Below are 55,888 nucleotides of genomic sequence, written 5' to 3'. Positions count from 1 at the left end.
GGGGCGGCCAGAAGCGACTTTGAATCCCGGATGCGTGCCTGCAGCCTTTGCCCCAGCCATTCAGGGGTCCGCTCCCCCGCCCCGACAAGCATGGCTCCGCCCACCAGGGACCGGACCATGTTGTGGCAGAAGGCATCAGCCTGCAGATGGGCCTCGATCACGCCGTCGGGGCGGCGCAGGAAGGAGAACTCCTGCAGTTCCCGCACCGTGGTGGCCCCGGTGCGCGGCTTGCAGTAGGACAGGAAGTCCCGCACCCCCAGGACGGCTTCGGCCGCTGCATTCATCCGGTGCTCATCCAGTGGGAAGTCGTGCCAGAGGGTCACCGTACGGGTCAGGGGATCTCGGCTGGCTTCGCGGTCGGCGATCCGGTAGCTGTAGCGCCGCCAGAGGGCGGAGAACCGGGCATCGAAGCCCTCGGGAGCCAGGGAGGCCGAGTGGACCGTGATGGCCCCTTCCATGGCGTGGATGACCCGTTTGGGGGCCTTGGCCCTGCGCAGAGGCATGGTGAGATCCTTGTTCAGGATTCCCCGCATCCTGCGGATCAGCGCCTCCTCGGGAGTGAGGGCAGCACCGCGGGCAAGCCCCTCCCACTCGGGACCCGTGAGGTCGAAGTGAACCACCTGCCCGCGGGCGTGGACGCCTGAATCCGTCCGGCCGGCAACCGTCAGCCGGACCGGCCGGCGGACGAGCACTTCCAGGGCCGCCTCAAGGCTGCCCTGCACCGTGGGGAGATCGTCCTGGACAGCCCAGCCGTAAAAAGCGGCACCGTCGTAGGACAGGTCCATCCGGACACGAAAAAGCCCGCCGTCCGGTGAGGGTGCGGCGGGCCTTTCGATACTCATGCCCTCAATATTAAGGGACATTGTGCCGAAGCGAAAAATTACTTCTTCTCTTCGGTCTCCACTGCTTCGTCGGCGGAATCAGCGGACTCAGCCGAGTCGGCAGACTCAGCGGAATCGGCGGACTCGGCCGAGTCGGCAGACTCAGCGGATTCCTCGACCGGTGCCGGAGCAGCCACGGCTGCTGCGGTCTCGGCCTCGGCTACAACGGCCTGCTTGGCCGAAACCGGCTCGAGAACCAGTTCGATGACAGCCATGGGGGCGTTGTCGCCCTTGCGGTTGCCGATCTTGGTGATGCGGGTGTAGCCGCCGTCGCGCTTCTCGACTGCCGGAGCAATGTCGGTGAAGAGCTCGTGGACAATACCCTTGTCCGAGATCAGGCCCAGGACGCGGCGGCGGGAAGACAGGTCTCCGCGCTTTGCGAACGTGATCAGACGCTCGGCGTAGGGACGCAGGCGCTTGGCCTTCGTCACCGTGGTGGTGATCTGCTTGTGCTCGAACAGCTGGGCAGCCAGGTTCGCCAGCATCAGGCGCTGGTGGGCCGGGCTGCCTCCGAGGCGCTTACCCTTGGTGGGTGTAGGCATTACATTTTCTCCTCAAACGGTGCCGTGCGGAACCAACAGGCCCGGACGGCAAAATTTTGCGTGTGTTAGAGCTCGTCGTCCGAGTATTCGGACTCGTCCTCTTCAATAGCTGCGGCACGGGCGGCCAGGTCAAATCCGGGAGGGGAATCCTTCAGGGACAGACCGAGTTCGACCAGCTTTGCCTTTACCTCATCAATGGACTTTGCACCGAAGTTGCGAATGTCCATCAGGTCAGCCTCGGAGCGGGCAACGAGTTCACCCACAGTGTGGATGCCTTCACGCTTGAGGCAGTTGTAGGAACGCACAGTCAGCTCAAGGTCTTCGATCGGCAGGGCCATGTCGGCTGCCAGTGCGGCATCCGTGGGGCTCGGACCGATTTCGATACCTTCAGCAGCGCTGTTCAGTTCGCGGGCCAGGCCGAACAGTTCAACCAGGGTGGTGCCGGCAGACGCGACGGCGTCGCGCGGTGCAATGGCATCCTTGGTCTCAACGTCAACGATCAGGCGATCGAAGTCGGTGCGCTGTTCAACACGGGTAGCTTCCACGCGGAAGGTTACCTTCAGGACCGGCGAGTAGATGGAGTCGACCGGAATACGGCCAATCTCCTGGTCGCCGGACTTGTTCTGGCTTGCGGAAACGTAGCCGCGTCCGCGTTCGATGGTCAGTTCGAGCTCGAACTTGCCCTTCGAATTCAGAGTGGCAATGTGCAGATCCGGGTTGTGGAACTCCACGCCGGCCGGCGGAGCAATGTCCGCAGCCGTCACGACGCCGGGACCCTGCTTGCGCAGGTAGGCGACAACGGGTTCGTCGTGCTCGGAGGAGACCGACAGGTTCTTGACGTTCAGGATGATCTCGGTGACATCTTCCTTCACGCCCGGAACCGTGGTGAACTCGTGCAGCACGCCGTCGATCCGAATGCTGGTTACTGCAGCACCGGGGATCGAGGACAGGAGCGTACGGCGAAGGGAGTTGCCAAGGGTGTAGCCGAAACCGGGTTCCAGCGGTTCGATGATGAACCGCGAGCGGTTGTCGGCTACGACTTCTTCAGTGAGGGTAGGGCGCTGTGCAATGAGCACTTGCATTTCCTTTCAGCGAGCGTCCGCTATATGACGCAACACAAATGGTGGAAACGACGACGACGGGTCTTCCGCGGGCGTCTTGGACGGCTAGCAGCCACGTGCCCGGAGCCGGAGGCGTCCGATGGGCGGCCCGCCCCGAAGGATGGACCGCCCGCCGGATGAAACCGGTACCGCAAGTGCTGCTTATACGCGGCGGCGCTTCGGGGGACGGCAGCCGTTGTGCGCGCTCGGGGTGACATCCGAAATGGAGCCAACCTCCAGGCCGGTGGCCTGGAGCGAACGGATGGCGGTTTCGCGGCCGGAGCCCGGACCCTTTACGAAGACGTCGACCTTGCGGACGCCGTGCTCCTGGGCGCGCTTTGCAGCGGCTTCAGCAGCCATCTGCGCAGCGAACGGGGTGGACTTACGCGAGCCCTTGAAGCCAACCTCACCGGCGGAAGCCCATGAGATAACAGCACCGGACGGGTCCGTGATGGACACGATGGTGTTGTTAAAGGTGCTCTTGATATGCGCCTGGCCAAGCGCAATATTCTTCTTATCCTTGCGACGCGGTTTGCGGACCGCTCCACGAGTCTTGGGGGGCATTACTTCTCCTACAAAGAGTTTGGTTTAGGTGGCCCGGTTAAGGGCCGTGGCCTCACACCGCTAGGTTTAGCGGGCGGCCTTCTTCTTACCGGCAACCGTACGCTTCGGGCCCTTGCGGGTACGAGCGTTGGTCTTCGTGCGCTGGCCGTGTACGGGCATGCCACGACGGTGGCGGATACCCTGGTAGCTGCCGATTTCAACCTTGCGGCGAATGTCGGCGGCTACCTCGCGGCGGAGGTCACCCTCAACCTTGAAGTTGCCCTCGATGTAGTCACGCAGCTGAACGAGTTCAGCATCCGTGAGGTCCTTGACGCGAGTGTCCGGGCTGATGCCGGTCTCTGCCAGGGTCTGGTCTGCACGGGTCTTACCCACGCCGTAGATATAAGTAAGCGCAATCACAACCCGCTTTTCGCGGGGAATGTCAACGCCAGCGAGACGTGCCATATCGGCGGTTCTCCTTTTGTGTCACCGGAGGTCTGAAGCAGTGCATCCCTGTTGCCAGGTCCCCGGCCTCCGGGCCGGGGGTGTGCGTTACGCGTATCAACGCTGCACTGCCATATTCAATTACTACTACGCGTGGGCTGTCCCTGAGAGCAGGAAATTAGCCCTGGCGCTGCTTGTGGCGCGGGTTCTCGCAGATCACCATGACTCGACCGTTACGGCGAATCACCTTGCACTTATCGCAGATCTGCTTGACGCTCGGCTGGACCTTCATGGTTATCCTTTGCGTGGTTGCAGGGTTGGGCCGCACGCAGCCGGCGTCCCATTTGTCCGGGACACTGCCTGCCGATGCAGCGGTTCTTACTTGTAGCGGTAGACGATACGGCCCCGAGTGAGGTCGTACGGGCTAAGTTCCACCACAACGCGGTCTCCGGGGAGGATGCGAATGTAGTGTTGACGCATCTTTCCCGAGATGTGTGCGAGCACAATGTGGCCGTTGGCCAGCTCAACGCGGAACATCGCGTTGGGCAGGGCTTCGTTGACCGAGCCCTCAATCTCAATGACGCCGTCTTTCTTGGCCATATCCTCCGCTAACGTCTGTGTCCTCCGTATGCACGAAGGACGGTTTATGTCTTTGGTTCTCCCTGGTGCTTCCTGCGCATCTACCGCGCAGGAGCCGTTTTGACACGGCGCACATGCTTGGAAAAGGGCACGAATGTAGAGACAACCAACAGATAACTGTACTCGAAGGGTCCCGATAAGTTAAATCGGCCGGCCCGGAAGACCGGGCAGCCCCTCGGAAGTCAGTCCCCGGGAATCGGGACCGGAGTGACGCCCAGGGGCGCAAGCCGGGAGGCTCCGCCGTCGGGCGAGGTGAGGACCCAGATTCCCTTGTCGTGGATGGCCACCGAATGCTCCCATTGCGAGGCACGGGAACCGTCGGTGGTAATGACCGTCCAGTCGTCCTCAAGCGTGAGAGTTTCAATCCCGCCCCGCACCAGCATCGGCTCAATGGCCAGGCACAGCCCCGGCCGCAGCTTCGGGCCGTTGTGCGATGTCCGGTAATTGAGTACGTCCGGCGCCTGGTGCATCTGGGTTCCGATGCCGTGGCCGACATAGTCCTCCAAAATTCCGAGCGGCTTGCCCGGTACACCGGAGACGTAGTCATCGATGGCCGCGCCGATATCACCGACGAAGCGTCCCTTGGCGGCGGCAGCGATGCCGTGCCACATGGCCTGCTCGGTGACGTCGGAGAGCCGCTGGTCCTCGGGGTCCGCGGTGCCGACAATGACGGTGCGCGCGGAGTCGGAGTGCCATCCGTTCACCACGGCACCGCCGTCGATGGAGAGGATGTCCCCGTCTTTGAGGATCCTCTCCCCCGGGATGCCGTGGACCACTTCTTCATTCACCGATACGCAGACCGTTGCAGGGTATCCGTGGTAGCCGAGGAAGTTGGAGGTTGCCCCCGCTTCTTTGAGCACCGCGGCGAAAGCTGCATCGATGTCCGCGGTGGTTGCCCCCTCCACCGCGGACTCCACTGCCGCATCCAGTGCCCGGATCAGCACGAGGCCGGCCTCGCGCATGGTGCGCATCTGCGCATTGGTTTTGTATTCAATCCTGGGCTGGCCGAACATATCTCTTCTAACTCTTTAGCTAATATCCTTGAGGACTTCCATGACGCGCTGGGTGACATCGTCGATGCCGCCCAGCCCGTCCACCCGCGCCACGATGCCGCGGTCGTCGTAGCTGGCCACGACGTCGGCGGTCTGGGCCTTGTACAGGTCCAGGCGGTGCCGGATGACGTCCTCGTTGTCATCGGCGCGGCCTTCGATCTCGGCCCGCTTCAGCAGGCGTGCCACCAGCTCTTCATCATCGGCGGTCAGCTGAAGGACGACGTCGAGCTTCTGGCCCTTGCTGGCCAGGATGTCGTCGAGTTCCTCAACCTGCGCGGCGGTGCGCGGGTAACCGTCCAGGAGGAAGCCGTCAGCGACGTCCTCCTCCGTCAGGCGGGCGCGCACCATGTCGTTGGTGACACTGTCCGGGACGAAGTTCCCGGCGTCGATGTACTTCTTGGCCTCGAGGCCAAGCGGCGTCTCGTTCTTGACGTTGGCACGGAAGATGTCGCCTGTGGAGATTGCAGTGACCCCAAGCCGGTCCGAGATTCGGGCGGCCTGTGTACCTTTACCGGCGCCGGGAGGCCCGATAATGAGCATTCTTGTCATCGCAATAACCCTTCGTAGTGACGTTGCTGCAGTTGTGCATCAATCTGCTTGACTGTTTCGAGTCCCACACCAACCATGATGAGGATCGAGGTTCCGCCGAACGGGAAGTTCGCGTTCGCTCCGACCAGCACCAGAGCGATCAACGGAATCAGGGCTACAAACCCCAAGTAGAGGGCGCCGGGCAGGGTAATGCGGGAGAGCACGTACTGCAGGTATTCGGCGGTGGGACGGCCGGCCCGGATGCCGGGGATAAAGCCGCCGTACTTCTTCATGTTCTCGGAGACCTCCTCCGGGTTGAACGTGATCGACACGTAGAAGTACGTGAAGAACACGATCAGCAGGAAGTAGACCGCCATGTAGAAGGGGTGGTCTCCGCTGGTGAGGTAGTTGTTGATCCAGACCACCCATTCCGGCGGAGTGCCGGTGGAGGGCGTGTTGAACTGGGCGATCAGCGACGGCAGGTACAGCATCGACGAAGCGAAGATGACGGGGATAACCCCGGCCATGTTCACCTTGATCGGGATGTAGGTATTGGTCCCGCCGACTGTCCGCCGCCCGACCATGCGCTTGGCGTACTGCACCGGGATCCGGCGCTGTGACTGCTCCACGAAGATGACGAGGGCGACCACGAGGACGCCGATGCCGATCACGGCGAGGAAGACCGTCCAGCCCTGGGCGCTGAGGATTGCTCCGAGCGAGCTGGGGAATCCTGCTGCGATCGAGGTGAAGATCAGCAGGGACATGCCGTTGCCGACGCCCTTTTCGGTGACCAGTTCACCCATCCACATGATGAGGCCGGTACCGGCGGTCAGCGTGATGATGAGCAGCAGGATGGTGATGATGTTGTCGTCGGGGATGATCGGCACGGAGCAGGTGTTGTTGAACAGCGCTCCGGTGCGGGCCAGGGACACGACGGTGGTGGCGTTGAGCAGGCCGAGGGCGATCGTCAGGTAACGCGTGTACTGCGTCAGCTTCGACTGGCCCTGTGCGCCTTCCTCGTAGAGTGCCTGGAAGTGGGGAATCACGACGCGCAGCAGCTGAACGATGATGCTGGCGGTGATGTACGGCATGATGCCCAGGGCAAAGATGGAGACCTGCAGCAGGGCGCCGCCGCTAAATAGGTTAACGAATTCGTAGAGGCCACCCGAAGTGGCACCCAGAGCCAAGCACTGCTGCACATTGCCGTAGTCAACACCCGGGGCCGGGATAAAAGCACCCATGCGGAAGATAGTGATGATTCCCAGCGTAAACAACAGCTTGCGTCGCAGGTCTGGCGTCCGGAAAGCCCGGCCAATAGCGCTAAGCAAGCGTCCTCCTGAATGAGATCTGAAGTAGGTGGGTCCGATTGGACCGGTAACAAAAACAGAGTCTATCCGCTCAAGCCCCGTAGAACGTTAACGAAGCCCGCGGCGTGGTAGTGCCTTAAACAAAACTAAACTCCGGGCGGACCGCAATGCGGCCCGCCAAGAGTTTAGTGGCTGTCCTGCCAATCGCGCAGCGACCCGCCGGCGGCCGGTATTCCGGCCGCCGGGGCTCGCTGCACAGAACGGACACGGTGCTTAGAGCGCCGTGGTGGTTCCGCCTGCTGCGGCAATCTTCTCTGCCGCACTGGCGGAGAAAGCATCGGCCGTGACGTTCACCTTGACGGTGATGTCGCCGGTGCCCAGGACCTTGACGGGCTGGTTCTTGCGAACTGCACCCTTGGCAACCAGGTCAGCAACAGTGATGTCGCCGCCTTCGGGGAACAGCTCCGAGATCTTGTCCAGGTTTACAACCTGGAACTCGACCCGGAACGGGTTCTTGAAGCCGCGCAGCTTCGGAAGGCGCATGTGCAGCGGCAGCTGCCCGCCAGCGAAACCGGCCTTGACCTGGTAACGGGCCTTGGTGCCCTTCATACCGCGGCCTGCAGTCTTACCCTTGGAACCTTCACCGCGGCCAACACGGGTTTTGGCCGTCTTGGCACCGGGTGCCGGACGCAGGTGGTGAACCTTCAGCGCGTGTTCGTTGTTGTTATCTTCGGCCATGTTAATTCGCCTCCTCAACCTTCACGAGGTGCGGAACCGTGTTGATCATGCCAACGGTCACGGCGTCTGCGGTACGAACGGTGGTAGCACCGATGTGCCGCAGGCCCAATGAGCGCAGCGTGTCCTTCTGATTCTGCTTACCACCGATGGTGGACTTAATCTGAGTGATCTTCAGTGTTGCCGTGCTGACGGCAACGTTCTTCGGAGTAGTCATCAGGCACCTGCCTTCTGCATGTTGCGGAGCATCGCGGCAGGTACAACCTCGTCCAGCGGCAGGCCGCGGCGTGCAGCCACTGCCTGAGGCTCTTCGAGGCGCTTCAGCGCATCAACCGTGGCGTGCACGATGTTGATGGCGTTGGAGGACCCGAGCGACTTGGACAGTACGTCGTGGATACCGGCGCATTCGAGAATGGCGCGGACCGGACCACCGGCGATAACACCGGTACCCGGGGAAGCCGGACGCAGCAGGACGACGCCTGCAGCAGCTTCACCCTGGACCAGGTGGGGGATGGTTCCACCGATGCGCGGGACGCGGAAGAAAGTCTTCTTGGCTTCTTCAACGGCCTTCGCGATAGCGGAGGGAACTTCCTTGGCCTTGCCGTAACCGACACCGACCATGCCGTTGCCGTCGCCGACAACCACCAGGGCGGTGAAGCTGAAGCGACGACCACCCTTGACCACCTTGGCAACGCGGTTGATGGTCACGACGCGTTCAATGAACTTGTCCTTCTCATCGTTGCGTCCGCCGTCGCGGCCACCGCGGCCACCGCGTTCGCCGCGGCCTCCACGGTCGGAGCGCTGCTCGCCCTTGCGGCCGCCGCGGCGGTCGTCAGTGGCGGGAGCTGCGGCGTCCTTGGTCTCAGTTGCCTGCGCAGCTGTAGCTTCAGTCACCTGGTTTTCCTTTTCCTTGTTAACCTCGGTCACAGTGACAGCCCACCTTCACGTGCGCCGTCGGCAACGGCCGCGATGCGGCCGTGGTAACGGTTGCCACCGCGGTCAAAGACAACGGCTTCAACGCCGGCAGCCTTGGCACGTTCTGCAACGAGCTCGCCAACGCGCTTGGACTTGGCGGTTTTGTCGCCTTCCAGTGCGCGCAGGTCTGCTTCCATGGTGGAAGCCGAGGCAACGGTTACGCCGCGGGTGTCATCGACAACCTGGACGAATACGTGGCGGGCCGAGCGGTTGACCACCAGGCGCGGACGAGCCGCGGTACCGGAGATCCGCTTGCGGATGCGAAGCTGGCGGCGGCTGCGGGCAGCCGACTTGCTCTTGGAATTACGCTTCTTATTAATGCTGATGGCCATGGTTACTTACCAGCCTTTCCGACCTTGCGGCGGACAATCTCGCCGGCATAACGAATACCCTTGCCCTTGTAGGGATCGGGCTTGCGCAGCTTGCGGATGTTGGCCGAAACCTCGCCCACCTGCTGCTTGTCGATGCCGGACACTGTGACCTTCGTGGGACCCACGACGGTAAGCGTGATGCCCTCGGGTGCCGTGACCGGAACCGGGTGGCTGTAGCCCAGGGCGAACTCGAGGTCCGCTCCCTTGGCCTGCACGCGGTAACCGGTGCCGACGATTTCCAGGTCCTTCTTGTAGCCTTCGGTCACACCGGTGATCATGTTGCTGATCAGGGTGCGGGTCAGGCCGTGAAGGGCACGGGACTCGCGCTCGTCGTTCGGGCGGGCAACGGTGATGATGCTGTCGTCGAGCGTGACAGTGATCGGGCTGGGCACAGTGTGGCTCAGCTCGCCCTTGGCACCCTTGACGGATACGAGGTCACCGTTAACGGTGATTTCTACTCCGGCAGGAACCGGGATGGGCAGACGTCCAATACGTGACATTTTTCTTTCCCTTCCCTGCTACCAGACGTAGGCGAGGACTTCCCCACCTACACCCTTCTTGGCGGCCTGGCGGTCGGTCAGGAGACCTGACGACGTCGACAGGATTGCGATACCCAGACCACCGAGAACGCGCGGCAGGTTGGTGGACTTTGCGTAAACGCGCAGACCGGGCTTGGAGATACGACGCACGCCGGCGATGGAACGCTCGCGGTTCGGACCGAATTTGAGATCAAGGGTCAGCTTCTTGCCGACGACGGCCTCTTCTTCCTTCCAGCCGGCGATGTAGCCCTCGGCCTTCAGGATGTCAGCGACGCGCGCCTTGAGCTTGCTGTAAGGCATGGACACGGTGTCGTGATATGCCGAGTTTGCATTGCGCAGACGCGTAAGCATGTCTGCGACAGGATCTGTCATTGTCATTGGGCTCTTGCCCTCCCTCGTAACGGTTTCCTGCGGAGCTCTCGCTCAGGCGCACCTGTGCGGAGGTCCGTCGGACCTGTTACGTAGTAATTAATCTTCGGATGTAAACGGGAAGCCGAGCGCCTTCAGCAGCGCGCGTCCCTCGTCATCGGTCTTTGCGGTGGTAACCACGGTGATGTCCATGCCGCGAACGCGGTCGATCTTGTCCTGATCGATTTCGTGGAACATCGACTGTTCGGTCAGACCGAACGTGTAGTTGCCGTTGCCGTCGAACTGCTTGCCGTTCAGGCCGCGGAAGTCGCGGATACGCGGCAGCGCAAGGGTAACCAGGCGGTCAACGAATTCCCACATGCGGTCTCCGCGCAGAGTTGCGTGGCAGCCGATGGGCATGCCTTCACGCAGCTTGAACTGTGCGATGGACTTGCGGGCCTTCGTTACCTGCGGCTTCTGGCCCGTAATCTGGGTCAGATCCTTGACGGCACCGTCAATGAGCTTGGAGTCCTTAGCGGCATCTCCAACACCCATGTTCACAACCACCTTGACGAGGCGGGGAACCTGGTTGACGTTCGCGTAGTTGAATTCGTCCTGCAGGGTCTTCTTGATCTCCGCTGCGTAGCGGGTCTTCAGACGGGGGACGGTCTTGGTGACAGTCTCAGTCATTAGAGGTCCTTCCCAGAGCCCTTGGCGACGCGGATACGCACAGTGCGCTCACGGCCGTCTTTTTCGACGATTTCCTGGCGGTAGCCAACACGGGTCGGCTTCTTCGTTTCCGGGTCAACGATTGCGACGTTGGAAACGTGGAGGGGGGCTTCGACGATTTCGATGCCACCGGTCTTGGAGCCCTTGGAGGACTGGCCGACCTTGGTGTGCTTCTTGACCGTGTTGACGCCTTCAACCAGGACGCGGTTCGTGTCGGTGTAAACCTTCAGGACCTTGCCCTGCTTGCCGCGGTCTCCGCCGCGCGCAGCAGTTGCTCCGCTGATGACCTGAACCAGGTCACCCTTTTTGATTTTTGCCATGGACTACAGCACCTCCGGAGCCAGCGAAATGATCTTCATGAACTTCTTGTCGCGAAGCTCGCGGCCGACCGGGCCGAAGATGCGGGTACCGCGGGGGTCTCCGTCATTCTTCAAGATCACTGCAGCGTTCTCATCGAACTTGATGTAGGAACCGTCCTGGCGACGGCGTTCCTTCTTGGTGCGAACGATGACGGCCTTGACCACATCGCCCTTCTTGACGTTGCCGCCGGGGATTGCATCCTTGACGGTGGCAACGATGGTGTCGCCAATGCCTGCGTAGCGACGTCCGGATCCACCGAGAACACGGATGGTCAAGATTTCCTTGGCACCAGTGTTGTCGGCGACCTTAAGCCGCGACTCCTGCTGAATCACTTATAACTCCTGTCGTCGCGCCGGTTCTCAATATTGAGCCTTGCGGAACGGATATGGGTGGACCCCGTAATACTGGTACTCAGCACTCCCCCGCAGGGGCTGAGCCGCGGCGGACCGCGGCAAAGTGCCGAACAAGATTATCGGGCTTTTGTCTCATACGGCGGTGAGGACGCGGTGTCCAAAACTGGACACACTTCCGCACCGCACAGACAAGATTTCAAGTTTATCGCGAAAGGGCCCCGGATGCGAAATCGGATGATAACGCGGCCGGGGCCCAGTCGCCGGTGGGCGGTGCCGGCGGGCCTTTCCCCTGCGGGGAGAGGCTCACCGGCGGCCGGCCGGATGTACTGCTTTAGTTACTTGGCCTTCTCGAGGATCTCGACCAGGCGCCACCGCTTGGTAGCGGAGAGCGGCCGGGTTTCGGCGATCAGCACGAGGTCTCCAACGCCGGCAGCATTCTGCTCGTCGTGGGCCTTGAGCTTCGAGGTGCGGCGAAGCACCTTTCCGTACAGGGCGTGCTTGACGCGGTCTTCAACCTGAACAACGACGGTCTTATCCATCTTGTCAGAGACCACGTAGCCGCGTGCGGTCTTCCGGTACCCGCGGGCATCGGCTCCGTTTGCGTCAGTTGTCACTGCTGCCTCATTCTTGTTTTCACTCATTTGGCATCATCCTCAGCGACCTCGGCCGGAGCTTCAGACTCGGTAGCCTTCTTCTTGGACTTCTTTGCTGCCTTTTCGGGAGCTGCTTCCTCGACGGGAGCAACGACCTCGGGACGAATCCCCAGTTCGCGCTCACGCAGCACGGTGTAGATGCGTGCGATGTCGCGCTTCACTACGCGCAGACGGCCGTGGCTTTCCAGCTGACCGGTTGCGGACTGGAAGCGGAGGTTGAACAGCTCTTCCTTGGCCTTGCGAAGTTCCTCGACGAGACGGTCCTTATCGAAGCCGTCCAGCTGCTTCGGTGCCAGTTCCTTTGAACCAATTGCCATTTCTATTCACCACCCTCGCGACGCACAATGCGTGCCTTCAACGGCAGCTTATGGATCGCCAGGCGCAGGGCCTCACGAGCTACCTCTTCATTAACACCGGAGATCTCAAAGAGAACACGGCCCGGCTTGACGTTTGCAACCCACCACTCCGGAGAACCCTTACCGGAACCCATGCGGGTTTCGGCCGGCTTCTTCGTCAGCGGACGGTCCGGGTAAATGTTGATCCAGACCTTTCCGCCGCGCTTGATGTGGCGCGTCATGGCAATACGAGCAGCTTCGATCTGGCGGTTGGTGACATACGCAGGCGTCAAAGCCTGGATGCCCCACTCGCCGAAGCTGACTGCAGTGCCGCCGGTTGCAGCGCCGGAACGACCCGGGTGGTGCTGCTTACGGAACTTGACTCGACGTGGGATAAGCATTTAAGCCTGTCCTCCTTCTGCTGCGGGGGCAGCTGCCTCAGCGGCCGGGGCCTCTGCAGCAGCAGGCGCGGCGGCTTTGTCGCCGCGCTCGGGACGACGACGGCGGTCGCCGCCACGGTCTCCGCGGTCGGCCGGGCCGCGGCCCGGACGGTCGCTGGAGCGTCCGCGGGACGGTGCAGCAGCCTGCTGTGCAGCCAGTTCCTTAGCGGTGACGTCGCCCTTGTAGATCCAAACCTTCACGCCGATGCGGCCGAAGGTGGTCTTGGCTTCGAAGAAGCCGTAGTCGATCTGCGCGCGGAGGGTGTGCAGGGGCACACGGCCTTCGCGGTAGAACTCCGAACGGCTCATTTCAGCGCCGCCCAGACGGCCGGAGCACTGGATACGGATACCCTTGGCGCCGGCACGCTGTGCGGACTGGATGGCCTTCTTCATTGCACGGCGGAAAGCCACGCGGGAAGAGAGCTGCTCAGCAACGCCCTGGGCAACAAGCTGGGCTTCCATCTCGGGGTTCTTGACCTCGAGGATGTTCAGCTGAACCTGCTTGCCCGTGAGCTTCTCCAGCTCGCCGCGGATGCGGTCTGCCTCGGCGCCGCGGCGGCCGATAACGATACCCGGACGTGCCGTGTGGATATCCACGCGGACACGGTCGCGGGTGCGCTCGATCTCAACCTTGGCGATGCCGGCGCGGTCCATACCGGTGGACATCAGCTGACGGATCTTGATGTCCTCGCGGACGAAGTCCTTGTAGCGCTGGCCCGGCTTGTTGCTGTCAGCAAACCAGTGCGACACATGGTCAGTGGTGATGCCGAGTCGGAACCCGTGCGGGTTAACCTTCTGTCCCACTTAGCGTTCCTCCTCGATTTTGGGGGTTGCGACAACCACAGTGACGTGGCTGGTCCGCTTGTTGATGCGGTACGCGCGGCCCTGTGCACGGGGCTGGAACCGCTTCATGGTGGGCCCTTCGTCAACGAATGCTTCGCTGATGAAGAGGTCACCCTCGTCGAAGGCCAGGCCGTCACGGTCCGCGAGGACACGTGCGTTGGCCAGGGCCGACTGAACTACCTTAAGTACCGGCTCCGATGCTGCCTGGGGGGCAAACTTCAGAATTGCCATTGCCTCATTCGCTTGCTTGCCACGAACAAGGTTGACGACGCGCCGGGCCTTCATAGGCGTTACGCGGATATGACGCGCAATTGCCTTGGCTTCCATTGCTTTCCTTCTCTCGTCTTCTGCCGAAAGAGCAGCGCCTAGCGGCGCTTGCCCTTGCGGTCGTCCTTCACATGGCCGCGGAATGTCCGCGTCAGGGCGAATTCGCCGAGCTTGTGCCCGACCATCGACTCCGTGACAAACACCGGAATGTGCTTACGTCCATCGTGTACGGCGATCGTGTGCCCGAGCATGTCGGGGATGATCATCGAACGACGGGACCACGTCTTGATGACGTTCTTGGTGCCCTTTTCGTTTTCGGCCGCTACCTTAAGGAACAGGTGCTGGTCGACGAAGGGGCCTTTCTTCAGGCTGCGTGGCATGTTTCCAGGCTCCTATCGCTTGTTCTTGCCGGAACGACGGCGACGCACAATGAGGTTGTCGCTCTCTTTATTGGGGCGGCGTGTGCGGCCTTCGCGCTTACCGTTCGGGTTGACCGGGTGGCGTCCACCGGAGGTCTTACCTTCACCACCACCGTGCGGGTGGTCGACCGGGTTCATGGCGACACCGCGGACGGTCGGGCGTACGCCCTTCCAGCGCATACGGCCGGCCTTACCCCAGTTGATGTTCGACTGCTCGGCGTTGCCGACCTCGCCGATGGTGGCGCGGCAGCGTGCGTCGACGTTGCGGATTTCGCCGGAAGGCAGACGCAGCTGGGCGAAGCGGCCTTCCTTGGCAACAAGCTGAACAGATGCACCGGCGGAGCGGGCCATCTTGGCACCGCCGCCCGGACGCAGCTCAACTGCGTGGATGGTGGTACCCACGGGGATGTTGCGCAGGGGCAGGTTGTTGCCGGGCTTGATGTCAGCGCCGGCTCCGGCCTCTACGTGGTCGCCCTGCTTGAGCTTGTTCGGGGCGATGATGTAACGCTTGGTGCCATCAACGTAGTGCAGCAGCGCAATGCGGGCGGTACGGTTCGGATCGTATTCGATCTCGGCAACGCGAGCGTCGACGCCGTCCTTGTCGTGGCGGCGGAAGTCGATCAGACGGTACTGACGCTTGTGCCCACCACCCTTGTGCCTGGTCGTGATCTTACCGGTGTTGTTACGTCCACCCTTTTTGGGCAGCGGGCGTACCAACGACTTTTCCGGCGTCGACCGCGTGATTTCGGTGAAGTCGGCTACGCTCGAGCCGCGACGGCCCGGTGTAGTCGGCTTGTATTTACGGATTCCCATTATTTATTTCCTCGTTAAAGTGGTCTCCGCCCTAGCTGAGCGGACCGCCGAAGATGTCGATTGTGCCGTCCTTCAGGGTGACAATGGCGCGCTTGGTGTTCTTGCGCTGTCCCCATCCGAACTTGGTCCGCTTGCGCTTACCGGCACGGTTGATGGTGTTGATCGAGTCGACCTTGACGGAGAAGATTTTCTCCACGGCCAGCTTGATCTCGGTCTTGTTGGAGCGGGGGTCGACCAGGAAGGTGTACTTACCTTCGTCGATCAGGCCGTAGCTCTTTTCCGAGACGACGGGTGCCAGCACCACGTCGCGAGGGTCCTTTGCGGTGGTCGCGCTCACTTGGCGTCCTCCTTGACAGTGTTCTTGCCGACGAACTCGTCGTAGGCAGCCTTGGTGAAGACCACGTCATCGGCAACAAGCACGTCGTAGGTGTTCAGCTGATCTACATAGATCACGTGAACATCAGTGAGGTTGCGCACGGAAAGTGCGGCAACATCATTGGCGCGCTCGATGACAACGAGCATGTTCTTGCGGTCGGAAAGTGAACGCAGCGTGTCGCGTGCGGCCTTGGTCGACGGCGTTTCGCCGGCTACCAGGGTTTCCAGCACGTGGATGCGGCCGTTGCGTGCCCGGTCGGAGAGTGCTCCGCGCAGTGCGGCGGCAATCATCTTCTTGGGAGTGCGCTGGCTGTAGTCGCGGGGTGTCGGTCCGTGGACGACGCCACCACCGGTCATGTGAGGAGCACGGATGGAACCCTGACGGGCGCGGCCGGTACCCTTCTGCTTGAACGGCTTGCGGCCTGCACCGGAGACCTCTGCGCGGGTCTTCGTCTTGTGCGTACCCTGGCGGGCAGCTGCAAGCTGAGCAACTACTACCTGGTGCAGAAGCGGAACGTTCGTCTGAACGTCGAAGAGCGCTGCGGGGAATTCAACAGTGGTTTCGTTAGCCATGAGACTAAGCTCCCTTCACGGCGGTGCGTACGAGGACGACCTGGCCGCGGGCGCCGGGGACGGCACCCTTGATCAGCAGCAGCGACTTCTCGGCGTCCACACCGTGAACCGTGAGGTTCATCGTGGTGTGGCGGACGGCGCCCATGCGGCCAGCCATCCGAACGCCCTTGAAGACGCGGCCCGGGGTGGATGCGCCACCGATGGAACCGGGCTTACGGTGGTTCTTGTGTGCACCGTGGGAGGCACCGACGCCGTGGAAGCCGTGACGCTTCATGACACCGGCAAAGCCCTTGCCCTTGGAGGTTCCGGTGATGTCGACCTTCTGGCCGGCTTCGAAAATCTCAACGGAGAGTTCCTGGCCCAGCTCGTAAGTGTCGGCATCTGCGGTGCGCAGTTCAACAACGTGGCGGCGAGGCGTGACGCCTGCCTTTTCAAAGTGGCCGGCCAGCGGCTTGGTCACCTTGCGCGGGTCGATCTGGCCGTAGCCGATCTGAACGGCGGTGTAGCCGTCCTTCTCCGCGTTGCGCAGCTGCGTAACAACGTTTGAGTCAGCCTGAACGACGGTGACGGGGATGAGCTTGTTGTTCTCGTCCCAGACCTGGGTCATGCCCAGCTTGGTGCCCAGAAGGCCCTTGACCTGGCGTGTAAGTGAAGTAGACATAAGTATCCGCTCCCCCCCTACAGCTTGATTTCGATGTTCACGTCTGCAGGCAGGTCGAGACGCATCAGCGAGTCAACGGCCTTAGGCGTGGGGTCAATGATGTCGATCAGACGCTTGTGCGTGCGCATTTCAAAGTGCTCGCGGCTGTCCTTGTACTTGTGCGGCGAACGGATAACGCAGTACACGTTCTTTTCCGTGGGCAGCGGCACGGGGCCTACTACCGTTGCGCCTGCACGCGTGACCGTCTCAACGATCTTCCGTGCTGATACGTCGATGACCTCGTGGTCATACGACTTCAGCCGGATGCGGATTTTTTGTCCCGCCATGGCGTCGTGCCTCTTTCTTCGAGTATTGCTCTCTGTACAGTTTTTGTACCTAGCTGCCTTTACGGCCTGGCACTCCTCCAACAGACTGAATCCGGATAAATCCGGGTTCCTCACCCTGTCGAGGCTCCGACCCCCGCGCTCGGGCGTGTCGCGGATTCTTTGTCTGCGATACCCGGGCAAGATTGGGGGCGGGTTATATATGGGCTTTTACCCTGAAGGATCCGACCCTGCGTCAGGCATTATCCTGACCGGGACGACATCTCACCATGCACTGGCTGCCGGCCGAAACCGACCGAACGAGCACATGCGGGCACTAAAGCGCTTGAACAACTTCTCTAGTCTGCCAGAATTGCGGCTATTGCGCCAATCCGGCTGTTTCTTCTCCGACTGCTTCTTCTTCGGCCGCTTCTCGCAAAGCACCGTTCACCGGCAAGTCAACGTCTCCCAGTCTAGCGCAGTGGCCAACCCCGGGAAAACCGGCATCGGCGGCATGCAGCCGGCTGCTAGGACCGGCCGTCCCGGTTAGCCCGCCGGATCCGTTTGGCACGGTCGATCTCGCGCCGGAAACTGCGCCTGCCCCACGCGACGCCGCCGGCCACGGCCGCCGCGACGCCGAGAATAATCACTAACTCCATTTGTCGATGATAGGCCAGCCCGCCGCCGCCCCCTAGCTTCCGTTCTGGTCGGCGGCCTCAGCCCGTACGCGGGTGAGGCGCCAGACCGCCAGCGCGATCAACGCCGCCGCGAGCAGCGCCAGGAGCAGGAACGTATAGCCGCGCAGGTACCAGAGCACGGCCAGCGCCACGCCTGCTGCGCCCCACACGGTGAACAGACGCCTGTTGGTCAGGACGCCGAATCCCAAAAGCCCGGCATGGGCCAGAAGCGCCCACACCTGCTCGGTGGTATCTGCACTGAGAATACTGCTGATCCCCGTGCAGGAGAGCAGCCCTGCCGAGACCGCCAGGACAGCGGTGCCCCGCTGCGCGCGGCCCCGGCGGTACTCGTAGGCGGCAAGGGCGGCCAGGACCACCACCCAGTACTGCACGAACCAGAACCAGCCGGCGCCGTCGACGGCGTACCAGATGACCCGCTGCACCGAGAGCGCAGCCACCAGCGCTGCGGCTTCGCCGGCAGCTTCCCGCCGCGCCCGGGGAAACTCCCGGACCGCGGCTGCCAGGGCAGCGACGAGGATCACGGATCCGTACACGGCCGAAATATGGTCGTACGGCATCGCTGAGATGCCGGCTCCGGCAGCAATGACGGCGGCTCCCGAACTGAGGATGCCCCGGCGGAGCATCGTGTCTGCGGTCTGCGGCAGGACCGACAGGACATAGCCGGCTGCATAGAGAAGCAGGGCAGCCGCGAATCCGGTCCCCAGCCGGGCGGCTGCGTCGTGCGGCGCAGCGCTCAGGACATCCCGCACGAGCCAGGACTGGATGATGAAGGCTGCAACCGGCACCAGAGCCACCGCCGCTGCGGTCAGCCACGGAAGCCGCCGGGTGAAGGAAACGGTAAGGACGCCCGCGGCAGCCAGCAGCACGCTTATCCCCGTGAGCAGCCTGTTCCCGTCCAGCTCGGCCAGGATCAGGGCCAGGAGGCAGTACAGCGCCCCGCCGGCGAGCAGCGGATTGCGGACAGCGGTTCGGATGGCGCTGCGGCTTTCCGCAGCCAGGGCCGCCGCCCCAAAAACCAGTAAGAGAACACCGGCAGCGGCAAGGTTCATGGGCGCCGGCTCTTCAGACCTGTTGCCAAGAGTCCCGGAGGCGCCAAACCCGAACACGCGTGTCAGGGCCAGCGGCAGCATGCCGAGGGCATATACGGCGGGGTACAGGATCCCGGCGTTCCAATCCGCCACGCTAACCGTCACGGACATGCCCAGCAGCAGGGACAGGGAAATCACGACCACGGAGCGCCGCGCATCGCCCTCCGCGGCAGCGGCGTACGCCAGGGGCAGCAGCGTCAGCACCCCGGCGCTCCCCCAGAGTGCGGTCTTTCCCAGCTGCCGCAGCCCCGTTCCGGTATGCAGGCCCTGCAGCAGCGTCCGCACCACCTGCTGCCCTGCCACGGAAACCGCCACGGCGATACAGGTCCCGTGGATGGTCAGGTCCAGATCTGCCGCCACCAGGGCCGCCAACGCTGTCAGCAGGACCTGCCCCGCCAGCAGGTAGCTGCCCCGCATGCCGGCCCGCGCACCGCGAACCACCATGAACGCGCAGTATCCGAGTGCTGCCGCTGCGAGCACTTCATAGCCGCGGACGCCGAGCACACCGGCGCCGATAACGCCCGCAGCCGCAAAACCCGCCGGAGCGGCCCACTGCAGCCAGGACCCCTCTGAGGTGCGCCGCAGCGCCAGCGTCGTCAGCACGTTCGTTCCCAGCGCAGCGAACAACACTCCTACGGTAAAAACGGTCGCCGGAGCCTCAGACAGCCGCAGCCATACCGTCAGCACCGCTGCCAGCGCTGCGGCCGCAGCCAGTGATCCGTCAGGGGACGGAACAGGTTTGCCTGCCGCCCTTCGTGCGGTCACCGACAGCTGGATGAACAGTGTACTGCCGGCTGCTATGACCAGGAGCAGCGGCTGCATCCAGGGAAGCTGACCGGCCGCCAGCACCTCATAGGCCAGCGGCAGGAGCACCAGCACTCCGGCACTTCCCCACTGGGCCGCAGGTACCAGCTGGCCCATGCCCGCACCGGCGAACCTGTCCTGCAGGAGTATGCGCAGCAGTTGCTGCACGGCAACGCACAGCGCCACGGCAATGAACATTTCATGCACCGTGAAGTCCAGGTCCGCCGCCGCCAGCGCCGTCAGAACCGTCAGCAGCACCTGCCCGGCCAGCAAATAGCCGCCCCGCCGGTCCGCCCGTGCCAGGCGCACCGCCATCAGCCCGCAGTAAACAAGCGCGGCAGCAGTGAGGACTTCGTATCCGCGCAGGTCCAGCAGCCCGGCGCCCGCGGCCGCAGCCGCGGCAAAGCCGGCCGGGCCCACCCATTCCAGCCACGGCCGTTCTTCGAAGACCCGGCGCAGCACCAGGGAGGTCACCACGTTTACCGACAGCGCGGAGAACAAAACAACCAAGGTCACGGTCATTCCCGGCTGTTCCGTAAACCGCAGTCCCGGCGTCAGCATCGCCGCCAAGACGGCCGCGACAGCAACCACAGCGCCTTCCCTGCGGGCCGATGCATCCGTCCCGGCTGCGCTCCGGCGGGCTAGGACGTACACGGAAATGAGCTGGTTCAGCAGCACGGCGGCAGCGGCCGTGAACAACGACCAGGTCCAGGTTTCACGGGCGCCTGCTCCTGCGGTCTCCAGGACTGCCAGCGACACCACGGGGGCCAGCACGACCGCTGTGCCCCTCACCCACAGCAGGAAATTCTCCTTCGCCGGTCCGGAGCTGCGCGCCGCACCAATGCCGTAATACCCGGCCAGGATCGCACCCAGGATTACCGCCGGCCACAGCGTGCCCGTCTCTCCATTGAGCCGGGCCAGGAGGCCGAGCATGGCCGCACCGGCCGGCACAGCGTTGGGGATGGCTTCGATTTTCGAGGCTCCGGCCATGCAGGTCAGCAGCACGGCCGCGGCAGTGGCGGTGAACAGGAGCTGGCTTGTGCTCCCTCCAAGCAGGATTCCCGCCGCTGATTGGGCCGCAGCCAGCCCGGCCAGTATCTGAAGGACGATCACGATCACATAGTCGGAGATAAAAAACGGTGTGCCGCCCAGCGCCGAGTACCTGCTGCGCAGGACCAGTAGCCCGGCGGCCTGCACGAGCAGCAGTACCGAGGAGGCCAGGACCGCTGCTGCGGAATCGTCCGTCACCATGTAGGCAAGAACGGTTAGGCCGACAGTGGCCGCAGCCCGAAAACCGTAGCTGCTGTACAGCCGCTCCCTGCCGCGGGCCTGCAGGAAGAGGACGGCGTAGTAGCCGGAGAAGGCCAGGAACAGAAGGGAGAACTGCCAGCCGCCCAGTTCCACTGCTGTCAGCAGGCCCACCCCTGCCGCGGCAGGGACCAGGAAGCGGTGGGACTGGATAAAGGCGTCTAGATAGATGTTTCGCAGCCACGCCGGGCGGCGCATGGCCGCAAGTGAAACGGCCGTGGCCAGGAGCACTGTAAATAGGAAATACCACATGATGCCGGACCGCATGGAGGCGCCGGAGGCAAGCGCCGTGGAGAGCAGGAACGTCATGGACAGGTACGCGACCACCCGGCTGTCCAGCCGGGCCGCAGCGTAGGCATAGACTGCCGTGCCCACAACGGAGGTCACCAGCCACGCCGTGGGCGCATCGCGCAGCACGAGGTTATGCAGGGCCAGCCCGACCACCGGGATGAGGGCCAGCCCGGTCCCGGTGAAGGCGACCGCAGCGGGACGCAGCCGCCGGCTCCGGGCGTGGACCACCAGTCCACCGGCGTAGAACAGACCGGCCACCAGGGTGACGCCGGCAAACCTGGCGCCCTCCGGTATCGCCAGGCCAATGAAAAGCGATGCGGCGGCGACGAGCAGCAGGCACGCGGCATACAGCGTGATGTTAATGTTCCGCAGGTCCCGGCGCCGTTTGCGGGTCTCCTCTTCAGCCGCACGTCTGGCCAGCTCCTCGGCGGACGGCGGCTGGACCGGTGCAGGTCCGGCAGGCTGGAGATCCGGGGCGCCCTGCCCGGCGCTCTCCTTGAATGCTCTATCCGGCACCGCAGGTCCTGACAGTGCGGGGGTCGACGGCGGCGGAACGGCCGGTGCCTGCGGTGGAAGTCCAAATGCGGAGGAAGGACCAAACGCGGACGGCGGGCTGAAGGCGGCGGGCGGGCTGAAGGCGGCGGGCGGGCTGAAGGCGGCGGGAACGTTTACCCGCTCCCCGGAACGGGCTGAAGCGGCAGCACTGCTGTAGCCGGCCCGGAACCCGTCGTCGTACGCCCGGGAGACGGCGTCGGCAGCTGCCTCAGGCTGGGCTGCAGCGGATCGCCGCGACGCAGCAATGCTGCTGCAGAACCAGCCGACGCCGAAACCACTGCCCGCCAAGATGAGCACCACCACCAGTATCAACGTGCCCATAGCGTGAGAACCCCCCGGTTATACGACTGCAGCCTGCACCACATCCTAGGGGCGGTGGGAGTGATTTCCGGGCTCCGGCTCACCCTGTGGACAACCACGGGGAAACCACCGGCCCGGCGTTCCGCAGGAGCGGGCCGAAAAAGCAAGAAGTCCCCGCTGCCAGTGGCAGCGGGGACTTCTTTTCAGTTCGTGACCGGCCGCAGGGACCGGCAACTCACCGAAGATTCAGCAAGTAAGGAAATTACTTGATGATCTTGGTGACACGGCCTGAACCAACGGTGCGGCCGCCTTCGCGGATAGCGAAGCCGAGGCCTTCTTCCATGGCGATCGGCTGGATGAGCTCAACGGTCATCTCAGTGTTGTCGCCGGGCATAACCATTTCCGTGCCCTCGGGCAGGGTGATAACGCCGGTTACGTCCGTGGTACGGAAGTAGAACTGCGGGCGGTAGTTCGAGTAGAACGGGTTGTGGCGTCCGCCTTCATCCTTGGACAGGATGTAGACGTTGGCTTCGAAATCGGTGTGCGGGGTAATGGAACCCGGCTTCACGATAACCTGGCCGCGCTCTACGTCTTCGCGCTTGATGCCGCGGAGCAGGAGACCACAGTTCTCGCCTGCCCATGCTTCGTCAAGCTGCTTGTGGAACATCTCGATACCGGTAACCGTGGTCTTCTGGACCGGACGGATGCCGACGATCTCGACCTCGGAGTTGATGGCGAGGGTACCGCGCTCGGCGCGGCCCGTAACAACGGTTCCACGACCGGTGATCGTGAAGACGTCCTCGATCGGCATCAGGAACGGCTTGTCCTTGTCGCGGATCGGGTCCGGCACGTTGTTGTCAACGGCTTCCATGAGCTCTTCGACGGAAGCAACCCACTTGGGGTCGCCTTCCAGAGCCTTGAGGCCGGAGACGCGCACGACGGGAGCGTTGTCGCCGTCGAATTCCTGGGAGCTCAGCAGTTCGCGAACTTCCATTTCAACGAGGTCCAGAAGTTCCTCATCGTCAACCATGTCGGACTTGTTCAGTGCGACCAGCAGGTAGGGAACGCCAACCTGGCGGGCCAGCAGAACGTGCTCGCGGGTCTGTGCCATCGGGCCGTCGGTAGCGGCAACCACGAGGATTGCGCCGTCCATCTGAGCTGCACCGGTGATCATGTTCTTGATGTAGTCAGCGTGACCGGGGGCGTCTACGTGTGCGTAGTGGCGCTTCTCGGTCTGGTACTCGATGTGCGAGATGTTGATGGTGATACCGCGCTGGCGCTCTTCAGGTGCAGAGTCGATAGCAGCGAAATCGCGCTTTTCATTCAGATCAGGGTACTTGTCAGCAAGTACCTTCGAAATGGCAGCGGTCAACGTCGTCTTTCCATGGTCAACGTGACCAATGGTGCCGATGTTGACGTGCGGCTTAGTCCGCTCGAACTTTGCCTTCGCCACGGGTTCCTCCTAGAAAGGTTGAAGACTCAATCTTCAACAGCGCTTCTCGCTGCTGAAACTGATGTAAGTCTACTGGGGGCTGTTTATTTGATGAAATTGCCGTATTTCCGCAGCAGCCTGGCGAGGCCGCTCAGTTTGGCTATGCAGCGGGCTTCCGGCCGGGGCCTTGGCCCGCTGCACACGGTGCGGTGTTCCGAAGTTTCCCCCGGAACACCGACCAGGGTTTTATTCGCCGCGCGTCTTCTGGATGATCTCGTCGGCAACTGCCTTCGGGACCTCCGCGTAGCTGTTGAACGACATGGAGTACACAGCACGGCCCTGCGTCTTGGAACGCAGGTCGCCGATGTAACCGAACATGCCGGACAGCGGTACGTGAGCACGGATGACCTTTACGCCTGCGGCGTCTTCCATGGACTGCATCTGGCCGCGGCGGGAGTTGATGTCACCAATTACTTCACCCATGTATTCCTCAGGGGTGCGGACTTCAACATCCATCAGCGGTTCGAGCAGGACAGGGTTCGCCAGGCGTGCGGCTTCCTTGAAAGCCTGCCGTCCGGCGATCTTGAACGCCATTTCCGAGGAGTCGACGTCGTGGTATGCACCGTCAAGCAGGATTGCCTTGATGCCCACCACGGGGTAACCGGCGAGCACACCGTCAGTAAGCGCGCTCTGGATGCCCTGGTCAACGCTGGGGATGTATTCACGGGGAATACGGCCACCGGTGACCTTATTGTCGAACTCGTAGAAGGTTCCTTCGGAAGTGTCCAGCGGCTCGAGAGCAATCTGGACCTTTGCGAACTGGCCGGAACCACCGGTCTGCTTCTTGTGCGTGTAGTCATGCTTGGCCACAGCGCGCTTGATGGTTTCGCGGTAGGCAACCTGGGGCTTGCCCACGTTAGCCTCGACGCGGAATTCGCGGCGCATGCGGTCAACCAGGATGTCCAGGTGCAGCTCGCCCATACCGGCGATGATGGTCTGGCCTGTGTCCTCGTCGAGGGAGACCTGGAAGGTCGGATCCTCTTCGGAGAGCTTCTGGATGGCCGTGGAGAGCTTCTCCTGGTCACCCTTGGTCTTCGGCTCGATGGCCACGGAAATCACGGGCTCCGGGAAGCTCATGGATTCCAGCACGATCGGGTTCTGAAGGTCGCACAGGGTGTCCCCGGTGGTGGTGTCCTTCAGGCCGATGGCCGCGTAGATGTGGCCCGTCGTGATCTCGTCAACCGGGTTTTCCTTGTTGGCGTGCATCTGGAAGAGCTTTCCGATGCGCTCCTTCTTCTGCTTGGTCGCATTCATGACCTGGGCGCCGGAAGCAGCGTGACCGGAGTACACGCGGATGTAGGTCAAACGGCCGAAGAACGGGTGCGTAACAACCTTGAACGCCAGTGCGGAGAACGGAGCGTTGGCATCAGCGGCGCGCTCGAGAATGATCTCTTCGTCGCGGATGTCGTGGCCCTTGATGTTCGGCACGTCAAGCGGGTTCGGCAGGTAGGCGACGACGGCGTCAAGCATCGGCTGTACGCCGCGGTTCTTGAACGCAGAGCCGCACAGCACCGGGTAGACCAGCGAGTTGATGGTCAGGTGGCGGATGCCGGCCTTGATTTCCTCGGTGGTGAATTCTTCGCCTTCGAGGTACTTGTTCATCAGCTCGTCGCTGGCCTCGGCAACAGCCTCGATCAGCGCGGCGCGGTACTCTTCAGCCTTTTCCTGAAGATCGGCCGGGATGGGCTCGATCTCGTACTTGGCGCCCATGGTGACATCACCCTTGGAGTCGCCGCGCCAGGTCAGGGCACGCATTTCGACGAGGTCGACAACGCCCTCAAAGTCGCTCTCGGCACCGATGGGCAGCTGGATAACCAGCGGCTTGGCACCAAGGCGGTTGATGATGGTGTCTACGGTGAAGTAGAAGTCAGCGCCGAGCTTGTCCATCTTGTTGACGAAGCAGATGCGCGGAACGTTGTACTTGTCGGCCTGGCGCCAAACAGTCTCAGACTGCGGCTCCACGCCTTCCTTGCCGTCGAAGACAGCGACGGCGCCGTCGAGCACGCGCAGGGACCGCTCAACCTCGACAGTGAAGTCAACGTGACCCGGAGTGTCGATGATGTTGATCTGGTTGTTGTCCCAGTAGCACGTGGTTGCTGCGGAGGTAATGGTGATACCCCGCTCCTGCTCCTGTGCCATCCAGTCCATGGTGGACGCACCGTCGTGGGTCTCACCAATCTTGTGGTTCACACCGGTGTAGAACAGGATGCGTTCGGTGGTGGTGGTCTTGCCGGCATCAATGTGGGCCATGATGCCGATGTTGCGGACCTTGTTCAGGTCGGTAAGCACGTCAAGTGCCACGGTTTCTCCCTTATTTGGTGTTTGCCGGTTCGACTGCGTTTATCTGCTTCCGGCCCTGCACCCCGCCGCAGCGGGATACAGGGCCTGAAGAGCGGCCGCCGTCGGCCAGGCTTTTTACCAGCGGTAGTGGGCGAAGGCCTTGTTGGATTCGGCCATCTTGTGGGTGTCTTCGCGGCGCTTCACTGCAGCACCGAGACCGTTGGAGGCATCCAGGATCTCGTTGCGCAGACGCTCGGTCATGGTCTTCTCGCGGCGGGCCTTGGAGTAGCCAACCAGCCAGCGCAGAGCCAGTGCAGTTGCACGGCCCGGCTTGACCTCGACGGGAACCTGGTAGGTGGCGCCGCCAACGCGGCGGGACTTGACCTCAAGGCTCGGCTTGATGTTGTCCATAGCCTTCTTCAGGGCTGCAACGGGGTCTCCCCCGGTCTTCTCCTGAGCGCCGGCAAGTGCACCGTAAACGATGCGCTCTGCGGTGGACTTCTTGCCGTCAACGAGAACCTTGTTGATCAGCTGAGTGACCAGAGGGGAGCCGTAAACGGGATCCAGAACTAGCGGCCGCTTGGGGGCCGGACCCTTGCGGGGCATATTACTTCTTCTCCATCTTCGCGCCGTAACGGCTGCGAGCCTGCTTGCGGTTCTTGACACCCTGGGTGTCCAGTGCGCCGCGAACGATCTTGTAACGAACACCGGGCAGGTCCTTCACTCGACCGCCGCGAACGAGGACGATGGAGTGTTCCTGCAGGTTGTGGCCAACGCCGGGAATGTAAGCGGTTACTTCAATGCCGCCGTTGAGGCGCACGCGGGCAACCTTACGGAGCGCAGAGTTCGGCTTCTTCGGGGTGGTGGTGTAAACGCGGGTGCAGACACCACGGCGCATGGGGCTTCCCTGAAGGGCGGGAGCCTTGGTCTTGGAGACCTTGGGTGACCGGCCCTTGCGGACCAGCTGCTGAATCGTAGGCACTTTCGTGTTCTCCGTTTTTTCTCGAGATAACTTCTCTTGGTTGCATCGCCCCGCTGTCAGCTGTTGGAACAGCCGAGGGCGACGCGCTTTAAGTCGTCGTTGCCGCAATGCCCCGAGAAGTTCCGATACTCGCGCCGAAATCGACCGTAGGCGTGCAAAAGTGTGGCATTCGTTGCACAGGAACCCTGCAACCCGGAAACAGGCCCGCTCTACGAAGCTCCCGAGGGATTTCGTGAACGTCCTTCATCCACTGCCACACAAACAATTGATACTCAGTCTAGCAGACTTAAGCCTGAGCTCCCGCCGGTGCGGCCGAAGTCACATCCGGACCTCCGCCCAGTACCGGGCGATACCGGCCGGAAGCGGGCTTCAAGCCTATCCGCGGGCTGCAAGTGCGGCAGTGATCTTCTCCGACGCCTCTTTAAGGGCCGGCAGCACTCCTGCAACGGCTTCTTCCAGACTACTCTCCCCGGCGCCCAGAGTTGCCTGCATGGAGGTATTTATCGCTGCGATCACTTCTCCCCCGGGGCCGCGGACCGGAACCGCAACGGACCGCAGCCCGGATTCCAGTTCCTGGTCAACCACTGCCCAGCCGGCCTCCCGGATCCGGAGCACCTCGGCGCGCAGAACCGCGGGGTCGGTAACCGTCCGTTCCGTGAACGGCTCGAGCCGCACCGTGCCCAGGTACTCCTCCAGCGCCGCGTCTGGCAAACCTGCCAGCAGGACGCGGCCCATGGACGTGGCATAAGCCGGGAAGCGGGTGCCCACGGCAATGCCAACCCGCATCAGGCGGCGGGTGTGGATTCGAGCCACGTAGACAATGTCGGGGCCGTCCAGGATGGACGCCGATGTGGATTCGGAGATCCGGCGGGACAGGTCCTCCAGCAGCGGCTGCGCCAGCTGGGGCAGGGTTTGGCCCGACAGGTAGGAGTAGCCCAAAGCCAGCACCAGTGCGGTGAGCTCGAAGTGCCGGCCGTCCGTGCGCACGTAGCCCAGTTCTTCCAGCGTGAGCAGAAAACGGCGGGCCGTGGCACGCGACAGGCCGGTGCGGCGGGACACCTCGCTTAGGGTCATCTGCACGTGGTCCGCGTCGAAGGCCCGGATGACGCTCAGGCCGCGGGCCAGCGACTGTACGAACTGGTCGCTGGCCGGTGCCGTCTCGCTCACGTGTCCCCCATGTTTTCGGTTAGTGCTGGCTGTCATCCGCTGCGCGGATCAGCGGGATGTCCATCTTTGCCGCCAGTTCCTCGAACGTGGTTCCGAAGGTGTCACGGACGCGGACGCCGTCCTCCTTCAGGAGGAAGACCGCTTCATTAGTGTAGACGCGGGTCACGCACCCGACGCCGGTGAGCGGATAGCTGCATTCCTTCACCAGCTTGCTCAGGCCGTCCTTGGTAAACAGCGACATCATGACGTAGACGTCCTTGGCGCCGGTGGCCAGGTCCATGGCACCGCCCACTGCCGGGATGGCATCCGGGGCGCCGGTGTGCCAATTGGCCAGGTCCCCGGAGGCAGAGACCTGGAAGGCGCCCAGGACACACACGTCCAGGTGCCCGCCGCGCATGATCGCAAAGGAGTCGGCGTGGTGGAAGTACGCGGCCCCCGGCAGCTCGGTCACCGGGATCTTTCCGGCGTTGATCAGGTCCGGGTCAACCTCCTCCCCGGAGGCTTCGGGGCCCATGCCCAGCATCCCGTTTTCGGTATGCAGGGTGACGTGCTGTTCCGGCCTCAGGTAGTTGGAGACCAGGGTCGGCTGGCCGATGCCCAGGTTCACGAAGGAGCCCGGGGCGATATCGGCCGCGACCAGCGCAGCGAGGTCGTTCTTGCCCAGCTTTTCGGTTCTGTTGCTCATGCTACTGCCGGCGCTTTCTCCCGGTCCACACGGACCAGGGTGTTGACGTAGATTCCCGGGGTGACCACCACTTCGGGGTCCATTTCCCCGCTAGCGACAATTTCGCGGACCTGCACAATGGCGGTCTTCGCGGCGGCGGCCATGATCGGACCGAAGTTCCGGGCGGTCTTCCGGTAGACCAGGTTTCCCGCCTCGTCGGCGCGCAGTGCCTTGACCAGCGCGAAGTCAGCGTGCAGCGGGGTTTCGAAGACGTAGCCGCGGCCGTCGATGAGCCGGGTTTCCTTGCCTTCGGCCAGCGGGGTGCCGTAGGCGGTGGGCGTGAAGAACCCGCCGATGCCGGCACCGGCGGCCCGGATGCGCTCAGCCAGATTGCCCTGGGGCACCAGTTCCAGATCAATCTCCCCGGCCCGGTACCTGGAGTCGAAGATCTGTGAGTCCGACTGGCGCGGGAAGGAGCAGATGATCTTCTTTACCCGGCCGGCGCCGATCAGGGCGGCGAGGCCCTGTTCTCCGTTACCGGCGTTGTTGTTGACGACGGTCAGGTCCCCGGCGCCCTGGCGCAGCAGCGCCTCGATGAGTTCCACCGGCTGGCCGGCCCGGCCGAAGCCGCCGATCATAACGGTGGCGCCGTCGTGGATGGGCGCAACGGCCTCATCGACGTCCTGCACAATGTTGAGCACGGTTAGTCCTTACGTCTTCGTGAACTGGATTCTCAGTTGGTGTTTTCGAGTACGACGGCGAGGCCCTGGCCCACGCCGATGCAGATTGCGGCCACGCCCCAGCGCTCACCGGAGTCCTGCAGCCGGCGGGCCAGGGTGCCGAGGATGCGGGTGCCGGAAGCGCCGAGCGGGTGGCCGATGGCGACGGCTCCGCCCCAGGCGTTGACGATGCCGGGATCCACGTCCCAGGCGTCCAGGCAGGCCAGGGACTGGGCTGCGAAGGCTTCGTTGAGTTCAACTGCCCCGATGTCGCCCCAGCTGATGCCGGCGCGCTTCAGCGCCGTGTTGGCCGCCTCCACCGGGGCATAACCGAAGAACTGCGGCTCGTTGGCTGCGGCTCCGCGGCCGGCGATCCGGGCCAGCGGGTCCAGGCCGAGCATTGCGGCGGCGTTTTCGCTGCCCAGCCAGGCGGCGGAGGCGCCGTCGTTCAGCGGGGAGGCGTTGCCGGCGGTGACGGTGCCGCCGGAGACGTCGTCGGAGGCCGGACGGAAAACGGTGCGCAGCGTGGCGAGTTTCTCCACCGTCGAGCCGGCGCGGATGCTCTCGTCACGGTCCAGGTCCACGCCGTCGACGGCGACCGTGAGGTCCGCGTATTTGCCGCCGTCCCAGGCCTTCGCTGCCAAGGCATGGGAGGCTGCGGCGAACTCATCCTGGCGTTCCCGGGTGATGCCGTACTTCTCGCGCAGCTGCTCGGTGGCCTCTCCCAGCGAGACCGTCCATTCCTTCGGCATGGCGGGGTTGACCAGCCGCCAGCCCAGCGTGGTGGAGGCCAGGGTGGAGTCTCCGGCCGGATACGGCTTTTCGTTCTTGGGCAGCACCCAGGGGGCGCGGCTCATGGATTCGACGCCGCCGATCAGCATCAGGTCCGCTTCGCCGGTGTTGATCTGCCGCGAGGCGATCAGTGCCGCGTCGAGGGACGAGCCGCAGAGCCGGTTGACCGTGGTGCCGGGGATCGAGGTGGGCAGGCCGGCCAGCAGGGTGGCCATGCGGGCGACGTTGCGGTTTTCCTCACCGGCTCCGTTGGCGTTTCCGAAGACCACTTCATCGATCCGCTCGGGATCGAGCCCGGGGGCCCGCGACACGGAGGCCTTCAGGACCTGGGCGGCGAGGTCATCCGGACGGACTCCGGCCAGGGCTCCGCCGAATTTGCCGAAGGGGGTGCGGACTGCGTCGTAAATATAGGCCTGGTTCACCGGTGCTCCTTGAACTAAAAAGCTAAAACTGGGACGGGGGAAGGGCTGAAACGGGGGAAGAGATGCGGAGAAAGAGCTGCTGCCGGCTCAGTCCGCGGCGTCGATCTCGCGGAAGACGCCCTGGGCCACCTTGAAGGCGGAGTTGGCGGACGGGACGCCGCAGTAGATCGCGGACTGCAGCACGATCTCCTTGATTTCGTCACGGTCCAGGCCGTTGCGCAGCGCTGCCCGGACGTGCATGGCAAACTCCTCCAGGTGTCCGTGGGCGATCAGCGCCGTCAGCGTGATGGCGCTGCGCATGGTGCGCGGAAGGCCCGGCCGGGTCCAGACGGTGCCCCAGGCGTACTGCGTGATCAGGTCCTGGAAGTCTGTGGTGAACTCGTCCTTGCCGGCGTTGGCGCGGTCCACGTGCTCAGCGCCGAGGACCTCGCGGCGCACCGCCATGCCCTCGTTGTATACGTCCTGCCGGCTCTTGTTGGCGTCTGCGATCACTGCGTTACTTCCCTTCGAGGTACTGGGCGCCGAAGAAGTCCTTCAGCAGTCCTGCGGTTGCGGCCGGCTGCTCCACCGGTACCAGGTGCGCCGCGTCGTCGATGACGGCGGCGGTTCCGTTGGCCACGCGGTCGGCAATGAGCTGCGCGAACGACGGCGGGGTGACGACGTCCTCGGCGCCGGCAACAGCGAGCATGGGAACGGTGATGTCCGGCAGCCGTCCGCGGACATCGAAGGTGGCCAGTGCCCGGCAGCAGAGGGCATAGGAGAAGCGGTCCGCGTCCTGCAGCGAGTGGAGCAGGGCGGCAGCGGCAGCGGGCTCCAGGTCCATAAAACCCGGGGCAAACCAGCGCTGCCCGGAGCCGACCACCTGCGTGGGTGTCCCCTGCACGCGTACCGTTTCCGCGCGTTCCTCCCACGCCCCGGTTTCACCGATCTTGGCACCGGAACAGAGGACCGCGATGCCGTCGAACAGCACACCGTGGTCGAGGCTGAGCTGGAGCCCGACGGCACCGCCCAGCGATACCCCGGCGTAGAAGACCGGGACATCTGCGGCAACGTCCCCGGCCTCCCGGGCGCCGGTAACCATGGCGGCGACGGCGGCGGCAAGGTCCGCGACGCTGAAGGATTCCGTGGCAGCGGGGCTGGCGCCATGGCCGGGCAGGTCCCAGGCGATGACGGTGAAGGTGTCCAGCGCTGCGGCGGCCCGGCTCCACAGCGGCAGGGCCGCGGTGCCCAGCGACGGGCCGGCAATCAGGACGGGGGCCGCGGGGCCGGCGTTGGAAAGGCGGGAGGCCTTGATGGCGGGGATGCTCATGCTGAGGGCTTTCCGGGGTAGGCCGCGGTGATCCGCTCGATGAGGGCGGCGGTCTCCCCCAGGTATTCGGCGGGGTCGAGGATGTTCTTGAGTTCCGCATCGGAAAGGACCTGTTGGGGCACCGCTGCGCGCAGCAGCTCTTCGAAGGGCTCACCGGAGGACAGCGAGCGGGCAACCGTGCCGGCGATGATTTCCCTGCCGCGTCCGGGCACGCCGTCGTCAAGCAGGGGGGCGGCCACAGCCATGATTTTCTCGCTGACCACCAGGGGACCGGCGGACTCCAGGTTCCGGGCCAGCGCGTCCGTGTGGACCTGCAGGCCTTCGGCCAGTTCGGCCAGCTTGGCCGCAGCACCGCCGGCGAGGCGGAGCAGGGAGCGCAGGGCCTGCCATTCCACGTGCCAGGAGCCGCTGGGCCGTTCATCGTCAGCTGCGGCGGCGGCAGCGTTCAGTTGCAGGCCGTAGCCGGGGGCGGCCAGGGCCGCGCTGCGGATCAGGACGGACAGCACGGGGTTCTGCTTCTGCGGCATGGCGGAGGAACCGCCGCGGCCGGCGGCGCGGGGTTCGGAAACCTCGGCGATTTCCGGCCGGCTGAGCAGCAGGACATCGTTGGCGACTTTCCCCGCCGCGGCGGTGAAGTCCTGCAGGGCGGCCCCAAGGGCGGTCACCGGCAGCCGGTTGGTCTGCCAGGGTGCCACGGGTTCGGCCAGCCCGAGGGCGCGTGCCAAGCGAGCGGTGAGGTCGAAGGCGGTGGCACGCTCGGCCCCGGGGGCGGCCGAGCCGGCTGCCAGGGACACTGCGGCGAGGGTGCCGGAGGCACCGCCCCACTGCAGCTGGAGATTTTGGGCAGCCATGCGCAGCCCCTGCGCGGCACTGCCGACTCCGTGCAGCCACTGGGCGGCGCGCAGGCCGAAGGTGGAGGGCAGCGAGTGCTGGGTCAGGGTCCGGGCGACACACAGGGTGGCGGCGTGCCGGCGGGCCGTCTCACCCAGGGCGGCGGCGGCCCGGTCGGCATCAGCCAGGATGCTCTCCAGGGCGCGCCGGGCCAACAGCATCAGGGCGCTGTCCATGATGTCCTGGCTGGTGGCGCCCCGGTGGATGGCGGCGGCGGCTTGCGGGGACAGTGCCTTGGTCTGGGCCCGGAGGTCGGCCAGCAGCGGAATGACGGGGTTGCCTCCGCCCTGTGCCCGCTCGGCGAGGGACGCGGCGTCGTACCGGGAGGCATCGCTGACGGCGGCTACCGCGGCAGGAGCCTCCGGATCGGCCAGCCCGGCGGAGGCCAGCACGCGCACCCACTCGAGTTCCACGTCCAGGAGGGCCTGGAGCAGCTGGCGGTCCCCGGTCAGTTCCGCGGTGCGCGTACCCGCCCAGGCCGGGGACAGCAGTCCGTAATCCGCGCTGTCGGCTGTGCCCACGGTTATGCCCCCGGGTAGGTGAGGAAGACGGTTTCGTCCTCGCCCTGCAGGCAGATGTTCCAGCGGAGTCCGCCGTCGGCCTCGCGGGTGGCAATGAGGGTGCGCCGCCGGTCCTCGGGCAGCGAGGACAGCAGGGCATCACGGGCCAGCGCCTCTTCGTCATCCGGCAGGTACATCCGGGTGTGCAGCTTGTTGAGCAGGCCGCGGGCAAAGACCACGAAGGAAATGAAGGGTGCGGAGCCTTCCTCCGTCGGACCAGGATTCACCGTGGTGAAGGTGTAATTGCCGGCGTTGTCGACGGCGGTGCGGCCCCAGCCGGTGAAGGTGTAGCCGTCGCGGACCAGGGAGCCGGCGCGCTGGGGGATGTTGCCCTCGGCGTCAGCCTGCCAGATCTCCAGCAGTGCGTCCGGGATGGTGTCTCCGGCGCCGTCGGTCACGGTGCCCTGCAGGCGGACACTGCCGGGCATGCCCGGGGGCAGCAGCTGGTTGTCCTTTTCGAAGGGGAGGGCATAGCCGTAGAACGGGCCGATGGTCTGGCCGGGCGTGGCGGATAGCTTCTGCTCGCTCATGACTCTGCGTCCTCGTCTTCCATCCAGGTGCGGTTGCTGCCGGTGAGCACGATGTCCCAGTTGTAGCCGGTGGCCCACTCATGCGAAGTGATGTTGTGGTCGTAGGTGGCTACGAGGCGGTCGCGTGCCTTGGAGTCGGTGATCGACTGGTAGATCGGGTCCAGGGCGAAAAGCGGATCCCCGGGGAAGTACATCTGGGTGATCATGCGCTGGGCGAAGTCGGTGCCGAAGAGCGAGAAGTGGATATGCGCCGGCCGCCAGGCGTTGTAGTGGTTCTTCCACGGGTAGGGGCCGGGCTTGATGGTGGTGAACTCGTAGGAGCCGTCGTCGGTGGTGATGCAGCGGCCGACGCCGGTGAAGTTCGGGTCCAGCGGCGCGGGGTGCTGGTCGCGCTTGTGGATGTAGCGGCCGGCGGAGCTGGCCTGCCAGATTTCCACCAGCTGGTTGCGCACGGGGTGTCCGTCACCGTCCAGGATGCGTCCGCGGACGATGATCCGCTCCCCCAGCGGTTCGCCGTTGTGCTGGATAGTCAGATCGCTCTCGAGCGCGTGGACGTCCTGGTGACCGAAGGCCGGGGACCACAGCTCAATGGTTTCGGGGTCCACGTGGTGCGGATCCTTGGTGGGATGGCGCAGGAGCGAGCTCCGGTAGGGCGGGAAGTCGATGCGGGGCTGGGTTTCCTCGGCAGCGCCGTCGTCCACCCGCTTGGAGTACTCCGCGTGGACCGAGGCGATTTCGGCGGAGATCTGGTCCTGCGAAGCCTCTGCCGTGTCCAGCTTCTCGATGACATGGCTGTTCGAGAAAAGATCCTCTTCCATTTCCATGGTTCTTCCTTTCAATGAAGCGCTCCGTCGCGCTTCTGCTCTCCAAACATCCACGTGGTTGGGACCACATTACACGGATTGTTCGGCTCATGGACAAGTGTTCGCGATGCGAACGCTAGCTGTGCGGCCATCCGGTGTAGGCCTCAGCCAGATACGCGCTGCCGTGCCGGGAGCCGACGACGCCGCTGAGCTCTCCCAGCACGCGCTTGCGCTCGAAGGGGCTGGCATCCGCCCGGGTATGGAGCATCGATGTCATCCAGTAGGAGAAGTTCTGGGCCCGCCAGACCCGCTGCAGGGCCTTGTCGCTGTAACCGTCCAGCAGGTCCGCGGACTTGGTGGCATAGAAGGAGTCAATGGCTTCGAACAGCACCCTGACGTCCGCCAGGGCCAGGTTGAGCCCCTTGGCACCGGTGGGCGGAACCGTGTGCCCGGCGTCACCCGCCAGGAACAGGTTGCCGTACCGCAGGGGTTCACACACATAGCTGCGGAACTTCAGGACGGTCTTTTCGAAGATCGGGCCCCGCGTCAGCTCGAAGCCGTCCGGGCCGTCCACCCGGGCCTGGAGTTCTTCCCAGATGCGGTCCTCGCTCCAGGCGCCAGCGTCCTCGTTTGGATCCGATTGGAAGTACATCCGCTGGACGGAGTCGTTGCGCTGGCTGATCAGGGCAAAGCCGCGGTCGGAATGGGCGTAGATGAGTTCCGGGGCGCTGGGGGCTGCCCGGGTGAGGATGCCGAACCAGGCAAAGGGGTATTCAATAAAGTTGTCCGTGCGTGCTTCCTTGGGGATGGAGCGCCTGCAGATGCCGCCGGAGCCGTCCGAGCCCGCCAGGATGTCGCAGTGGATCTCAAAGTCCCGGCCGTCGCTGTCGGTGAACAGGATCTTCGGGGTGCCGGTCGCAAGGTCGGTGACGGATGTGTCGCTGACTCCGTAGCGGACATCGCCGTGGTCCCGCTCCCGGGCCGCAGCCAGGTCAGTGAAGACCTCGTTCTGCGGATACAGCCATACGGACTCCCCCACCAGGTCTTCAAAGTCGATCCGGTGGCTCTCCCCGCCGAAGCGCAGGTCAATTCCCTCGTGGCGGTACCCTTCGCTTAGCACCCGGTGGCTGACCCCGGTGTCGGTCAGCATGCGCACGCTTCCATGCTCGAGGATGCCGGCCCGGTGGGTGGTGCGGATGGTTTCATGGTCGCGCTTTTCCACCACGATATTGTCGATCCCGGACTTCGACAGCAGGTGTGAAAGCATCAGTCCGGCGGGGCCTCCGCCCACAATGCCGACCTGCGTCTTGAGGACAGTGCGCTCTGCACCCATCTGTTGCTCCCTTGAACTTTGTTGCGGACACTACCCCCCCAGTGTGACCGCCGGCACACAGGTGACAGCAAAGCCATTCTCATTGATTGGGAAGGAAACGAAGCTGCCAGCCGTTTCGGACGCAGGAGCTGCCGGCAGTCAGCGCTGGTAGTGCGGCCCGGCGGCCTCCGCGCGGACGCCCAGGCCGCGGGAGATCCCGCGGGCGGCAGTCATGAGGGCAGGGATGGTTGTGGAGATGTGTTCGCTGCCCGTGGGCACCACGACGCCGATGGCCGCCACGGCCGTGCCCCCTGTGCCAAAGACCGGGACCGCGATTCCGGTGGTGTCCTCAACGACGGCTCCGGGCAGGCTTGCACTGCCGTGAAGGCGCATCTTTGCCCACGCCGAACGCAAGTGCTTCTCTTCGGAGGCGTCCAGGTTCTGCTGCTGAAGGTACTCCTCCTGTACATGCCGGGGCGAGTGGGCCATCATCACCATTCCCGAGGATGAGATGTGGACAGGGAGCCGGCCAGCGACTTTCGCCTGGTTCAGCACCGATCCGTGACTGGAAAGGCGTTCGATGAACAGGACCTCATCCTCTCGCAGCACGGACAACTGGGTGTGCTGCCGGACCACTGCCTGGATGTCTTCCATAAACGGCATGGCAATCTGCTTGAGGCCGAGGGCTGCGGAGCTGCGGCTGGCAAGTTCCCAGAGGCGAAGGCCAAGCCGGACGCCGTCGGCCTCCCTCTGCAGGAAGCCGTGCGCCGTCAGCTCGTTCACGATCCGGTGCGCGGTGGACAGCGGCAGCCCGGCGCGGCGGGCCAGCATGGCGACGGGCATCACCTGGCGGGTTTCGTCGAAGGCGCTGATGACCCGCACGATCCGGCTGGTCATGGACTCGCCGCTCGGGGAATTGGCCATGACTCAAGTCTGGCACAGCCGTTAACGCGGCAGGTCCCGCACCCAGTGGGTGCGGGACCTGCCGTATGGTTGCGTTTTCCTTAGCGGAAGTCGCTGCCCATGTCGTAGTCATCCAGCGGGATGGCATGGAACTCGGGGCTCAGGCCGCCGTCCACTCCGGCGTAGTCGAAGTCGCTGAAGGCGCTCGGGCCGGTAAACAGGTTGGCCTTTGCTTCTTCGGTCGGCTCGACGGTGACCTCGGTGTAACGGGGCAGGCCCGTTCCGGCCGGGATCAGCTTACCGATGATGACGTTTTCCTTGAGGCCGAGCAGCGGATCGCTCTTGCCTTCCATGGCCGCCTGCGTCAGGACGCGGGTGGTTTCCTGGAAGGAAGCAGCGGACAGCCAGGACTCGGTTGCCAGCGACGCCTTGGTGATACCCATGAGCTCGGGACGGCCGGAAGCCGGCTTCTTGCCCTCGGATACAACGCGGCGGTTCTCGCTTTCGAAGCGGCGGCGCTCAGCGAGCTCGCCCGGAAGCAAGTCGGAGTCGCCGGACTCGATCACGGTCACGCGGCGCAGCATCTGGCGGACGATGACTTCCACGTGCTTGTCGTGGATGCCTACACCCTGGCTGCGGTACACGCGCTGGACTTCGTCCACCAGGAATTCCTGTGCCTTGCGCGGGCCGAGGATACGGAGGATCTGCTTGGGATCCACCGCACCGAAGACCAGCTGCTGGCCAACCTCAACGTGGTCGCCGTCGGCAACCAGCAGGCGGGCACGGCGCAGGACCGGGTACGCGATTTCCTCGGAGCCGTCATCGGGAGTGACAACCAGACGCATCTGGCGGTCGGACTCTTCAATGGTGACCCGGCCCGCGGTCTCGGAGATCGGAGCAACACCCTTGGGGGTACGTGCTTCGAAGAGCTCCTGGATACGGGGCAGACCCTGGGTGATATCTTCCGCGGAAGCAACACCACCGGTGTGGAAGGTACGCATGGTCAGCTGGGTACCCGGCTCACCAATGGACTGTGCAGCGATGATACCGACGGCCTCGCCGATGTCCACGGTCTTACCCGTGGCCAGGGAGCGGCCGTAGCAGAGTGCACAGGTACCGACGGCGGACTCACAGGTGAGTACAGAGCGGACCTTGATGTCGGTGACGCCGGCTTCGAACAGCTTCGCGATGAGAACGTCGCCCACATCGTCGCCGCCCTTGGCCAGGACATTGCCCTGGGCATCGGTGACGTCGGTGGCCAGCGTACGGGCGTACGCCGAGTTCTCGACCTCTTCGTGCAGCTGCAGTTCGCCGTTGGAGTCCGGAACCGCGATGGTGACGTTCAGGCCGCGCTCGGTGCCGCAGTCTTCCTCGCGGACAATGACGTCCTGGGAAACGTCCACCAGACGACGGGTCAGGTAACCCGAGTTGGCGGTACGCAGAGCGGTATCGGCAAGACCCTTACGGGCACCGTGGGTGGCGATGAAGTACTCCAGAACCGACAAGCCCTCACGGTACGAGGACTTGATCGGGCGCGGGATGATCTCACCCTTGGGGTTGGCCACCAGGCCGCGGATACCGGCAATCTGCCGGACCTGCAGCCAGTTACCACGGGCACCGGAAGACACCATGCGGTTGATGTTGTTTTCCTTGGGCATGTTCGCACGCATGGCCGCAGCAACTTCGTTGGTTGCCTTGTTCCAAATGTCGATGAGCTCCTGGCGGCGCTCATCTTCTGCGATCAGGCCCTTGCCGTACTGGCTTTCCACCTTGGCGGCCTGTGCTTCGTAGACCTCCATGATGGCCGGCTTGTCGATCGGCGCGGAGATGTCCGAGATGGCAACGGTAACGCCCGAGCGGGTGGCCCAGTAGAAACCGGCGTCCTTCAGGTTATCCAGCGTTGCCGCCGTCATAACCTTCGGGTAGCGCTCTGCCAGGTCGTTCACGATGGCGGACAGCTGGCCCTTGTCGGCAACCTTCTCAACCCACGGGTAGTCCGCCGGCAGGGTCTGGTTGAAGATGACCTGGCCCAGGGAGGTCTGGATGAGGGCGGGTGTGCCTTCTTCCCAGCCCTCCGGAGCCGGACGGTCGGCGGAGGGCACGAAGCCTTCCAGGCGCATGCTGACCTGAGCGTTCAGGTCCAGCTCACCGAGGTCGTACGCCATCAGTGCTTCGGACGGGGTCGTGAAGAACCGTCCTTCGCCTGCTGCGCCTTCCTTCTTGGTGGTGAGGTGGTGCAGGCCGATGATCATATCCTGCGAGGGCAGGGTCACCGGACGGCCGTCCGAGGGCTTCAGGATGTTGTTCGAGGACAGCATCAGGATGCGTGCCTCGGCCTGGGCCTCCGGGCTCAGCGGCAGGTGAACTGCCATCTGGTCACCGTCGAAGTCGGCGTTGAACGCACCGCAGACGAGCGGGTGCAGCTGAAGGGCCTTGCCCTCCACCAGCTGCGGCTCGAATGCCTGGATACCCAGGCGGTGCAGGGTGGGTGCACGGTTGAGCAGCACCGGGTGTTCGGTGATGATCTCTTCCAGCACGTCCCAGACCTGCGGGCGGAAACGCTCGACCATGCGCTTGGCGCTCTTGATGTTCTGCGCGTGGTTGAGGTCAACCAGGCGCTTCATCACGAACGGCTTGAAGAGCTCCAGCGCCATCTGCTTGGGCAGACCGCACTGGTGCAGCTTCAGCTGCGGACCGACGACGATCACGGAACGGCCGGAGTAGTCAACGCGCTTACCCAGAAGGTTCTGGCGGAAGCGGCCCTGCTTGCCCTTGAGCATGTCGGACAGTGACTTCAGCGGACGGTTGCCCGGTCCGGTGACCGGACGGCCGCGGCGGCCGTTGTCGAACAGCGAGTCAACAGCTTCCTGGAGCATGCGCTTTTCGTTGTTCACGATGATCTCGGGGGCACCGAGATCCAGCAGGCGCTTCAGGCGGTTGTTGCGGTTGATGACGCGGCGGTACAGGTCGTTAAGGTCGGACGTCGCGAAACGTCCGCCGTCGAGCTGCACCATCGGGCGCAGTTCCGGCGGGATAACCGGAACGGCGTCCAGGACCATGCCCAGCGGGCTGTTGGTCGTGGTCAGGAACGCGTTGACAACCTTCAGGCGCTTCAGGGCACGCGTCTTGCGCTGGCCCTTGCCGTTCTGGATGATGTCGCGCAGCAGCTCGGACTCGGCCTGCATGTCGAAGTCCTCAAGGCGCTGCTTGATGGCTTCGGCACCCATGGAGCCTTCGAAGTACAGACCGTAGCGGTCGCGCAGTTCGCGGTAGAGACCTTCATCGCCCTCGAGGTCGCCGACCTTGAGGTTCTTGAAGCGCTCCCAGACCTGCTCGAGGCGCTCGATGTTGTTGTCGGCGTCGCGGCGGACCTTGGCCATCTGGCGGTCGGCGGAGTCGCGGGCCTTCTTCTTGTCCGCAGCCTTGGCGCCTTCGCCCTCGAGGCGTGCAATTTCGCCTTCGAGGTCCTTGGCAATGGCTGCGATGTCGGAGTCGCGCTGGTCAACGAGGTGCTTGCGCTCCAGGTCGTGCTCAGCCTGCAGGTTCGGAAGTTCCGCGTGGCGGTTTTCTTCGTCGACCGAGGTGATCATGTAGGCGGCGAAGTAGATGACCTTTTCGAGGTCCTTCGGCGCCAGGTCCAGCAGGTAGCCCAGACGGGACGGGACACCCTTGAAGTACCAGATGTGGGTCACGGGAGCGGCAAGCTCAATGTGGCCCATGCGCTCGCGGCGCACCTTGGCACGGGTAACCTCGACGCCGCAGCGCTCACAGATGATGCCCTTGAAGCGCACGCGCTTGTACTTACCGCAGTAGCATTCCCAGTCGCGGGAGGGGCCGAAGATCTTCTCGCAGAAAAGACCGTCCTTCTCCGGCTTCAGGGTTCGGTAGTTGATGGTTTCCGGCTTCTTGACTTCGCCGTAAGACCAGCCGCGGATTTCATCCGCAGTGGCAAGGCCGATACGCATGAGGCCGAACGTGGAATCGTTGGACATGGGTCCCTGTTCTCTCTTGTTCTCTAAATCTGAATGTCTCGGGTACGGGAAGAGGGAGGAGACCGGTCCGCCGAAGCGGACCGGCGCCTGCTAAACCTCTTCTACTGAGCTCGGCTCTGCGCGGGACAGATCAATACCCAGCTCTTCCGCGGCCCGGAAGACTTCTTCATCCGAGTCACGCATTTCAATCGTGTTGCCCTCGGTGGAGAGTACTTCCACATTCAGGCAGAGCGACTGCATTTCCTTGATGAGCACCTTGAAGGACTCCGGAACGCCGGGCTCCGGGATGTTCTCGCCCTTGACGATGGCTTCGTAGACCTTCACGCGGCCGTGGATGTCATCCGACTTGATCGTCAGCAGTTCCTGCAGCGTGTAGGCGGCGCCGTACGCTTCCAGGGCCCAAACTTCCATTTCACCGAAGCGCTGGCCACCGAACTGTGCCTTACCACCCAGCGGCTGCTGCGTGATCATGGAGTACGGGCCGGTGGAGCGTGCGTGGATCTTGTCATCGACAAGGTGGTGCAGCTTCAGGATGTACATGTAACCCACCGAGATGGGCTCCGGGAACGGCTGGCCGGAGCGGCCGTCGAACATCCGGGCCTTGCCCGATGCGCCGATCAGGCGGTTGCCGTCACGGGTCACGTTGGTGGAATCGAGCAGGCCGGTGATTTCATCTTCACTGGCACCGTCGAACACCGGGGTGGCAACCGTGGTGGGACCGGATTCGCGCGGCAGTTCGGGCAGGTTCTTGACCCACTCCGGATTGCCGTCGATCTTCCAGCCCTGCTTGGCAGCCCAGCCGAGGTGGATTTCCAGGACCTGGCCGACGTTCATTCGACCCGGAACACCCAGCGGGTTCAGGACGATGTCGACGGGGGTTCCGTCTTCCATGAACGGCATGTCCTCGATCGGCAGGATCTTGGAGATGACGCCCTTGTTGCCGTGGCGGCCGGCCAGCTTGTCGCCGTCCGTGATCTTGCGCTTGTGCGCCACGTAGACGCGCACCAGCTGGTTCACGCCCGGGGGCAGCTCGTCGTCGTTGTCGCGGTCGAAGATGCGGACACCGATGACGGTTCCCGACTCGCCGTGGGGAACCTTCAGGGAAGTGTCGCGGACCTCGCGGCTCTTCTCGCCGAAGATAGCCCGCAGCAGGCGCTCTTCCGGGGTCAGTTCCGTTTCACCCTTGGGGGTGACGCGGCCAACCAGGATGTCGCCGGCTTCAACCTCGGCACCAATGTGGATGATGCCGCGCTCGTCCAGCTGGGAGAGCACTTCCTCGGACACGTTGGGGATGTCACGGGTGATTTCCTCGGCACCAAGCTTGGTGTCGCGGGCATCAACTTCGTGCTCCTCGATGTGGATTGAGGTCAGGACGTCGTCGGAGACCATGCGCTGGGAGAGGATGATCGCATCCTCGTAGTTGTGACCTTCCCATGACATGAATGCCACGAGCAGGTTCTTACCCAGTGCCAGTTCGCCCTGGTCCGTGGAGGGACCGTCGGCGATGATGCTGTTGACCTCGACGCGTGCGCCTTCGGAAACCAGGACCCGCTGGTTGTACGCGTTGCCCTGGTTGGAGCGCGCGAACTTCATGATCGGGTAGTTGGACTCGGTGCCGTCGTCGTTCATGACGGTGACGAGCTCTGCGGAGACCTCGGTGACGACGCCGGGCTTGACGGCGGTGACGGAGTCACCGGCGTCGACGGCGGCGTACTTCTCCATGCCGGTACCCACAACGGGGCGCTCGGAACGGAGCAGCGGCACGGCCTGGCGCTGCATGTTCGCACCCATGAGGGCGCGGTTGGCGTCATCGTGCTCCAGGAACGGAATCAGGGCCGTAGCCACCGACACCATCTGGCGCGGGGAAACGTCCATGTACTCCACGCCTTCGGGCTCAACGAGCACGGGCTCGCCGGAACCGCCGCGGGCACGGACGAGGACGAGGTCCTCGGCGAAGTGCTGGTCTTCGCGCAGCGGAGCGTTTGCCTGGGCAATGGTGCGCTCTACTTCGTCGTCGGCGGTCAGGTAGTCAACCTGATCGGTGACGACGCCGTCGATGACCTTGCGGTACGGGGTTTCGATGAAGCCAAAAGCGTTGATCCGGGCGTAGGACGCCAGCGAACCGATGAGGCCGATGTTCGGGCCTTCAGGGGTTTCGATGGGGCACATGCGGCCGTAGTGCGAGGGGTGGACGTCTCGGACTTCCATGCCTGCACGGTCACGGGACAGACCACCCGGGCCCAGCGCGGACAGGCGGCGCTTGTGCGTCAGTCCGGCGAGCGGGTTGTTCTGGTCCATGAACTGCGAGAGCTGGGAGGTTCCGAAGAACTCCTTGATCGCTGCCACGACGGGGCGGATGTTGATCAGCGTCTGCGGCGTGATGGCCTCGACGTCCTGAGTGGTCATGCGCTCGCGCACAACACGCTCCATGCGGGACAGGCCCGTACGGATCTGGTTTTCGATGAGCTCGCCGACGGCGCGGATACGGCGGTTGCCGAAGTGGTCGATGTCGTCGACCTCGACGCGGATGTCGACGTCTTCGCCGTTGCGCTTGCCCGGGACGGTCTTCTCGCCGGCGTGCAGGGCAACCAGGAACTTGATCATGGCAACGATGTCATCGTTGTTCAGGACCGAAGCATCGGAGTCCGTCAGCGGCTTGTCGATGCCCAGCTTGCGGTTGATCTTGTAGCGGCCAACCTTGGCCAGGTCGTAGCGCTTCGGGTTGAAGTACAGGTTGTCCAGCAGGGTCTGGGCAGCCTCGACCGTGGGCGGCTCGCCCGGACGGAGCTTGCGGTAGATGTCCAGCAGGGCATCCTCGCGGGTTTCCGTGGGGTCCTTCTCCAGGGTGGCGCGGATGGAGTCGTATTCGCCGAAGGTCTCGAGGATCTGGCCTTCGGTCCAGCCCAGGGCCTTGAGCAGGACGGTGACGGACTGCTTGCGCTTGCGGTCGAGGCGGACGCCGACCTGGTCGCGCTTGTCGATTTCGAGTTCGAACCATGCACCGCGGGAAGGAATGATCTTCGCGGTGTAGATGTCCTTGTCACTGGTCTTGTCCGCGGTGCGCTCGAAGTAGGCACCCGGCGAACGGACCAGCTGGGAAACAACGACACGCTCGGTGCCGTTGATGACGAACGTTCCCTTGTCAGTCATCAGCGGGAAGTCGCCCATGAACACGGTCTGCTGCTTGATTTCGCCCGTGTTGTTGTTCATGAATTCGGCCTTAACGTACAACGGGGCCGAGTACGTTGCGTCCCGGTCCTTGCACTCAGCCATGGTGTACTTCGGGTCGGCAAACTCCGGCTCGGTGAAGCTCAGGGACATGGTGCCCTGGAAGTCTTCGATCGGGGAGATTTCCTCGAAGATGTCAGCCAGTCCGGAGGTGGTGGCAATGCCCTGTTCCCCGGTCTGCTTGGCCTTCTCTACGCGCGCCTTCCAGCGCTCGTTGCCGACCAGCCAGTCAAAGCTGTCGGTCTGAAGGGCAAGAAGATTGGGAACGTCAAGAGGTTCGTGAATCTTTGCGAATGAAATCCGGGGAGCGATGTTCTCCGGGATGTTAGCGGTTGCATTATTAGAGGTGCTCGAGGCGACCAAGAGGGATCCTTCCACAGACCTTCAGGCGTGTTTCGCGCCTCCATCTCTGCACAGAACGGACCTGGTCCGCGTGCGTCCTTGCATCCTGCCGGGCGCGCGAAACGCTGCCTGGCACAGGACAAAGCCCACCGCTATATGAAGGCTGAAGGTTAAGAGAGGGAAGCAAATATTAACTATAGGGCATTATGGGCAGACAAGTCTACCCGGCGCCGCAACCCTGCATGGCTCGACCCGCCGGTTCCAGTCGAATGATTCGACCGCTGGATCCGTGGAACGGGGAGCTACAGGCAACACCGGCGCACCGCTGACGCATCGGATACGAATATCTTACCGTACGATCCCCGGATTGTGGGTGCCGGGGGTGTGGGGGGCCTCACCGCGGCGTGACGAGGCTCTCCCCCGCCGCATTCCGTTGACGTACCCTTGTTCCAGCGCTGCATCCGTGCTCACCGCCGAGCACGAACAGGATGCGCATCGGCCGCACCTGCACAGTCAACGACGAAAGTAGATTTTCCGCCATGAGCAACCGCCCAGAGAAGGCCTCCGCAGGCCAAGAAGCAGCCCCATCCGACGTGGTGATCGTTGGAGGCGCCCGCACGCCGCAGGGCCGGCTGAACGGCCAGCTTGCCCCCTTTACCGCAGTTGAACTGGGCGCTTTCGCCATCGCCGGCGCACTGGAAAAGTCCCGCGTTCCGGCTGCTGACGTGCATGCGGTCATCATGGGGCATGTGGTCCAGGCCGGCTGCGGCCAGAACCCGGCCCGTCAGGCTTCCATCAAGGCCGGGATCGGCTGGAACGTTCCGACCGTGACCATCAACAAGGTGTGCCTGTCAGGTCTTGCCGCCGTCATTGATGCCGCCCGCCTGATCCGGGGCGGTGAAGCCACCGTGGTGGTGGCCGGTGGCCAGGAATCGATGAGCCGCGGCCCGCACCTCCTGCCGGGTGCACGCCAGGGCTGGAACTACGGCAATATTTCCGCACTCGATTCCGTGTCCCACGACGGTCTTACCGATGCCTTCGACAATGACTCCATGGGCATCTCCACCGAACGCGGCAATACCAAACTGGCGATAAAGCGCCTTGAACAGGACGAGGTTGCGGCCGCCTCGCACCGCCGGGCGGCAGCGGCCATGGCTTCAGGTGTCTTCGACGCGGAGATTGTTCCCGTCACCGTTCCCCAGCGCCGGGGCGAGCCGCTTGTGCTCACAGCCGATGAGGGCGTCCGGCCCAACACCACTCCCGAGACACTCGCCGGCCTGCGTCCGGCTTTCGATCCCGAGGGCACCATCACAGCGGGGAACTCGTCCCCGCTGTCCGACGGTGCCGCCGCCCTGATCCTGACGACCCGCGCCTATGCCGAGGAGAACGGCCTGGACATCCTCGCCGTCGTCGGCGTTCCGGGCCAGGTGGCAGGCCCGGACAACACGCTGCACTCCCAGCCGTCGAACGCCGTCTTCGCCGCCCTCGACCGGGCGGGCTGGAGCGCCTCGGACCTGGACTTCATCGAGATCAACGAGGCATTTGGCGCGGTTGCCGTCCAGTCCCTGAGCGAGCTGGGCATGGACCTGGACCAGTGCAACCTCAACGGCGGAGCCATTGCGCTCGGCCACCCGATCGGTGCTTCCGGCGCCAGGCTGGCCCTGACCGCAGCCCACGAGCTGATGCGGCGCGGCTCCGGACGGGCTGCCGTTGCCCTCTGCGGCGGCGGCGGACAGGGCGAGGCACTGCTGCTCTGGCGCGAGACGGCCTAACGCCCCGAAGGGCTTTAAACACAGAAAGACCCCGTCCCAAGGGACGGGGTCTTTGCCGTATCCGCGGCCGGAACCGCGGAAGAAAAAGCTACTACTACTTGACGGTAACCGTGGCGCCGGCAGCCTCGAGGGCTTCCTTTGCCTTCTCTGCGGCTTCCTTCGTAGCGCCTTCCAGGACAGCCTTCGGGGCGCTGTCGACAACGTCCTTGGCTTCCTTCAGGCCCAGGGAAGTCAGGGCACGAACTTCCTTGATGACTGCGATCTTCTTGTCGCCGGCGGCTTCGAGGATGACGTCGAATTCCGTCTTCTCTTCCTCGGCCTCGGCAGCACCGGCGGCGGGGCCGGCAACTGCAACAGCAGCAGCGGTAACGTCGAAGGTCTCTTCGAAGAGCTTCACGAAATCAGAAAGCTCGATGATGGACAGTTCCTTGAAGGCTGCAATGAGCTCTTCGTTGGTCAGCTTCGCCATGGTGTGGCGTCCTTCCTATAAGTGGTGCACGGGCACCATATGGCGCCTCGGCACCGGAGTGTGGATTGGAAGAGCGATTACTCTTCGGTGGCTGCTTCTGCGGCCGGAGCTTCTTCAGCGGCCGGAGCCTCTTCAGCGGCGGGAGCAGAGTCGCTTCCCTCGTCGAGCTTCAGGCGCAGTGCATCAACCGTGCGAGCCAGCATGGACATCGGTGCCTTAAGGACACCGGCGACGCGTGCGAGCTGGAACTCACGGGATTCAAGAGCAGCCAGAGCGACAACACCGGCGGCGTCGAGGTTGTTGCCCTCGAAAACACCGGTCTTGATAATCAGCTGCGGGTTGGTCTTGGCAAAATCCGTCAGGCTCTTTGCAGCTGCAACTGCGTCACCCTTGATGAAGGCAATTGCAGTGGGTCCGGCGAGCTGGCCGTCGAACGCGTCGATGCCGGCTTCCTTGGCTGCAATGCCAGTCAGGGTGTTCTTGACGACCGAGTACTTAGTGTCCTGGCCGAGCGAACGACGCAGCTCCTTGAGCTGTGCAACGGTGAGCCCGCGGTATTCGGTTAGGACGGCAGCAGTTGAATCCTTGAAATCTGTGACGATCTCTTCAACAGCCGATACCTTTGTTGCGGTTGCCATCTAACCCTCCTTCCGGGGAATAGTGCCGGTGGATCGGGTCCCGAACATAAAAAACGCCCCGGGCAGATGCACGGGGCTGAGCAACAGGAGCGCAGACGCGCATCCAGTGGCTGAGTTCGTTCACCTGCGCAGGCCGCCCTGTGAAGGGACTTTCGGATGTCCGATCAACCGGAGTCCACCCGCGCAACTGGAGATCCAGGAACAGGGATGGGGTTGAAAGCACATCGACCGACGGTCTTTGGTATATCCAGAGTACGGGAGAATCACCGCCGGGCCAAATCCCGCAGGCTTGCTGGATTTGACCCGGCTTCAGGTCAGCCCGCGGGGCTGAGCAGATTCAGGGTTTGGGCCGCCGTGGCACCGGCGGTGCGGGACCACACTTGCATCAGGGAGATCATATTGGCGCCTGAACTCCTCGCCTCCGGCAGCGCGTCAGCCAAGGCGTCAAGGGTTGCGGTGCGCAGCTCGGTGTTGATGTTGACCTTGCCGATCCCCGCGGACGGTGCCCGTTCCAGGTCTGCCGGCGGCAGGCCCGAGGCGCCGTGAAGGACCAGCGGCACGGTCCCGGCCGCGGCCCGGATCCGGGATATGCGGTCCCAGTCGAGTTTCGGCTCCCCGGAATAGTTGCCGTGAACGTTGCCCACGGCGACTGCCAGGAGATCCGCGGTGGAAGCCTCGAGGAACCCGGCAACCGCTGCGGGGTCTGTCATTCCGGACGCCGGATCGTGCTCCCCGGCGCCGCGTGAATCGTCTTCGTCGCCACCGAGGGCACCCAGTTCGGCTTCGAGCACGACGCCGGACCCAGCGAGCAGGGAAGCAATCAACGCCACGAATTCGGCGTTGCGCTCCGGGTGCAGCCGTGATCCGTCAGCGAGGACGGCGTCAGCTCCGGCCGCTGCGGCGGCCTGGATGAGCCCGGCGTCGGGCGCGTGGTCCAGCTGGACCACAACCGGCACCTCGGCGTCATCAGCCAGCACCCGAAGTGCCCGGATGAGCCGGAGTCCTCCGGGTCCGGCTGCGGTCTTCGGTGCCACCAGCAGGATGGCGGGCAGCCGGGCCTCCTCTGCGGCGGACACCACTGCCATTGCGGTGGTGAAGTCGTAGCAGGTGAACGCGGGGATGGCCGCGCCGGCTGCCAGCCGCTCCGCTACAACTTCGTCCAGTCTGACTCTCATGTCAGCCTGCCAGCGGGCTGAGGACGAGCCACAGGCCGCAGGTCAGAAGGAAGCCGCAGATGCCCAGGAGGGTGGTCAGGACAGTCCAGGTCTTCAGTCCGTCCGCCACCGAGAGGCCGAGGTACCGCGTCACGATCCAGAATCCGGAGTCGTTGACATGCGAGAAGCCAAACGCGCCGAACCCAACGGCCATGGTGATGAGCGCCATCTGCAGGGCGGAGAAGTCGCCGCCGGATACCGACGCGGCCAGCAGGCCCGCGGTGGTCACGATGGCCACGGTTGCGGAACCCTGTGCAGCACGCAGCACTGCGGCCAGCACATAGGCCATGAGCAGGATGGGCAGGCCGGCCGACGACAGCGTGTCGGCCAGTGCGGTGCCGATGCCTGATTCGGTCAGCACCTTGCCGAAGGCGCCTCCGGCACCCGTCACCAGAATGACGATGGCGGTGGGCGCCAGCGCGGCATCCATCACTTCGCCGGTGGTCGCCGAGCTCCAGCCCCGCCGGATGCCGAGGAAGAAGAACGCCAGGAAAACCGTCACCAGCAGGGCGATCACGGGTGAGCCGATGAGACTCAGGACCGGCATTGCCGCTGCGTCCTCGGGCAGGACGACTGCGCTGACGGTGCCCGTCATGATCATGAGGATGGGCAGGACAATGAGGGTGATAATCATCGCCGGGGACGGCGGCGCCTGCACGGACGTCTTGACGGCGGTGCCGCCGGCACCGGATTCAACCTCCACATCGGACTTTCCGCTGCCGAAGAGGCGGAACTGTTCGGCGGTGGCGGCCAGCATCGGGTAGTCCCGGCGGTTCATCCACTGGGCGACGAAGTAGGCCGGGAAGGCGAGCACGGCGCACACCGAAAGAGCAAGGATGGTGATCCAGCCGATGTCGGCGCCGATGACCCCGGCCCCGCCCACGATGCCGGGATGCGGCGGAACCACGACATGGATTGCGAGCATGATGGCCGCCACGGGCAGGCCGACCTTGAGCGGGTTGACCCCCGCGGCCTTGGCGAAGCCATAGATGATCGGCACCAGGATGATGAATCCGACGTCAAAGAAGACAGGAATGGCCAGCAGGAACGCAGCACCGGTCAGCGCCGCCGTCACCCTCTTGGGGCCCAGGATCTTCGTGAACTTCCCGGCCAGGGCCTCGGCTCCTCCGGACAGCTCGATCATTTTCCCGAGCATGGCGCCCAGGCCAACCAGGATGGCAACGGAACCCAGGGTGCCGCCCATGCCTGCCTGGACGGCTGCCACAACCTCGTTCAGCGGTATGCCGGCGGCAACCGCCACCAGCACACTGACGGTCAGCAGGGCCAGGAAGGCCGGGATCTTGAACTTGATCACGGCCAGCAGCAGCACGGCGACGCCGGCCACAGCGATGATCAGGAGCGTCAGTGCGCTCATTGTGTGTCTCCTTTGACAGGGATGAAAGGTACTGCAGGTGGGGGTGGTTAGTTTTCGGGGGCCAAAACCTTGATGACCGCGGAATCGTCCGCGGCGCCCAGGCCGGCCGCTTGGCCCAGCAGGTAGAGCTGTTCGGCGGCTGAGGCCACCGGTGTCGGCAGGGCCACCTCGCGGGCCGCCTTGGTGACGATTCCCATGTCCTTGACGAAGATGTCCAGGCGGCTGAGGACTTCAGCGCCGCCTTCCTCGTAAGCCTCGAGCATGCGCGGGCCGCGGTTGCCCAGCATGAAGGACGCAGCGGCGCCGGCCTGCAGGGCATCCAGCGTCTTTGCCTCGTCCAGTCCCAGAGACTTCGCCAGGGCCAGCGCCTCGGCAGCGGCGGCAATGTGCACTCCGCAAAGCAACTGGTTCACGGTCTTCAGCGCCTGGCCGTCGCCGGCCTTGTCGCCGACAACGCTCAGCGTCGATGCCAGCAGGTCCAGCACGGGCTGGGCGCGGTCCCGGGCGGCTTCGGATGCTCCAACCACGATCAGCAGATCGCCCGTTCCCGCCCGGACCGGGCCGCCGGACAACGGGGCATCTACGAGGTCGACGCTGAGCTCCGCCAGCTTTTCGGCCACTTCGGTGACTGCGGCGACGCCCACGGTGGAGGTCAGGATGACGACGGCGCCCGGCTTCAGGGCACCGGCGATCCCGTTTTCGCCGAAGAGGACGTCGTTGAGCTGGGCGCCGTTGCGGACGGCCAGCAGCACCGCATCAGCTCCGGCAGCCGCCTCCGCTCCGGAGGTGAAGGTGCGGATGCCGGCGGCGCCCGCCAGTTGGAGGCGGGCGTCGGCGATGTCGAAGCCGTTCACCTGCAGGCTCGTGGCCAGGCGGGTAGCCATGGGCAGTCCCATGGCCCCGAGGCCCAGGACGGCGACTGTGTAATCGGAAGATGCGTTCATCGGTTTGATCCTTTGATCTGTGCTGTGAGGCGGTGTGTGTGCAGCCGGGCCGGGCGGGCAGCGCGGGCAAGGGCTTGTATCAGGACTCGGACAGGGTTTCCACGACGGCGGCCAGCGAGGAATCGTCGCCGACGTTGCCCGCGAAGACCACGTACGGGATGCCCTGCGCCGGCCCGTCCACGGGTTCCCAAAGCGACACGATGCCCGGCAGCATGGGACCGCGGACAATGGCGCGGCGGATCTGGAGGCCTTTGGCTGCCACGTCGGAGGAGGTGATGCCGCCCTTGGCAATGACGAACCGGGGTGGGTTGGCGGCAAGGACACGGCGGACAACATCCACGACGGCGGCTGACACACGACGGGAAATGTCCAGCGACTCGTCCCCCGTCCCCGCTGTGACCAGCATCCGGCTGGTGTGCAGGACGACGTCGCCGTTCGTCAGCGCCAAAGCCACCGCGTCAGCCACGTCCGAAAGGTGTGCGGCCCGCGCCGTGTCGTCCAGGATAAGTTCGACATTGATTTCGGCGGTGAAGGCCGGCGGCCGGGTGTCCTGCAGGTGGTTGAGCTGCCGAGTGGTCAGGCCAACGTGGGAACCGACAACAATCAGGCCTCCACCACGGGAACGGCTTTCCGCACCGTTTTGCGGTTCCTCCTGCTGCCCGTAGATGTCATTTGCCGTGAGGGGAGCATGCTGCTCCTGGCCGATGGCAGCCCGGACAAACGGAGGGCCCACCCGGTACAGGAAGCGCCGGCCGGCGGCTTCTGCCTGCTGCAGTCCCAGCGCCAGCAGGCGCAGGTCGTCTTCGGTCACCGCGTCTGCCACCACAGGGGTGCCGCCGGTCACCGTGGCGAGGACTGCGGCAACGGCTGCCGGTCCGCTGCGGATGACGTCGAGGGTCAGGGGTACGACGTCGGCTGCGGCAACGCGGCCCCGGGTTTTTTCCTCGACGTAGTTCCTGAGGTTGGAGTTGGCGTAGCCAAAGGTTGCGTCACGGGCGAACTCCGTTTCGGAGACCGACTGGAGCTCCCCGGCACTGCGCATGTAGTGCACCGAACCAAGGGTTATCCGGTTTGCTTCCGGGAAGGCGGGAACCATGATCACGGCATCGGGCGCCGGGAACCCGGCTGCGACGAGCGCTTCGCCCAGGACGTCCGTCTCCAGCGGGAAATGGCCGCGGAGGGTGGAATCGCTGCGGGAAACGAAGGAGAGGCGGATGTCCCGGCCCGTTGCCGCGGCAAGCGCTCCTGCGACAATTTCGCGGTTGATCCGCGCAGCATCCTGCTCCGAAAGGCTGCGGGAATTCGTCAGCACGTAGAGGGCCGGGCTGCCGGTGTTGAAGGCCCATTCAAAATCGGACGTCTCCCACGATGTCAGGACGGGCAGCCCGGCTACGGACTGGGTGCCGGTGGGGTCATCGTCGAGGACAACAAAAACGCTGCCGGCTGTTCCGGCTGCCACGTCGGCTGCCGGCACCTGCACGGCTGCCGGGTAGCCCGCGAGCAGCGTGTCCAGATCTTCCATGAAAACTCCTATGTAGTCAGATGTCAGACATCTTACTCATAAGTGTGTCGAAAAATACAAGGCAGGTGCCTGGTCCTACGGAGCGGCCGGGGCCACGGCGTCGTCGTCGAGCACGTAGTGCACCAAATCAACGTGGGTCTGGTCCATGTGGTTGTCCATGGCCACCCGGGCATCCTCGGCGTTGCCGGAAGCCAGCGCATCGCAGATGGCGCGGTGCATCAGGATGGCGTGTTCCTGGATCTCGGGCACGGCTGAAGTTTCCCTGCGGCCTGCGCTGAGCAGGCGGCCCAGCGGGAGATACATGGCCGGCACCAGGATGTTCCCCGAAGCCCTGAGGATCACGTCGTGGAAGGCGATATCGGCAGCGACAAACCGGTCGACGTCGCCCGCCTGCGACGCCTGGACCATCCGTTCCAGATGAACCCGCAGCTGCGAGAGGTCGTCCTCGGTGTGGCGCACTGCGGCGAGGGCCGCGGCACCGGTTTCAATCATCCTACGCACCTCGAGGAGCTGGATCGAGGTGTTGTTCCGCCCCTTGCCGAAGGCGGCCGCACGGATCATGGCATCAAGGGAGGTCCATTCTTCGGGCGCGTTGACGTAGGTGCCGCGCCCGCGCTGGACACTGACCACGTTCTGCGCCCGGAGCGCCTTCAGCGCTTCCCGGACCGTCAGCCGGCTGACGCTGGACTCCGCCGCGATGTCCGCTTCGGAGGGCAGGGCCGAGCCAGGCCGGATCTCCCCCGCAATGATCCGGTCCAGCAGCAGGTCGGCGACAGTGTCCACCAAGGTCTTGCGCATCATGATGCCTCTCGGTAAACATTCGGTCTGATGTCAGACGACGAGCTTACCAAGGACGCGTCACCGGGCAGGCCGCAGCTTCTGCCATTCGCCCGAATAACCCACGGGCTCAAAACCGAGCTGGTCGTTGATGGCCAGCATGTAGTCGTTCTCGGCAGCATTCCAGGTCCAGATACGGGCGGCTTGGGGCAGCTCCCGCCCCAGGCGGATCAGGTTCGCCGTCTTGAGCAGCATGCCCAGCCGGTGTCCGCGGTGCTCGCGGAGCACCAGGGTGTCGTCCTGAAACGCGACGGCGGGGTTGGCGTTGAACACCATCAGGAGCGTGTGCCCGGCAAGGTGTCCGGTGGGGCGGTGCCTGACGGCGCTGACGAGGACCTCCGCGTCCATGTCCCGCGCCTTCCGTTCATCTTCCCGGATCCGTGCGGCGTCCCAGTGTTCCTCTTCGAGGTCCAGGCCTGCCATCGGTGCGTCGGTGCTCATTTTCTGCCTCAGCACCGCATAAGAATCCACCAGCTGATCGGGGCAGGGACCGCGCCAGAAGACGAGTTCGTAGTCGCTTCCCGCAGCGGCTGCGGCGTCGTCAAGCGCCTCCCGGCCGACGGACGCATCCACCAGGTTCAGCAGACTGATGCGTTCCACCTGCTCCAGGGTGAAGCCGGCCGCTGCGGCGAACGCCGCAGCGGCGTCTGCTGGGATGGTGCCCGTGCCGCTTTTCGGGGCGATGGCACCGGTGTGCTGTTCCGGCTGCGCCGGATGCTCGGTTTCGCCCAGAAGCGTTGTTCTTCCGCCGGCGGCGGCGGCCTGCTCGGCAGCGGCATAGAGGCGCGACCCCAGTCCGGTGCGGCGCGCGTGCGGTGCGACCACCACATTGACGTAGGCCGAATGCGTGTTGTCCGCCAGCGGCAGGCCCAGGGTGGCCAGCCCCAGGATTTCGTCGCCGTCCCGTGCAGCCAGCAGCACCCGCCGTCTCACGGGGGTGGGGCGGCAGCCGGCCAATTGGGTTTCCGGGGTGTCATGGAAGTCAGAGTTCCCCCACAACTCAAGCATGTGATCATTGAGCAGCCGGCCTGCGGCGATAAAGTCCGCCGCGGCGGGGTCCGCGGCATCGAGTGTTGCGGGGATGGCCAGCGGAGCGATCACGACGGATGTTTGAGTCATGGCTCACATCCTGCCGGAAGTGTCTGCGGATACGCAAAAGGCGGCCGCAGCATAAGCTGCGGCCGCCTTGAGCGGATTCGGGACGGCGGGCGTCCCTGGAGCCGGTGCGGCCCTAAAGCCAATTACGCGTCGGCGAGAACCTTGGTGACGGCCGGGTCAACGGAGATGCCCGGGCCGAACGTCGTGGAGACGGTGGCCTTCTGGATGTAGCGTCCCTTGGAAGCGGACGGCTTCAGGCGCAGAACTTCTTCGAGGGCTGCAGCGTAGTTCTCGGCCAGCTTCTGCTGGTCGAAGGACACCTTGCCGATGATGAAGTGCAGGTTGGAGTGCTTGTCGACGCGGAAGTCGATCTTTCCGCCCTTGATGTCGGTGACAGCCTTGGCGACGTTCGGGGTAACCGTACCGGTCTTCGGGTTCGGCATCAGGTTACGCGGGCCCAGGACACGGCCCAGGCGGCCGACCTTGCCCATCATGTCGGGGGTGGCGACGGCGGCGTCGAAGTCGGTCCAGCCTGCTGCAACCTTTTCGATCATGTCGTCGGAACCAACGAAGTCAGCGCCGGCTGCAATAGCCTGCTCTGCCTTCTCACCGGTTGCGAAAACCAGGACGCGTGCGGTCTTACCCGTACCGTGGGGCAGGTTGACCGTGCCGCGGACCATCTGGTCAGCCTTACGGGGATCGACGCCCAAACGGAATGCAACCTCAACGGTCGCATCGAACTTGGAGGGGTTGGTTTCCTTCGCCAGCTCTACAGCCTCAACCGGTGCGTACAGCTTGTCCGCATCGATCTTGGCTACAGCTGCTTCATATGCTTTGCTGCGCTTTGCCATCTGCTTTTTCTCCTTGTGCAGTTGTGGTCTGTCGGACCGCGCTCGGCCCTGCCACACGCCGTCGCACCTGTTGGCACGAACGGCTTTTTATGAGTGTAAATGTTTGTTCCGCAGGCGAACCCGCGTCACGGGGTGAAGGCTAATTAGCCTTCTACAGTGATGCCCATGGAGCGGGCGGTGCCGGCGATGATCTTGGCGGCAGCCTTCACGTCATTGGCGTTGAGGTCTTCCATCTTCATGGTGGCGATCTCTTCGACCTGGGCCTGCGTCAGGTTGGCAACCTTGGCGGTGTGCGGGGTTGCGGAACCCTTGGCGACGCCGGCAGCCTTCTTAATCAGCTGGGCAGCCGGAGGGGTCTTGGTGATGAAGGTGAAGGAACGGTCTTCGTAGACCGTGATCTCCACGGGGATGACGTTGCCGCGCTGGGATTCGGTTGCAGCGTTGTACGCCTTGCAGAATTCCATGATGTTGACACCGTGCTGGCCAAGTGCCGGACCAATCGGAGGAGCCGGGTTGGCGGCACCTGCGTTGATCTGCAGCTTGATGAGGCCGGTGACCTTTTTCTTGGGGGCCATGAAAGGGTCCTTCTCTAAATTATGTTCCCGGGGA

The 55,888-nt window shown here is 64.0% G+C and carries 60 protein-coding genes (1 of these 60 running past the window's edge); 1 reads left to right on the top strand and 59 read right to left on the bottom strand.

The features are described 5' to 3' along the window. The 49 genes from WKB88_RS04780 to rpoB all read right to left on the bottom strand — a co-directional run. A protein-coding gene (locus WKB88_RS04780; RefSeq protein ID WP_341393399.1) for a tRNA pseudouridine synthase A crosses the window boundary here: on the bottom strand, positions 1 to 842 show its 5' portion. Its footprint begins 100 nt before the window's first position; only the first 842 of its 942 coding nucleotides appear in the window; its start codon is at positions 840 to 842; its stop codon lies beyond the left edge, outside the window. 38 nt (positions 843 to 880) lie between these two features. Continuing rightward, positions 881 to 1,423, bottom strand: a complete 543-nt coding sequence (rplQ, locus tag WKB88_RS04775; protein ID WP_341393398.1) for a 50S ribosomal protein L17 — start codon at positions 1,421 to 1,423, stop codon at positions 881 to 883. Between the two features lie 65 nt (positions 1,424 to 1,488). After that, positions 1,489 to 2,499 carry a DNA-directed RNA polymerase subunit alpha gene (locus WKB88_RS04770; protein ID WP_104052714.1) on the bottom strand — a complete coding sequence of 337 codons (1,011 nt, stop codon included), beginning with the start codon at positions 2,497 to 2,499 and terminating at the stop codon, positions 1,489 to 1,491. A gap of 186 nt (positions 2,500 to 2,685) precedes the next feature. Continuing rightward, complete coding sequence (gene rpsK, locus WKB88_RS04765; RefSeq protein WP_104052715.1) at positions 2,686 to 3,087, bottom strand: 30S ribosomal protein S11; 402 nt, start codon at positions 3,085 to 3,087, stop codon at positions 2,686 to 2,688. Positions 3,088 to 3,153: 66 nt separating this feature from the next. Further along, on the bottom strand, positions 3,154 to 3,531 hold the full coding sequence (rpsM, locus tag WKB88_RS04760; RefSeq protein WP_104052716.1) for a 30S ribosomal protein S13: 378 nt from the start codon (positions 3,529 to 3,531) through the stop codon (positions 3,154 to 3,156). A gap of 157 nt (positions 3,532 to 3,688) precedes the next feature. After that, entirely contained in the window at positions 3,689 to 3,802 is a 114-nt protein-coding gene (gene rpmJ, locus WKB88_RS04755; protein WP_012397712.1) for a 50S ribosomal protein L36, read from the bottom strand. Between the two features lie 86 nt (positions 3,803 to 3,888). After that, positions 3,889 to 4,110: a translation initiation factor IF-1 gene (gene infA, locus WKB88_RS04750; protein ID WP_055239372.1), complete on the bottom strand. Its 222-nt coding sequence runs from the start codon at positions 4,108 to 4,110 to the stop codon at positions 3,889 to 3,891. Positions 4,111 to 4,331: 221 nt separating this feature from the next. Further along, positions 4,332 to 5,162 carry a type I methionyl aminopeptidase gene (gene map, locus WKB88_RS04745; RefSeq protein ID WP_341393397.1) on the bottom strand — a complete coding sequence of 277 codons (831 nt, stop codon included), beginning with the start codon at positions 5,160 to 5,162 and terminating at the stop codon, positions 4,332 to 4,334. Positions 5,163 to 5,177: 15 nt separating this feature from the next. Further along, on the bottom strand, positions 5,178 to 5,750 hold the full coding sequence (locus WKB88_RS04740; protein WP_341393396.1) for an adenylate kinase: 573 nt from the start codon (positions 5,748 to 5,750) through the stop codon (positions 5,178 to 5,180). After that, a complete protein-coding gene (secY, locus tag WKB88_RS04735; RefSeq protein WP_341393395.1) occupies positions 5,747 to 7,057 on the bottom strand; it encodes a preprotein translocase subunit SecY in 1,311 nt (436 codons plus the stop codon). Before secY ends, WKB88_RS04740 begins: the two co-directional genes overlap by 4 nt. Before the next feature lie 252 nt (positions 7,058 to 7,309). Further along, positions 7,310 to 7,774: a 50S ribosomal protein L15 gene (gene rplO, locus WKB88_RS04730; RefSeq protein ID WP_341393394.1), complete on the bottom strand. Its 465-nt coding sequence runs from the start codon at positions 7,772 to 7,774 to the stop codon at positions 7,310 to 7,312. A gap of 1 nt (position 7,775) precedes the next feature. Continuing rightward, a complete protein-coding gene (gene rpmD, locus WKB88_RS04725) occupies positions 7,776 to 7,988 on the bottom strand; it encodes a 50S ribosomal protein L30 (RefSeq protein ID WP_104052721.1) in 213 nt (70 codons plus the stop codon). Then, positions 7,988 to 8,665, bottom strand: a complete 678-nt coding sequence (rpsE, locus tag WKB88_RS04720) for a 30S ribosomal protein S5 (protein ID WP_210228079.1) — start codon at positions 8,663 to 8,665, stop codon at positions 7,988 to 7,990. Before rpsE ends, rpmD begins: the two co-directional genes overlap by 1 nt. A gap of 29 nt (positions 8,666 to 8,694) precedes the next feature. Next, positions 8,695 to 9,078: a 50S ribosomal protein L18 gene (gene rplR, locus WKB88_RS04715; protein ID WP_104101589.1), complete on the bottom strand. Its 384-nt coding sequence runs from the start codon at positions 9,076 to 9,078 to the stop codon at positions 8,695 to 8,697. A gap of 2 nt (positions 9,079 to 9,080) precedes the next feature. Then, positions 9,081 to 9,617 (bottom strand): 50S ribosomal protein L6, encoded by a 537-nt coding sequence (gene rplF / locus WKB88_RS04710; protein WP_341393393.1) that lies wholly within the window; start codon positions 9,615 to 9,617, stop codon positions 9,081 to 9,083. 18 nt (positions 9,618 to 9,635) lie between these two features. After that, entirely contained in the window at positions 9,636 to 10,034 is a 399-nt protein-coding gene (gene rpsH, locus WKB88_RS04705) for a 30S ribosomal protein S8 (protein WP_152219769.1), read from the bottom strand. A gap of 90 nt (positions 10,035 to 10,124) precedes the next feature. Next, on the bottom strand, positions 10,125 to 10,694 hold the full coding sequence (rplE, locus tag WKB88_RS04700; protein ID WP_152219770.1) for a 50S ribosomal protein L5: 570 nt from the start codon (positions 10,692 to 10,694) through the stop codon (positions 10,125 to 10,127). After that, entirely contained in the window at positions 10,694 to 11,053 is a 360-nt protein-coding gene (gene rplX, locus WKB88_RS04695; RefSeq protein WP_210228071.1) for a 50S ribosomal protein L24, read from the bottom strand. The genes rplE and rplX overlap by 1 nt, the downstream gene beginning before the upstream one ends. A gap of 3 nt (positions 11,054 to 11,056) precedes the next feature. After that, positions 11,057 to 11,425 (bottom strand): 50S ribosomal protein L14, encoded by a 369-nt coding sequence (rplN, locus tag WKB88_RS04690; protein ID WP_055239356.1) that lies wholly within the window; start codon positions 11,423 to 11,425, stop codon positions 11,057 to 11,059. A gap of 356 nt (positions 11,426 to 11,781) precedes the next feature. Beyond that, positions 11,782 to 12,087 (bottom strand): 30S ribosomal protein S17, encoded by a 306-nt coding sequence (gene rpsQ / locus WKB88_RS04685; protein WP_152219775.1) that lies wholly within the window; start codon positions 12,085 to 12,087, stop codon positions 11,782 to 11,784. Continuing rightward, entirely contained in the window at positions 12,084 to 12,416 is a 333-nt protein-coding gene (rpmC, locus tag WKB88_RS04680; protein WP_152219777.1) for a 50S ribosomal protein L29, read from the bottom strand. Before rpmC ends, rpsQ begins: the two co-directional genes overlap by 4 nt. 2 nt (positions 12,417 to 12,418) lie before the next feature. Further along, positions 12,419 to 12,835: a 50S ribosomal protein L16 gene (gene rplP, locus WKB88_RS04675; protein ID WP_104052731.1), complete on the bottom strand. Its 417-nt coding sequence runs from the start codon at positions 12,833 to 12,835 to the stop codon at positions 12,419 to 12,421. Next, entirely contained in the window at positions 12,836 to 13,678 is an 843-nt protein-coding gene (rpsC, locus tag WKB88_RS04670; RefSeq protein ID WP_341393392.1) for a 30S ribosomal protein S3, read from the bottom strand. It abuts the gene before it with no gap. Further along, complete coding sequence (gene rplV, locus WKB88_RS04665) at positions 13,679 to 14,044, bottom strand: 50S ribosomal protein L22 (RefSeq protein WP_341393391.1); 366 nt, start codon at positions 14,042 to 14,044, stop codon at positions 13,679 to 13,681. 38 nt (positions 14,045 to 14,082) lie between these two features. Further along, entirely contained in the window at positions 14,083 to 14,364 is a 282-nt protein-coding gene (gene rpsS, locus WKB88_RS04660; RefSeq protein ID WP_104052734.1) for a 30S ribosomal protein S19, read from the bottom strand. Positions 14,365 to 14,376: 12 nt separating this feature from the next. Then, the gene (gene rplB, locus WKB88_RS04655; protein ID WP_152219783.1) at positions 14,377 to 15,216 is read right to left on the bottom strand and encodes a 50S ribosomal protein L2; all 840 of its coding nucleotides are present in this window, start codon (positions 15,214 to 15,216) and stop codon (positions 14,377 to 14,379) included. Between the two features lie 31 nt (positions 15,217 to 15,247). Next, complete coding sequence (gene rplW, locus WKB88_RS04650) at positions 15,248 to 15,553, bottom strand: 50S ribosomal protein L23 (RefSeq protein WP_104052736.1); 306 nt, start codon at positions 15,551 to 15,553, stop codon at positions 15,248 to 15,250. Further along, entirely contained in the window at positions 15,550 to 16,164 is a 615-nt protein-coding gene (gene rplD / locus WKB88_RS04645; protein ID WP_210228061.1) for a 50S ribosomal protein L4, read from the bottom strand. The genes rplW and rplD overlap by 4 nt, the downstream gene beginning before the upstream one ends. Before the next feature lie 4 nt (positions 16,165 to 16,168). Continuing rightward, the gene (gene rplC, locus WKB88_RS04640) at positions 16,169 to 16,825 is read right to left on the bottom strand and encodes a 50S ribosomal protein L3 (protein ID WP_341393390.1); all 657 of its coding nucleotides are present in this window, start codon (positions 16,823 to 16,825) and stop codon (positions 16,169 to 16,171) included. Between the two features lie 17 nt (positions 16,826 to 16,842). Then, on the bottom strand, positions 16,843 to 17,151 hold the full coding sequence (rpsJ, locus tag WKB88_RS04635; protein ID WP_003803825.1) for a 30S ribosomal protein S10: 309 nt from the start codon (positions 17,149 to 17,151) through the stop codon (positions 16,843 to 16,845). A gap of 503 nt (positions 17,152 to 17,654) precedes the next feature. Continuing rightward, positions 17,655 to 17,786 carry a hypothetical protein gene (locus tag WKB88_RS04630; protein ID WP_341393389.1) on the bottom strand — a complete coding sequence of 44 codons (132 nt, stop codon included), beginning with the start codon at positions 17,784 to 17,786 and terminating at the stop codon, positions 17,655 to 17,657. Positions 17,787 to 17,818: 32 nt separating this feature from the next. Then, a complete protein-coding gene (locus WKB88_RS04625) occupies positions 17,819 to 22,192 on the bottom strand; it encodes a hypothetical protein (RefSeq protein ID WP_341393388.1) in 4,374 nt (1,457 codons plus the stop codon). A gap of 241 nt (positions 22,193 to 22,433) precedes the next feature. After that, positions 22,434 to 23,624: an elongation factor Tu gene (gene tuf / locus WKB88_RS04620; RefSeq protein ID WP_341393387.1), complete on the bottom strand. Its 1,191-nt coding sequence runs from the start codon at positions 23,622 to 23,624 to the stop codon at positions 22,434 to 22,436. A 225-nt stretch (positions 23,625 to 23,849) separates the two neighbouring features. Further along, positions 23,850 to 25,964 (bottom strand): elongation factor G, encoded by a 2,115-nt coding sequence (fusA, locus tag WKB88_RS04615; RefSeq protein WP_341393386.1) that lies wholly within the window; start codon positions 25,962 to 25,964, stop codon positions 23,850 to 23,852. A gap of 114 nt (positions 25,965 to 26,078) precedes the next feature. After that, positions 26,079 to 26,549, bottom strand: a complete 471-nt coding sequence (gene rpsG, locus WKB88_RS04610) for a 30S ribosomal protein S7 (RefSeq protein WP_104052741.1) — start codon at positions 26,547 to 26,549, stop codon at positions 26,079 to 26,081. Position 26,550: 1 nt separating this feature from the next. Beyond that, positions 26,551 to 26,925: a 30S ribosomal protein S12 gene (rpsL, locus tag WKB88_RS04605; RefSeq protein ID WP_104052742.1), complete on the bottom strand. Its 375-nt coding sequence runs from the start codon at positions 26,923 to 26,925 to the stop codon at positions 26,551 to 26,553. Positions 26,926 to 27,300: 375 nt separating this feature from the next. Then, positions 27,301 to 28,128, bottom strand: a complete 828-nt coding sequence (locus WKB88_RS04600; RefSeq protein ID WP_445818867.1) for an IclR family transcriptional regulator domain-containing protein — start codon at positions 28,126 to 28,128, stop codon at positions 27,301 to 27,303. Next, positions 28,112 to 28,777, bottom strand: coding sequence for a 3-oxoacid CoA-transferase subunit B (locus tag WKB88_RS04595; RefSeq protein ID WP_341393384.1), 666 nt, complete (start codon positions 28,775 to 28,777; stop codon positions 28,112 to 28,114). Before WKB88_RS04595 ends, WKB88_RS04600 begins: the two co-directional genes overlap by 17 nt. After that, a complete protein-coding gene (locus WKB88_RS04590) occupies positions 28,774 to 29,457 on the bottom strand; it encodes a 3-oxoacid CoA-transferase subunit A (RefSeq protein ID WP_341393383.1) in 684 nt (227 codons plus the stop codon). Before WKB88_RS04590 ends, WKB88_RS04595 begins: the two co-directional genes overlap by 4 nt. Before the next feature lie 32 nt (positions 29,458 to 29,489). After that, positions 29,490 to 30,689, bottom strand: a complete 1,200-nt coding sequence (locus tag WKB88_RS04585) for a thiolase family protein (protein WP_341393382.1) — start codon at positions 30,687 to 30,689, stop codon at positions 29,490 to 29,492. An 87-nt stretch (positions 30,690 to 30,776) separates the two neighbouring features. Beyond that, a complete protein-coding gene (pcaC, locus tag WKB88_RS04580) occupies positions 30,777 to 31,133 on the bottom strand; it encodes a 4-carboxymuconolactone decarboxylase (protein WP_341393736.1) in 357 nt (118 codons plus the stop codon). A 52-nt stretch (positions 31,134 to 31,185) separates the two neighbouring features. Next, positions 31,186 to 31,998, bottom strand: coding sequence for an alpha/beta fold hydrolase (locus tag WKB88_RS04575; RefSeq protein ID WP_341393381.1), 813 nt, complete (start codon positions 31,996 to 31,998; stop codon positions 31,186 to 31,188). Next, positions 31,995 to 33,410, bottom strand: a complete 1,416-nt coding sequence (locus WKB88_RS04570) for a lyase family protein (RefSeq protein WP_341393380.1) — start codon at positions 33,408 to 33,410, stop codon at positions 31,995 to 31,997. Before WKB88_RS04570 ends, WKB88_RS04575 begins: the two co-directional genes overlap by 4 nt. A 2-nt stretch (positions 33,411 to 33,412) precedes the next feature. Further along, complete coding sequence (gene pcaG / locus WKB88_RS04565) at positions 33,413 to 33,979, bottom strand: protocatechuate 3,4-dioxygenase subunit alpha (RefSeq protein WP_341393379.1); 567 nt, start codon at positions 33,977 to 33,979, stop codon at positions 33,413 to 33,415. Further along, on the bottom strand, positions 33,976 to 34,803 hold the full coding sequence (pcaH, locus tag WKB88_RS04560) for a protocatechuate 3,4-dioxygenase subunit beta (protein ID WP_445818866.1): 828 nt from the start codon (positions 34,801 to 34,803) through the stop codon (positions 33,976 to 33,978). The genes pcaG and pcaH overlap by 4 nt, the downstream gene beginning before the upstream one ends. Positions 34,804 to 34,918: 115 nt before the next feature. Then, positions 34,919 to 36,115: a 4-hydroxybenzoate 3-monooxygenase gene (locus WKB88_RS04555; RefSeq protein ID WP_341393378.1), complete on the bottom strand. Its 1,197-nt coding sequence runs from the start codon at positions 36,113 to 36,115 to the stop codon at positions 34,919 to 34,921. Between the two features lie 138 nt (positions 36,116 to 36,253). After that, positions 36,254 to 37,018, bottom strand: coding sequence for an IclR family transcriptional regulator (locus WKB88_RS04550; protein ID WP_341393377.1), 765 nt, complete (start codon positions 37,016 to 37,018; stop codon positions 36,254 to 36,256). A gap of 80 nt (positions 37,019 to 37,098) precedes the next feature. Continuing rightward, positions 37,099 to 40,989, bottom strand: coding sequence for a DNA-directed RNA polymerase subunit beta' (locus WKB88_RS04545; protein ID WP_341393376.1), 3,891 nt, complete (start codon positions 40,987 to 40,989; stop codon positions 37,099 to 37,101). Between the two features lie 90 nt (positions 40,990 to 41,079). Then, entirely contained in the window at positions 41,080 to 44,580 is a 3,501-nt protein-coding gene (gene rpoB, locus WKB88_RS04540) for a DNA-directed RNA polymerase subunit beta (RefSeq protein WP_341393375.1), read from the bottom strand. Positions 44,581 to 45,098: 518 nt separating this feature from the next. Between rpoB and WKB88_RS04535 the strand changes: the two genes are divergently transcribed. After that, positions 45,099 to 46,331 (top strand): acetyl-CoA C-acetyltransferase, encoded by a 1,233-nt coding sequence (locus WKB88_RS04535; RefSeq protein ID WP_341393374.1) that lies wholly within the window; start codon positions 45,099 to 45,101, stop codon positions 46,329 to 46,331. Between the two features lie 94 nt (positions 46,332 to 46,425). Here the strand turns inward: WKB88_RS04535 and rplL are convergent, their stop codons facing one another. The 10 genes from rplL to rplK form a co-directional block, all read right to left on the bottom strand. Further along, positions 46,426 to 46,800 carry a 50S ribosomal protein L7/L12 gene (gene rplL / locus WKB88_RS04530; protein WP_341393373.1) on the bottom strand — a complete coding sequence of 125 codons (375 nt, stop codon included), beginning with the start codon at positions 46,798 to 46,800 and terminating at the stop codon, positions 46,426 to 46,428. 77 nt (positions 46,801 to 46,877) lie between these two features. Beyond that, a complete protein-coding gene (gene rplJ, locus WKB88_RS04525; RefSeq protein WP_341393372.1) occupies positions 46,878 to 47,438 on the bottom strand; it encodes a 50S ribosomal protein L10 in 561 nt (186 codons plus the stop codon). A 314-nt stretch (positions 47,439 to 47,752) separates the two neighbouring features. After that, positions 47,753 to 48,613 (bottom strand): class II fructose-bisphosphate aldolase, encoded by an 861-nt coding sequence (locus WKB88_RS04520; RefSeq protein WP_341393371.1) that lies wholly within the window; start codon positions 48,611 to 48,613, stop codon positions 47,753 to 47,755. Position 48,614: 1 nt separating this feature from the next. After that, positions 48,615 to 50,027, bottom strand: a complete 1,413-nt coding sequence (locus tag WKB88_RS04515) for a GntP family transporter (RefSeq protein ID WP_341393370.1) — start codon at positions 50,025 to 50,027, stop codon at positions 48,615 to 48,617. 47 nt (positions 50,028 to 50,074) lie between these two features. Further along, on the bottom strand, positions 50,075 to 50,971 hold the full coding sequence (locus tag WKB88_RS04510) for an NAD(P)-dependent oxidoreductase (RefSeq protein ID WP_341393369.1): 897 nt from the start codon (positions 50,969 to 50,971) through the stop codon (positions 50,075 to 50,077). 79 nt (positions 50,972 to 51,050) lie between these two features. Then, positions 51,051 to 52,493, bottom strand: coding sequence for a four-carbon acid sugar kinase family protein (locus WKB88_RS04505; protein WP_341393368.1), 1,443 nt, complete (start codon positions 52,491 to 52,493; stop codon positions 51,051 to 51,053). 75 nt (positions 52,494 to 52,568) lie between these two features. Continuing rightward, positions 52,569 to 53,294 carry a FadR/GntR family transcriptional regulator gene (locus tag WKB88_RS04500; protein WP_341393367.1) on the bottom strand — a complete coding sequence of 242 codons (726 nt, stop codon included), beginning with the start codon at positions 53,292 to 53,294 and terminating at the stop codon, positions 52,569 to 52,571. Between the two features lie 57 nt (positions 53,295 to 53,351). Further along, the gene (locus WKB88_RS04495; protein ID WP_341393366.1) at positions 53,352 to 54,449 is read right to left on the bottom strand and encodes a GNAT family N-acetyltransferase; all 1,098 of its coding nucleotides are present in this window, start codon (positions 54,447 to 54,449) and stop codon (positions 53,352 to 53,354) included. 122 nt (positions 54,450 to 54,571) lie between these two features. Further along, positions 54,572 to 55,279 carry a 50S ribosomal protein L1 gene (gene rplA / locus WKB88_RS04490; RefSeq protein WP_152219817.1) on the bottom strand — a complete coding sequence of 236 codons (708 nt, stop codon included), beginning with the start codon at positions 55,277 to 55,279 and terminating at the stop codon, positions 54,572 to 54,574. Positions 55,280 to 55,422: 143 nt separating this feature from the next. Next, entirely contained in the window at positions 55,423 to 55,854 is a 432-nt protein-coding gene (rplK, locus tag WKB88_RS04485; protein WP_104052758.1) for a 50S ribosomal protein L11, read from the bottom strand. Between the last annotated feature and the right edge of the window lie 34 nt (positions 55,855 to 55,888).

Source organism: Arthrobacter sp. G119Y2 (assembly GCF_038069765.1).
Lineage (GTDB): Bacteria > Actinomycetota > Actinomycetes > Actinomycetales > Micrococcaceae > Arthrobacter_B.
This window is presented reverse-complemented; position numbering and strand designations above follow the sequence as displayed.

Coding starts and splice junctions, on each gene's coding strand:
- rplQ (WP_341393398.1), bottom strand. CDS start 1,423: ATGCCTACACCCACCAAGGGTAAGCGCCTCGGAGGCAGCCCGGCCCAC.
- rpsK (WP_104052715.1), bottom strand. CDS start 3,087: ATGCCCCCCAAGACTCGTGGAGCGGTCCGCAAACCGCGTCGCAAGGAT.
- rpsM (WP_104052716.1), bottom strand. CDS start 3,531: ATGGCACGTCTCGCTGGCGTTGACATTCCCCGCGAAAAGCGGGTTGTG.
- rpmJ (WP_012397712.1), bottom strand. CDS start 3,802: ATGAAGGTCCAGCCGAGCGTCAAGCAGATCTGCGATAAGTGCAAGGTG.
- infA (WP_055239372.1), bottom strand. CDS start 4,110: ATGGCCAAGAAAGACGGCGTCATTGAGATTGAGGGCTCGGTCAACGAA.
- map (WP_341393397.1), bottom strand. CDS start 5,162: ATGTTCGGCCAGCCCAGGATTGAATACAAAACCAATGCGCAGATGCGC.
- WKB88_RS04740 (WP_341393396.1), bottom strand. CDS start 5,750: ATGACAAGAATGCTCATTATCGGGCCTCCCGGCGCCGGTAAAGGTACA.
- rplO (WP_341393394.1), bottom strand. CDS start 7,774: ATGGCCGAAGATAACAACAACGAACACGCGCTGAAGGTTCACCACCTG.
- rpmD (WP_104052721.1), bottom strand. CDS start 7,988: ATGACTACTCCGAAGAACGTTGCCGTCAGCACGGCAACACTGAAGATC.
- rplR (WP_104101589.1), bottom strand. CDS start 9,078: ATGGCCATCAGCATTAATAAGAAGCGTAATTCCAAGAGCAAGTCGGCT.
- rplF (WP_341393393.1), bottom strand. CDS start 9,617: ATGTCACGTATTGGACGTCTGCCCATCCCGGTTCCTGCCGGAGTAGAA.
- rpsH (WP_152219769.1), bottom strand. CDS start 10,034: ATGACAATGACAGATCCTGTCGCAGACATGCTTACGCGTCTGCGCAAT.
- rplE (WP_152219770.1), bottom strand. CDS start 10,694: ATGACTGAGACTGTCACCAAGACCGTCCCCCGTCTGAAGACCCGCTAC.
- rplX (WP_210228071.1), bottom strand. CDS start 11,053: ATGGCAAAAATCAAAAAGGGTGACCTGGTTCAGGTCATCAGCGGAGCA.
- rpsQ (WP_152219775.1), bottom strand. CDS start 12,087: ATGAGTGAAAACAAGAATGAGGCAGCAGTGACAACTGACGCAAACGGA.
- rpmC (WP_152219777.1), bottom strand. CDS start 12,416: ATGGCAATTGGTTCAAAGGAACTGGCACCGAAGCAGCTGGACGGCTTC.
- rplP (WP_104052731.1), bottom strand. CDS start 12,835: ATGCTTATCCCACGTCGAGTCAAGTTCCGTAAGCAGCACCACCCGGGT.
- rplV (WP_341393391.1), bottom strand. CDS start 14,044: ATGGAAGCCAAGGCAATTGCGCGTCATATCCGCGTAACGCCTATGAAG.
- rpsS (WP_104052734.1), bottom strand. CDS start 14,364: ATGCCACGCAGCCTGAAGAAAGGCCCCTTCGTCGACCAGCACCTGTTC.
- rplB (WP_152219783.1), bottom strand. CDS start 15,216: ATGGGAATCCGTAAATACAAGCCGACTACACCGGGCCGTCGCGGCTCG.
- rplD (WP_210228061.1), bottom strand. CDS start 16,164: ATGGCTAACGAAACCACTGTTGAATTCCCCGCAGCGCTCTTCGACGTT.
- rplC (WP_341393390.1), bottom strand. CDS start 16,825: ATGTCTACTTCACTTACACGCCAGGTCAAGGGCCTTCTGGGCACCAAG.
- rpsJ (WP_003803825.1), bottom strand. CDS start 17,151: ATGGCGGGACAAAAAATCCGCATCCGGCTGAAGTCGTATGACCACGAG.
- WKB88_RS04630 (WP_341393389.1), bottom strand. CDS start 17,786: ATGGAGTTAGTGATTATTCTCGGCGTCGCGGCGGCCGTGGCCGGCGGC.
- WKB88_RS04625 (WP_341393388.1), bottom strand. CDS start 22,192: ATGGGCACGTTGATACTGGTGGTGGTGCTCATCTTGGCGGGCAGTGGT.
- rpsG (WP_104052741.1), bottom strand. CDS start 26,549: ATGCCCCGCAAGGGTCCGGCCCCCAAGCGGCCGCTAGTTCTGGATCCC.
- WKB88_RS04600 (WP_445818867.1), bottom strand. CDS start 28,128: ATGACAGCCAGCACTAACCGAAAACATGGGGGACACGTGAGCGAGACG.
- WKB88_RS04595 (WP_341393384.1), bottom strand. CDS start 28,777: ATGAGCAACAGAACCGAAAAGCTGGGCAAGAACGACCTCGCTGCGCTG.
- pcaC (WP_341393736.1), bottom strand. CDS start 31,133: ATGGCGGTGCGCCGCGAGGTCCTCGGCGCTGAGCACGTGGACCGCGCC.
- WKB88_RS04575 (WP_341393381.1), bottom strand. CDS start 31,998: ATGAGCATCCCCGCCATCAAGGCCTCCCGCCTTTCCAACGCCGGCCCC.
- pcaG (WP_341393379.1), bottom strand. CDS start 33,979: ATGAGCGAGCAGAAGCTATCCGCCACGCCCGGCCAGACCATCGGCCCG.
- pcaH (WP_445818866.1), bottom strand. CDS start 34,803: ATGGAAATGGAAGAGGATCTTTTCTCGAACAGCCATGTCATCGAGAAG.
- WKB88_RS04555 (WP_341393378.1), bottom strand. CDS start 36,115: ATGGGTGCAGAGCGCACTGTCCTCAAGACGCAGGTCGGCATTGTGGGC.
- WKB88_RS04550 (WP_341393377.1), bottom strand. CDS start 37,018: ATGGCCAATTCCCCGAGCGGCGAGTCCATGACCAGCCGGATCGTGCGG.
- WKB88_RS04545 (WP_341393376.1), bottom strand. CDS start 40,989: ATGTCCAACGATTCCACGTTCGGCCTCATGCGTATCGGCCTTGCCACT.
- WKB88_RS04535 (WP_341393374.1), top strand. CDS start 45,099: ATGAGCAACCGCCCAGAGAAGGCCTCCGCAGGCCAAGAAGCAGCCCCA.
- rplL (WP_341393373.1), bottom strand. CDS start 46,800: ATGGCGAAGCTGACCAACGAAGAGCTCATTGCAGCCTTCAAGGAACTG.
- rplJ (WP_341393372.1), bottom strand. CDS start 47,438: ATGGCAACCGCAACAAAGGTATCGGCTGTTGAAGAGATCGTCACAGAT.
- WKB88_RS04520 (WP_341393371.1), bottom strand. CDS start 48,613: ATGAGAGTCAGACTGGACGAAGTTGTAGCGGAGCGGCTGGCAGCCGGC.
- WKB88_RS04515 (WP_341393370.1), bottom strand. CDS start 50,027: ATGAGCGCACTGACGCTCCTGATCATCGCTGTGGCCGGCGTCGCCGTG.
- WKB88_RS04510 (WP_341393369.1), bottom strand. CDS start 50,971: ATGAACGCATCTTCCGATTACACAGTCGCCGTCCTGGGCCTCGGGGCC.
- WKB88_RS04505 (WP_341393368.1), bottom strand. CDS start 52,493: ATGGAAGATCTGGACACGCTGCTCGCGGGCTACCCGGCAGCCGTGCAG.
- WKB88_RS04500 (WP_341393367.1), bottom strand. CDS start 53,294: ATGATGCGCAAGACCTTGGTGGACACTGTCGCCGACCTGCTGCTGGAC.
- WKB88_RS04495 (WP_341393366.1), bottom strand. CDS start 54,449: ATGACTCAAACATCCGTCGTGATCGCTCCGCTGGCCATCCCCGCAACA.
- rplA (WP_152219817.1), bottom strand. CDS start 55,279: ATGGCAAAGCGCAGCAAAGCATATGAAGCAGCTGTAGCCAAGATCGAT.
- rplK (WP_104052758.1), bottom strand. CDS start 55,854: ATGGCCCCCAAGAAAAAGGTCACCGGCCTCATCAAGCTGCAGATCAAC.